General features: G+C 69.7%; 53 protein-coding genes and 2 pseudogenes (2 of these 55 running past the window's edge). 28 read left to right on the top strand and 27 right to left on the bottom strand.

The window, feature by feature from the left end:
• The 5 genes from ACFSL2_RS15780 to acs form a co-directional block, all read right to left on the bottom strand.
• On the bottom strand, positions 1-39 hold the start of the coding sequence (locus ACFSL2_RS15780) for a hypothetical protein (RefSeq protein WP_377200833.1). Its footprint begins 561 nt before the window's first position; only the first 39 of its 600 coding nucleotides appear in the window; it begins with the start codon at positions 37-39; the stop codon falls past the left edge of the window.
• Positions 40-122: 83 nt separating this feature from the next.
• On the bottom strand, positions 123-1076 hold the full coding sequence (locus ACFSL2_RS15775; protein WP_377200832.1) for an NUDIX hydrolase: 954 nt from the start codon (positions 1074-1076) through the stop codon (positions 123-125).
• Positions 1077-1153: 77 nt separating this feature from the next.
• Positions 1154-3634, bottom strand: a complete 2481-nt coding sequence (locus tag ACFSL2_RS15770; protein WP_377198746.1) for an RNA degradosome polyphosphate kinase — start codon at positions 3632-3634, stop codon at positions 1154-1156.
• A 57-nt stretch (positions 3635-3691) separates the two neighbouring features.
• Complete coding sequence (mshD, locus tag ACFSL2_RS15765; RefSeq protein WP_377198745.1) at positions 3692-4654, bottom strand: mycothiol synthase; 963 nt, start codon at positions 4652-4654, stop codon at positions 3692-3694.
• A gap of 91 nt (positions 4655-4745) precedes the next feature.
• Complete coding sequence (gene acs / locus ACFSL2_RS15760) at positions 4746-6776, bottom strand: acetate--CoA ligase (protein ID WP_377198744.1); 2031 nt, start codon at positions 6774-6776, stop codon at positions 4746-4748.
• A gap of 180 nt (positions 6777-6956) precedes the next feature.
• On the opposite strand from acs, the gene ACFSL2_RS15755 reads away from it, so the two are divergent.
• Positions 6957-8048 (top strand): NADH:flavin oxidoreductase/NADH oxidase, encoded by a 1092-nt coding sequence (locus tag ACFSL2_RS15755; protein WP_377198743.1) that lies wholly within the window; start codon positions 6957-6959, stop codon positions 8046-8048.
• Positions 8049-9094: 1046 nt separating this feature from the next.
• Here the strand turns inward: ACFSL2_RS15755 and ACFSL2_RS15750 are convergent.
• A complete protein-coding gene (locus tag ACFSL2_RS15750; RefSeq protein ID WP_377198742.1) occupies positions 9095-9925 on the bottom strand; it encodes an HAD family hydrolase in 831 nt (276 codons plus the stop codon).
• A 292-nt stretch (positions 9926-10217) separates the two neighbouring features.
• On the opposite strand from ACFSL2_RS15750, the gene ssd reads away from it, so the two are divergent.
• The 3 genes from ssd (at position 10218) to ACFSL2_RS15735 (ending at position 13331) form a co-directional block, all read left to right on the top strand.
• A complete protein-coding gene (ssd, locus tag ACFSL2_RS15745; protein WP_377198741.1) occupies positions 10218-11006 on the top strand; it encodes a septum site-determining protein Ssd in 789 nt (262 codons plus the stop codon).
• The gene (locus tag ACFSL2_RS15740) at positions 11003-11614 is read left to right on the top strand and encodes an ATPase, T2SS/T4P/T4SS family (RefSeq protein ID WP_377198740.1); all 612 of its coding nucleotides are present in this window, start codon (positions 11003-11005) and stop codon (positions 11612-11614) included. The genes ssd and ACFSL2_RS15740 overlap by 4 nt, the downstream gene beginning before the upstream one ends.
• A 217-nt stretch (positions 11615-11831) precedes the next feature.
• Complete coding sequence (locus tag ACFSL2_RS15735; RefSeq protein ID WP_253873178.1) at positions 11832-13331, top strand: recombinase family protein; 1500 nt, start codon at positions 11832-11834, stop codon at positions 13329-13331.
• A gap of 486 nt (positions 13332-13817) precedes the next feature.
• Here the strand turns inward: ACFSL2_RS15735 and ACFSL2_RS15730 are convergent, their stop codons facing one another.
• The gene (locus ACFSL2_RS15730) at positions 13818-14210 is read right to left on the bottom strand and encodes a hypothetical protein (protein WP_377198739.1); all 393 of its coding nucleotides are present in this window, start codon (positions 14208-14210) and stop codon (positions 13818-13820) included.
• A gap of 79 nt (positions 14211-14289) precedes the next feature.
• Between ACFSL2_RS15730 and ACFSL2_RS15725 the strand changes: the two genes are divergently transcribed.
• Positions 14290-15551 (top strand): IS3 family transposase gene (locus ACFSL2_RS15725; RefSeq protein ID WP_377183469.1). Its coding sequence is split into 2 segments (ribosomal slippage): positions 14290-14635 and positions 14635-15551, totalling 1263 coding nucleotides; the frame shifts between segments, so codons are not numbered across the junction.
• 228 nt (positions 15552-15779) lie between these two features.
• On the opposite strand, the gene ACFSL2_RS15720 is transcribed toward ACFSL2_RS15725, so the two are convergent.
• The 7 genes and pseudogenes from ACFSL2_RS15720 to ACFSL2_RS15690 all read right to left on the bottom strand — a co-directional run.
• Positions 15780-16451 (bottom strand): hypothetical protein, encoded by a 672-nt coding sequence (locus ACFSL2_RS15720; RefSeq protein WP_377198738.1) that lies wholly within the window; start codon positions 16449-16451, stop codon positions 15780-15782.
• A gap of 154 nt (positions 16452-16605) precedes the next feature.
• Positions 16606-17739: a class I SAM-dependent methyltransferase gene (locus ACFSL2_RS15715; protein ID WP_377198737.1), complete on the bottom strand. Its 1134-nt coding sequence runs from the start codon at positions 17737-17739 to the stop codon at positions 16606-16608.
• On the bottom strand, positions 17736-18566 hold the full coding sequence (locus tag ACFSL2_RS15710) for a hypothetical protein (protein WP_253873188.1): 831 nt from the start codon (positions 18564-18566) through the stop codon (positions 17736-17738). Before ACFSL2_RS15710 ends, ACFSL2_RS15715 begins: the two co-directional genes overlap by 4 nt.
• A 14-nt stretch (positions 18567-18580) precedes the next feature.
• Positions 18581-19051 carry a single-stranded DNA-binding protein gene (locus ACFSL2_RS15705; RefSeq protein ID WP_253873191.1) on the bottom strand — a complete coding sequence of 157 codons (471 nt, stop codon included), beginning with the start codon at positions 19049-19051 and terminating at the stop codon, positions 18581-18583.
• A gap of 190 nt (positions 19052-19241) precedes the next feature.
• Complete coding sequence (locus ACFSL2_RS15700) at positions 19242-20312, bottom strand: hypothetical protein (RefSeq protein ID WP_253873194.1); 1071 nt, start codon at positions 20310-20312, stop codon at positions 19242-19244.
• A complete protein-coding gene (locus ACFSL2_RS15695) occupies positions 20284-20508 on the bottom strand; it encodes a hypothetical protein (protein ID WP_377200902.1) in 225 nt (74 codons plus the stop codon). The genes ACFSL2_RS15700 and ACFSL2_RS15695 overlap by 29 nt, the downstream gene beginning before the upstream one ends.
• Before the next feature lie 56 nt (positions 20509-20564).
• A pseudogene (locus tag ACFSL2_RS15690) lies at positions 20565-20753 on the bottom strand (hypothetical protein); the annotation flags it as partial.
• A gap of 237 nt (positions 20754-20990) precedes the next feature.
• Here ACFSL2_RS15690 and ACFSL2_RS15685 point away from each other — a divergent pair.
• From ACFSL2_RS15685 to ACFSL2_RS15670, 4 genes are all read left to right on the top strand, one after another.
• Positions 20991-23939 carry an FtsK/SpoIIIE domain-containing protein gene (locus tag ACFSL2_RS15685; protein ID WP_253878289.1) on the top strand — a complete coding sequence of 983 codons (2949 nt, stop codon included), beginning with the start codon at positions 20991-20993 and terminating at the stop codon, positions 23937-23939.
• Entirely contained in the window at positions 23936-24751 is an 816-nt protein-coding gene (locus tag ACFSL2_RS15680) for a hypothetical protein (RefSeq protein WP_253878287.1), read from the top strand. The genes ACFSL2_RS15685 and ACFSL2_RS15680 overlap by 4 nt, the downstream gene beginning before the upstream one ends.
• Before the next feature lie 62 nt (positions 24752-24813).
• Positions 24814-25074, top strand: a complete 261-nt coding sequence (locus ACFSL2_RS15675; protein WP_253878285.1) for a hypothetical protein — start codon at positions 24814-24816, stop codon at positions 25072-25074.
• Between the two features lie 52 nt (positions 25075-25126).
• Positions 25127-25471 (top strand): hypothetical protein, encoded by a 345-nt coding sequence (locus ACFSL2_RS15670; protein WP_253878283.1) that lies wholly within the window; start codon positions 25127-25129, stop codon positions 25469-25471.
• Here ACFSL2_RS15670 and ACFSL2_RS15665 read toward each other — a convergent pair.
• Positions 25426-26687 (bottom strand): IS3 family transposase gene (locus ACFSL2_RS15665; RefSeq protein ID WP_377183469.1). Its coding sequence is split into 2 segments (ribosomal slippage): positions 25426-26342 and positions 26342-26687, totalling 1263 coding nucleotides; the frame shifts between segments, so codons are not numbered across the junction. The genes ACFSL2_RS15670 and ACFSL2_RS15665 overlap by 46 nt on opposite strands.
• A 208-nt stretch (positions 26688-26895) precedes the next feature.
• On the opposite strand from ACFSL2_RS15665, the gene ACFSL2_RS15660 reads away from it, so the two are divergent.
• Positions 26896-27975, top strand: a complete 1080-nt coding sequence (locus ACFSL2_RS15660; RefSeq protein ID WP_253878237.1) for an IS110 family RNA-guided transposase — start codon at positions 26896-26898, stop codon at positions 27973-27975.
• A gap of 35 nt (positions 27976-28010) precedes the next feature.
• Here ACFSL2_RS15660 and ACFSL2_RS15655 read toward each other — a convergent pair whose 3' ends face one another.
• From ACFSL2_RS15655 to ACFSL2_RS15645, 3 genes are read right to left on the bottom strand one after another with little or no spacing between them, the layout of a single operon-like run.
• Positions 28011-28334: a P-II family nitrogen regulator gene (locus tag ACFSL2_RS15655; RefSeq protein ID WP_242136442.1), complete on the bottom strand. Its 324-nt coding sequence runs from the start codon at positions 28332-28334 to the stop codon at positions 28011-28013.
• The gene (locus ACFSL2_RS15650) at positions 28331-30901 is read right to left on the bottom strand and encodes a DUF2309 domain-containing protein (protein WP_253878235.1); all 2571 of its coding nucleotides are present in this window, start codon (positions 30899-30901) and stop codon (positions 28331-28333) included. Before ACFSL2_RS15650 ends, ACFSL2_RS15655 begins: the two co-directional genes overlap by 4 nt.
• Positions 30898-32484 (bottom strand): proton-conducting transporter transmembrane domain-containing protein, encoded by a 1587-nt coding sequence (locus tag ACFSL2_RS15645; RefSeq protein WP_253878233.1) that lies wholly within the window; start codon positions 32482-32484, stop codon positions 30898-30900. The genes ACFSL2_RS15650 and ACFSL2_RS15645 overlap by 4 nt, the downstream gene beginning before the upstream one ends.
• 224 nt (positions 32485-32708) lie before the next feature.
• Here ACFSL2_RS15645 and ACFSL2_RS15640 point away from each other — a divergent pair, with 224 nt between their 5' ends.
• From ACFSL2_RS15640 to ACFSL2_RS15625, 4 genes are all read left to right on the top strand, one after another.
• Positions 32709-33617: a MarR family transcriptional regulator gene (locus ACFSL2_RS15640; RefSeq protein ID WP_377198736.1), complete on the top strand. Its 909-nt coding sequence runs from the start codon at positions 32709-32711 to the stop codon at positions 33615-33617.
• On the top strand, positions 33614-34699 hold the full coding sequence (locus ACFSL2_RS15635) for an L-threonylcarbamoyladenylate synthase (RefSeq protein ID WP_242136445.1): 1086 nt from the start codon (positions 33614-33616) through the stop codon (positions 34697-34699). The genes ACFSL2_RS15640 and ACFSL2_RS15635 overlap by 4 nt, the downstream gene beginning before the upstream one ends.
• A gap of 109 nt (positions 34700-34808) precedes the next feature.
• Entirely contained in the window at positions 34809-35111 is a 303-nt protein-coding gene (locus tag ACFSL2_RS15630) for a helix-turn-helix transcriptional regulator (protein WP_242136446.1), read from the top strand.
• Positions 35108-35962: a DUF6671 family protein gene (locus tag ACFSL2_RS15625; RefSeq protein WP_253878229.1), complete on the top strand. Its 855-nt coding sequence runs from the start codon at positions 35108-35110 to the stop codon at positions 35960-35962. The genes ACFSL2_RS15630 and ACFSL2_RS15625 overlap by 4 nt, the downstream gene beginning before the upstream one ends.
• Positions 35963-36621: 659 nt before the next feature.
• Here the strand turns inward: ACFSL2_RS15625 and ACFSL2_RS15620 are convergent.
• A protein-coding gene (locus ACFSL2_RS15620; RefSeq protein WP_377198735.1) for an IS3 family transposase occupies positions 36622-37883 on the bottom strand; the annotation gives its coding sequence in 2 pieces (ribosomal slippage) (positions 36622-37538 and positions 37538-37883; 1263 coding nt in all).
• A gap of 92 nt (positions 37884-37975) precedes the next feature.
• On the opposite strand from ACFSL2_RS15620, the gene ACFSL2_RS15615 reads away from it, so the two are divergent.
• Entirely contained in the window at positions 37976-38398 is a 423-nt protein-coding gene (locus tag ACFSL2_RS15615; RefSeq protein WP_301313107.1) for a hypothetical protein, read from the top strand.
• Here ACFSL2_RS15615 and ACFSL2_RS15610 read toward each other — a convergent pair.
• The 3 genes from ACFSL2_RS15610 to ACFSL2_RS15600 form a co-directional block, all read right to left on the bottom strand.
• The gene (locus ACFSL2_RS15610) at positions 38299-39969 is read right to left on the bottom strand and encodes a gamma-glutamyltransferase (protein ID WP_253877639.1); all 1671 of its coding nucleotides are present in this window, start codon (positions 39967-39969) and stop codon (positions 38299-38301) included. The two genes, ACFSL2_RS15615 and ACFSL2_RS15610, sit on opposite strands and share 100 nt — an antisense overlap.
• Entirely contained in the window at positions 39966-41069 is a 1104-nt protein-coding gene (locus ACFSL2_RS15605) for a DUF418 domain-containing protein (RefSeq protein WP_253877641.1), read from the bottom strand. The genes ACFSL2_RS15610 and ACFSL2_RS15605 overlap by 4 nt, the downstream gene beginning before the upstream one ends.
• Before the next feature lie 124 nt (positions 41070-41193).
• The gene (locus ACFSL2_RS15600; RefSeq protein WP_377191020.1) at positions 41194-41736 is read right to left on the bottom strand and encodes a hypothetical protein; all 543 of its coding nucleotides are present in this window, start codon (positions 41734-41736) and stop codon (positions 41194-41196) included.
• Between the two features lie 225 nt (positions 41737-41961).
• Between ACFSL2_RS15600 and ACFSL2_RS15595 the strand changes: the two genes are divergently transcribed.
• On the top strand, positions 41962-42621 hold the full coding sequence (locus ACFSL2_RS15595) for a copper resistance CopC family protein (protein WP_253877645.1): 660 nt from the start codon (positions 41962-41964) through the stop codon (positions 42619-42621).
• Positions 42622-42640: 19 nt separating this feature from the next.
• On the opposite strand, the gene ACFSL2_RS15590 is transcribed toward ACFSL2_RS15595, so the two are convergent.
• The 3 genes from ACFSL2_RS15590 to ACFSL2_RS15580 form a co-directional block, all read right to left on the bottom strand.
• Positions 42641-42976 carry an ArsR/SmtB family transcription factor gene (locus ACFSL2_RS15590; RefSeq protein WP_253877647.1) on the bottom strand — a complete coding sequence of 112 codons (336 nt, stop codon included), beginning with the start codon at positions 42974-42976 and terminating at the stop codon, positions 42641-42643.
• Between the two features lie 23 nt (positions 42977-42999).
• Positions 43000-44280 carry an MFS transporter gene (locus tag ACFSL2_RS15585; RefSeq protein ID WP_377198734.1) on the bottom strand — a complete coding sequence of 427 codons (1281 nt, stop codon included), beginning with the start codon at positions 44278-44280 and terminating at the stop codon, positions 43000-43002.
• Positions 44281-44378: 98 nt separating this feature from the next.
• Positions 44379-45356, bottom strand: coding sequence for a metal ABC transporter substrate-binding protein (locus tag ACFSL2_RS15580; protein WP_253877658.1), 978 nt, complete (start codon positions 45354-45356; stop codon positions 44379-44381).
• Positions 45357-45446: 90 nt separating this feature from the next.
• Here ACFSL2_RS15580 and ACFSL2_RS15575 point away from each other — a divergent pair, with 90 nt between their 5' ends.
• From ACFSL2_RS15575 to ACFSL2_RS15555, 5 genes and pseudogenes are all read left to right on the top strand, one after another.
• The gene (locus tag ACFSL2_RS15575) at positions 45447-45995 is read left to right on the top strand and encodes a Chromate resistance protein ChrB (protein WP_253877660.1); all 549 of its coding nucleotides are present in this window, start codon (positions 45447-45449) and stop codon (positions 45993-45995) included.
• Entirely contained in the window at positions 45992-46423 is a 432-nt protein-coding gene (locus tag ACFSL2_RS15570) for a chromate resistance protein ChrB domain-containing protein (protein ID WP_253877662.1), read from the top strand. Before ACFSL2_RS15575 ends, ACFSL2_RS15570 begins: the two co-directional genes overlap by 4 nt.
• Positions 46424-46471: 48 nt before the next feature.
• The gene (gene chrA, locus ACFSL2_RS15565) at positions 46472-47863 is read left to right on the top strand and encodes a chromate efflux transporter (protein ID WP_253877664.1); all 1392 of its coding nucleotides are present in this window, start codon (positions 46472-46474) and stop codon (positions 47861-47863) included.
• 171 nt (positions 47864-48034) lie between these two features.
• Positions 48035-49030: pseudogene (locus ACFSL2_RS15560) on the top strand (transposase); the annotation flags it as partial.
• Positions 49031-49143: 113 nt separating this feature from the next.
• Positions 49144-49530 (top strand): transposase, encoded by a 387-nt coding sequence (locus ACFSL2_RS15555; RefSeq protein WP_377198733.1) that lies wholly within the window; start codon positions 49144-49146, stop codon positions 49528-49530.
• Positions 49531-49882: 352 nt separating this feature from the next.
• Here ACFSL2_RS15555 and ACFSL2_RS15550 read toward each other — a convergent pair whose 3' ends face one another.
• Both ACFSL2_RS15550 and ACFSL2_RS15545 read right to left on the bottom strand, forming a co-directional pair.
• Complete coding sequence (locus ACFSL2_RS15550; RefSeq protein WP_253877670.1) at positions 49883-51052, bottom strand: helix-turn-helix domain-containing protein; 1170 nt, start codon at positions 51050-51052, stop codon at positions 49883-49885.
• Positions 51012-51668 (bottom strand): hypothetical protein, encoded by a 657-nt coding sequence (locus ACFSL2_RS15545; protein ID WP_253877672.1) that lies wholly within the window; start codon positions 51666-51668, stop codon positions 51012-51014. The genes ACFSL2_RS15550 and ACFSL2_RS15545 overlap by 41 nt, the downstream gene beginning before the upstream one ends.
• Before the next feature lie 167 nt (positions 51669-51835).
• On the opposite strand from ACFSL2_RS15545, the gene ACFSL2_RS15540 reads away from it, so the two are divergent.
• From ACFSL2_RS15540 to ACFSL2_RS15510, 7 genes are all read left to right on the top strand, one after another.
• Positions 51836-52411, top strand: coding sequence for an ATPase, T2SS/T4P/T4SS family (locus ACFSL2_RS15540; protein WP_377198732.1), 576 nt, complete (start codon positions 51836-51838; stop codon positions 52409-52411).
• Positions 52405-53553 (top strand): type II secretion system F family protein, encoded by a 1149-nt coding sequence (locus ACFSL2_RS15535; protein WP_377198731.1) that lies wholly within the window; start codon positions 52405-52407, stop codon positions 53551-53553. Before ACFSL2_RS15540 ends, ACFSL2_RS15535 begins: the two co-directional genes overlap by 7 nt.
• Positions 53554-53698: 145 nt before the next feature.
• Positions 53699-53917, top strand: coding sequence for a DUF4244 domain-containing protein (locus ACFSL2_RS15530; protein WP_377198730.1), 219 nt, complete (start codon positions 53699-53701; stop codon positions 53915-53917).
• A 3-nt stretch (positions 53918-53920) separates the two neighbouring features.
• The gene (locus ACFSL2_RS15525) at positions 53921-54265 is read left to right on the top strand and encodes a TadE family type IV pilus minor pilin (RefSeq protein ID WP_377198729.1); all 345 of its coding nucleotides are present in this window, start codon (positions 53921-53923) and stop codon (positions 54263-54265) included.
• Positions 54262-54693: an Rv3654c family TadE-like protein gene (locus ACFSL2_RS15520; protein WP_377198728.1), complete on the top strand. Its 432-nt coding sequence runs from the start codon at positions 54262-54264 to the stop codon at positions 54691-54693. Before ACFSL2_RS15525 ends, ACFSL2_RS15520 begins: the two co-directional genes overlap by 4 nt.
• 31 nt (positions 54694-54724) lie before the next feature.
• Entirely contained in the window at positions 54725-55750 is a 1026-nt protein-coding gene (locus ACFSL2_RS15515) for an ABC transporter ATP-binding protein (RefSeq protein WP_377198727.1), read from the top strand.
• Positions 55747-56211, top strand: the 5' portion of a protein-coding gene (locus tag ACFSL2_RS15510) for an ABC transporter permease (RefSeq protein ID WP_377198726.1). The gene runs 402 nt beyond the window's last position; the window shows 465 of its 867 coding nt (coding positions 1-465); it begins with the start codon at positions 55747-55749; its stop codon lies beyond the right edge, outside the window. Before ACFSL2_RS15515 ends, ACFSL2_RS15510 begins: the two co-directional genes overlap by 4 nt.

The raw sequence follows: 56211 nt of genomic DNA, 5'->3' as shown, positions 1-56211 counted from the left end.
CTCGCCGGGAAGTGCCTCGGCGTCCCGGGGGTCCAGCATGGCCGGCCGTCTCGGCGGTCGTTGGTCGCTGCTCATGGTGACCGATAGTGCGCCCGAAGCCGGGCGTGTGTCTACCACCACCGTCACCAGACCGGCGGGTTCACCTTTTCGGTGGCGACGACCCGCGGTCCCGTGGCGGTATCGGCGACGTGCGCCACGAGGACCTCGCCGGGCTCGAGGAACGGATCGGTCGTCGGCAGGCCGTCGGCCACCGTCCGGGACGCATGCTGGCCCAGCACGTCGAGCACCGTGGGCAGGACCGGACGGTGGGTGCAGATCACCGACGACTCGGTGGTCTCCTCCAGCAGGTCGCGCACGGTCGCGGCGACGCGTGACGGCGACCGTTCGTGCTGCGCCTCGGTGAGGTACTCGCTGTAGCTCGGCCGCAGGCCGGCGGCCCGCACGTACGGGTCGATGGTGGTGGCGCACCGCTCCCACCGGGAGCTGATGACGTGCTCGACGCCGTACGCCGCCAGCACCGGGACCAGCGCGGCAGCCTGCCCGTGCCCGAGCGGGGTGAGCGGGCGGTCCCGTTCCGAGCCGTGCCACGCGGTACGCGGCACCGCGCGGCCGTGCCGCGCGATGACCAGCGTGCGGGTGTCGAGCACCCCCTCGGCCTCGGCGGCCACCAGGGCGTTCAGTGGGCCACGGTCGGACGACCGGGTGAGGCGTCGCTCCGCCTCGGCCACGTCGATCCACTCCGTGCGGTCGACCTCCGCACGGTCGACGGGCGCCACCGGCGCACGGGCCGTGAGGGCCGCCGTGTCCCGCCCTTTGCGGGCGCGACGCGCCGCCCAGTAGTGCACGCGCTTCACAGCACCGTCAGGAGTGAGGTACTGCAGGCCGGGCAGCGGGCGGCCCAGCACGATCTCCTTGCCCGTCTCCTCGCCGACCTCGCGGATCGCCGCACCCTGGAAGGACTCGCCGATCTCGAGCTTGCCCTTGGGCCACGACCAGTCGTCGTACCGGGGCCGGTGGACGAGCTGTACCTGCAGCCCGCCACCACGACGGCGCCACACGAGCCCACCCGCCGTCATGACGACCGGGGTGTGCAGTCCCGTGGTGGGCGGGGCCGCCGTCGTCGGACCCGTGCCCACCGCCGACCGCCTGCCGGTCACCGGGCAGGCTCGAGCCGGCGTCGCTGCCGCTGGATCAGGACCGCCTGGAGGTCGCGCAGGCCGTTGCCGGAACCTGAGGTCGGGCGCTCCCACGAGCCGTCCGGGAGGAGGTGCCACGCCGCTGTCGTGTCCGCCATGGACTCGTCCAGGAGGCCGATCAGCTCGCCCACGTGGTTCGGGTCGGAGATCCGGATCAGCGTCTCGACACGGCGGTCGAGGTTGCGGTGCATCAGGTCGGCCGAGCCGATGAACACCTCCGGGCCTGACGCCGGACCCTCGGCGAGGGCGGGCCCCACGGAGTTGGCGAACGCGAAGATGCGGGAGTGCTCCAGGAAGCGGCCCAGGATCGAGCGCACCCGGATGTTCTCGCTCAGGCCCGGCACACCCACCCGGATCGCGCAGATGCCGCGCACCACGAGATCGACCTGCACGCCGGCCTGGGACGCACGGTAGAGGGCGTCGATCACCGTCTCGTCCACCACGGAGTTGATCTTCATCTTGACCCACGCCTCGTGGCCGGCGCGGGCGGCGGTCGCTTCGCGCTCGATGCGTTCCACCAGACCGGAGCGCACGGCGCGCGGCGCGACGAGCAGGCGGTGGAACGTCGACTTCGGGGCGTACCCCGAGAGCTGGTTGAACAGGCGGGTCAGGTCCTGGCCGACGTCCGGGTTGCACGTCAGCAGCCCGTGGTCGGTGTAGAGCCGGGCCGTCTTGGGGTGGTAGTTGCCGGTGCCGACGTGGCAGTAGCGCAAGAGCGAACCGTCGGGCTCCTGGCGTACCACGAGGGAGAGCTTGCAGTGCGTCTTGAGGCCGACGATCCCGTACACCACGTGCACGCCCGCCTCCTCGAGCTTGCGCGCCCAGGAGATGTTGGCCTCCTCGTCGAACCGGGCCTTGATCTCGACCAGCGCGAGCACCTGCTTGCCTGCCTCTGCGGCATCGATCAGCGCGTCCACGATGGGGGAGTCGCCCGACGTCCGGTACAGCGTCTGCTTGATCGCCAGCACGTTCGGGTCGGCGGCGGCCTGCTCCAGGAACGTCTGCACGCTCGTCGAGAAGCTGTCGTACGGGTGGTGCAGCAGGATGTCCCGGCGGCGGATGGCGGCGAACACGTCGGTCGGCTTGGCGCTCTCCACCTCCGCGAGGTGGCGGTGCGTGGACGGTACGAACGGCGGGTAGTGCAGCGGTGTCAGGTCGAGGTCGGCGATGAGGTTGAGGCCCGTGAGGTCCAGCAGCGCGGGCAGCTCGTAGACCTCCTCCTCCTTCACACCCAGCTCGCGGACGATCAGGTCGCGGATGCGCGGGCTGATGTCCTTCGCGATCTCCAGGCGCACCGGCGGGCCGAACCGGCGCCGGAGCAGCTCCTTCTCCATGGCCTGGAGCAGGTTCTCGGCGTCGTCCTCCTCGACGTCCACGTCCTCGTTGCGAGTGACCCGGAACGTGTGGTTCTCCCGCACCTCCATTCCGGGGAACAGGTAGTCGAGATGCTGTGCGATGACCTCCTCGAGCGGCACGAAGGAGAGCGGACCGCGCTGCGGGTCGGCCTTCTTCGTGCCGGGGCGCCGCGGCTTGCCCGACGCGTCCACCGCGATGAAGCGGGGGAGCAGCGGCGGCACCTTGACGCGGGCGAAGTGCTCCTTGCCCGTCGTCGGGTTCGCGACCACCACCGCGAGGTTGAGGGAGAGACCCGAGATGTACGGGAACGGGTGGGCTGGGTCCACCGCGAGCGGCGTGAGCACCGGGAAGATCTGCTTGCGGAAGAACTTGTGCAGGCGTTCCTGCTCCTTGGTGTCCAGCTCGTTCCAGTGCACCAGGGTGATGCCCTCGCCGGCCAGCGCGGGTTGCACGTCGTCCTCGAACACGCGCGCGTGCCGCTCCATGAGCGAGTGCGCCTCCTCCGAGATGCGCGACAGGGCCTGGCGCGGGCTGAGCCCCGAGGCGCTCGTGACCGCGATGCCGGTCGCGATCCGACGCTTCAGTCCGGCCACCCGCACCATGAAGAACTCGTCCAGGTTCGACGCGAAGATGGCCAGAAAGCGCACGCGCTCCAGCAACGGGATGCGCGGGTCCTCCGCGAGCTCCAGCACCCGCCGGTTGAACGCCAGCCAGCTCAGCTCCCGGTCCGCGAACCGGTCGACGGGCAGCGGTTCGCCGAGATGCGGCTCCAGCAGCGTCGTCCCGCCAGGGCTCTCCGCGATGTGCTCGGCGATGTGCGCGGCCAGGCTCTGGTCCAGCGTGTGCGGGTCCAGGATCTCCTCGGCCGAGGCCTCGCCCGGCCGGGGGGCCGGGGCCCGCTGGGCCTTCGCGGAGCTGCCGTTCGCGGTGCCATCTCCGTTGCCGGACCTGGCTGCCTGGTCACGGTGACCGTCGGACCTGCCGTTCATGGTCTCTGCGCTTGCCGTGCGGGGGCTCTGCTTCATGAATCGGCCGTTCTTGTCCCGGGTCCTGGCGGAGGTGTGCCCAGCGCTGTCCTTCATGTGCTTCATGGTGTCACCGTTCGGTACACGATGGGTGACGTTCTCGGAGAGCGTTCGTCACGGGCGGGAATACTGAACATGTACGGCCGCTCGCGTGAAACCGGCCCGCTCGTACGTGGCCAGAGCCGGTGCGTTGTCGCCTTCCACGTACAGCACGGCGCGCGTCGCACCGGTCCGCGCGAGATGCGCCAGCCCGACGTCGGTCATCAGCCGGCCCAGCCCCGTGCCCTGGTGTTCCGGGTGCACGCCGAGCACATAGATCTCGCCGTCCCGCGCCCCGTCGGGCTGGTCCGGCTCCGTCTTGGTCCACAGGAACGCGGCAGGGTCCCCGCCGTCCGTTCCGGCGGCATCCTCGGGCTCGAGGAGGAAGAAGCCCTCCGGGTCGAACCACTGCTCGCTCTGGCGCGCCCGCAGGTCGTCCAGAGTCATCCGGCCCTGCTCCGGATGGGCCGAGAACGCGCGAGCGTTGACGCGGAGCCAGCCATCGTCGTCGGCCCCTGGACGGAACGTGCGCAGGCGGTACCCGGCGGGCGCCGCCGGCGGCTCCGGAGCGTCGGCCGCGGACAGCGGCCGTGCGAGGAAGCACAGCTCGCGCACCGGACGCAGCCCCGCCGTCCGAGCGAACGCACGGGCCGGCTCCAGGTCGCCGTGCGCCCAGACCCGCAGGTGCTTGCCGTGCTGACTCGGCTCACCGGAACGGGACGGGAGGGTCGCGTCGCGCTCCGCCGTCCTGAGCAGCACGCGGCCATGACCCTGCCGGCGGTGCTCCGGGTGGATCACCAGCTCGGCGCTCGCGGTGTCACCGGAGCGGTCGACCTGCACGTAGCCGATGGTGCTGCCCGCCTTGGTGTGTGCGACGACGTGCGTGATCCACTCCGCGTCGGTGCCCAGGTTGAGCAGCGGCTGTTCGGAGAGCGGCGCGACGCCGTCGTGCGACTCGGCGGCCGCGGCCAGGGCTCGCACGGCCTGCTGGGCGTCGGCGTCGAGCGGGCCGATCTGGATGGGTGCAGCGATACGCATGAGCCCATCTTCCAGCAGACTGCGTTGAGTGCTGGCTATTTGCGGCTCGTGGCTGGATCAGGCCGCACATAGCCAGCACTCAACGCGGGGGTCAGTCCTCCGTCGAGGCCGACGGTGTTGCCAGGCCCGCGGTGATCAGGTCCATCACCGAGGAGTCGGCGAGGGTCGTGGCATCGCCGACCGCTCGGTCCTCGGCGACGTCGCGCAGCAGGCGGCGCATGATCTTGCCCGACCGGGTCTTGGGCAGCTCCGGTACCACGAGGATCTTCTTCGGCTTCGCGATGGGGCCGATCTCCTTGCCCACGTGGTCGCGCAGCTCCTTCTGCACGTCGGCGGCCCCCTCCGGCGTCGCCGCCCGGTTCGCGTGGTCGCCCCGCAGGATCACGAACGCGACGACGGCCTGACCGGTCGTGTCGTCCGCCGCGCCCACGACGGCGGCCTCCGCGACGATCTCGTGCGACACGAGGGCCGACTCGATCTCCGTGGTGGACAGGCGGTGCCCGGACACGTTCATGACGTCGTCCACGCGTCCGAGCAGCCAGATGTCGCCGTCCTCGTCCTTCTTGGCGCCGTCGCCCGCGAAGTAGAGGCCCTCGAAGCGCGACCAGTACGTGTCCTTGTACCGCTCCAGGTCGCCCCAGATGCCGCGGAGCATGGACGGCCACGGCTCGGACAGCACGAGGTAGCCGCCGCCACCGTCGGGCACGGGCTGCGCCTCGTCGTCGACGACGGTTGCCGCGATGCCGGGCAGCGGGACCTGTGCCGAGCCGGGCTTGGCAGCGGTGACGCCGGGCAGCGGGCTGATCATGATGGCGCCGGTCTCCGTCTGCCACCACGTGTCGACGATCGGGGTGCGGTCGCCGCCGATCACGCGGCGGTACCACATCCACGCCTCGGGGTTGATGGGCTCGCCCACCGAACCGAGGACGCGCAGGGAGGACAGGTCGAACTCGCCCGGGATGTCGTCGCCCCACTTCATGCAGGTGCGAATCGCCGTCGGCGCGGTGTACAGGATGGACACCTTGTACTTCTGGATGAGCTCCCACCAGCGGCCGCGGTGCGGCGTGTCGGGCGTGCCCTCGTACAGGACCTGCGTGGCGCCGTTCACGAGCGGTCCGTAGACCACGTACGAGTGCCCCGTCACCCAGCCCACGTCGGCCGTGCACCAGTAGACGTCGGTCTCCGGCTTCAGGTCGAACACGTTCTTGTGGGTGTAGGCGCACTGCGTGATGTAGCCACCGGTGGTGTGCAGGATGCCCTTCGGCTTCCCGGTGGTCCCGCTCGTGTACAGGATGAACAGCGGGTGCTCCGCCTCGACGGCCACCGGCTCGTGCACCGGGTCCGCGGCCTGGAGGGCCTCGTGCCACCACACGTCCCGACCCTCTACCCAGTCCACGTCCTGCTCGGTGCGCCGGACGACGAGCACCTTCTGCACCGAGGTCTCCGGTGCGCCCTCCTTGGGCGCGAGGGCCTCGTCGACGGCGGGCTTGAGGGCCGACGGAGCCCCGCGGCGGTAGCCGCCGTCGGCCGTGACGACCAGGGTGGCCTCGGCGTCGGCGATCCGGCTGCGCAGGGCGTCGGCGGAGAAACCACCGAAGACGACGGAGTGCGGGGCGCCGATGCGGGCGCACGCCAGCATGGCCACTACCGACTCCACGAGCATCGGCAGGTAGATGACCACACGGTCGCCCGTCGTGACGCCCAGCGACGTGAGGGCGTTCGCGGCGCGGGACACCTCCTCCTGCAGGTCGGCGTACGTGACCGTGCGGGTGTCGCCCGGCTCCCCCTCGAAGTGGATGGCCACCCGGTCGCCGTGGCCGGCTTCGACGTGCCGGTCCACCGCGTTGTACGCGGCGTTCAGCGTTCCGTCCCCGAACCACCGCGCTACCGGCGCGCCGCTCCAGTCCAGGGTCTCGGTGAACGGGGTCTTCCAGGTCACGAGCTCCCGGGCCTGCTCGGCCCAGAACTCCTCGCTGCCCGCCGACGCTCTCTCGTAGAGGTCGGCCTTCGCGTTCGCCTGCGCCGCGAACTCCTCGCTGGGCGGGAAACTGCGGGTCTCGTGCAGAAGATTCTCGAGGCTGGGGCCGGATGCCGAGTCCGACGTCGGGTTGGTGTCTGTCACGGTGACCTCCGGTGCGCGTCTTCGCGTTCGTTCGGGCAGGCACTTGGCTCTGCCTTGACGTTCTCTCTGCCCGGTGAGTGTAGTCCTGCATGGTGACAGCGCTCACAATCCGGTGTCACTGCTTGAGACACGGGCCTCCGCCTCGGAATGGCGCGGTCACCGGCCACGTTGGTGGGTTGCGTGAGCCTCCTCTTCGAACCGATCACCCTCCGTCAGCTGACCGTCCCGAACCGGGTCTGGCTGGCGCCGATGTGCGAGTACTCCGCGGCGGACGGGGTCCCGAACGACTGGCACCTCGTTCACCTGGGCGCCCGGGCGGTCGGCGGGTTCGGACTGGTCCTGACCGAGGCGACCGCCGTCGTGCCGGAAGGGCGCATCTCGCCCCAGGACACCGGCATCTGGAACGACGAGCAGAGCGTTGCCTGGCGCCGCATCGTCGACTTCGTGCACGAGCGCGGGGCGCGGATCGGCATCCAGCTCGCCCACGCGGGGCGCAAGGCGTCCACCTTCCGGCCGTGGTCCCCGGTGCAGGGCACCGTCCCGGTGTCCGACGGCGGGTGGCCGACCGTCGGTCCGTCACCCGTGCCGTTTCCCGGCTACGCAGCTCCGGCGGAGATGACGGCCGCGCAGGTGGCGGAGGTGCCCGAGCAGTTCGCCGCGGCTGCCCACCGCGCACGGGAAGCCGGCTTCGACACGGTGGAGGTGCACGCGGCGCACGGCTACCTGCTCCACCAGTTCCTCTCGCCCCTCGCGAACTCCCGCACGGACGAGTACGGCGGCTCCGCGGCCGGCCGTGCACGGCTCCTCGAGGAGACGGTCGAGGCGGTGCGGTCCGCCTGGCCGGCGGAGCTGCCGGTGCTGGTGCGGCTGTCCGCGACCGACTGGCGCGACGACGGCCTGGGCGTGGACGACGTCGCGGCGGTCGCCGGCCGCCTGGGGGCGCTCGGTGCCGACCTGATCGACGTGTCGACCGGCGGGGCGGCGCCGGCGCCCATCGCCGTCGGACCGGGCTATCAGGTGCCGCACGCGCGTCGCGTCCGGGAGGCGTCCGGGCTGCCGGTGAGCGCGGTCGGGCTCATCAGCGAGCCGGCACAGGCCGAGCAGATCCTGGTGGAGGGTTCGGCGGACGCCGTCCTGCTCGGCCGGGAGGCGCTGCGCGATCCGTACTGGCCGCTGCGTGCGGCACACACGCTGCGCGAGCAGATCGGAACCTTGCCGGTGGAGTCCGGAGTGGGAATGCAGCCGCAATATTCCCGGGCTCAGTGGCGGTGACCTGCGCTGGGTGGTGGTGATCTGCGCGGGGTGGCGGTGGGCTGCGCCCTTGTGGCGACGACTTGCGGGCGAGTGCCTGGGAGGGTGATTCCTGCGCCTGCGGCGTTTGATGGCAGGGGAGGAATGGGGGAGGAGGCGGTGATTCTTTTCCGGACCGCGTGCATTCCGCGAAACGATTCGCCGTGCGGCCGGGCTCCTTGCCTCTTCCGATCGCGATCCGGAAGTGCAAGGGCCCGGCCACTGCGGTGGCGAGATCTCGGTCCACGAGTACGGCATCCGGGAGCATCCTCAAGCCGGATATCGCTCTCACCAGCTTGGCGGGGTGACCATGCACGTCGCTCGCTGTCGATCAGGCCAAGACCCTTACGACCCCAGGGCACGGTCCCTTCCGCCCTGAATACTTGCTGTGAACACAATCACACTGCCTTCTGGTAACAAAAGCAACTGGAAGGGACTCATCTTCACAATTGCCAATTCCTGTCATGTCAGCAATTGGCTGGGAAAATCTTCGGCCTTGCCTTGGCTTGACCTGATGCGGTGATTCGGTCGACCTTGGCGCGGCTTGTTGTCTGGCAGAGGTTGTGCGTTGGCGGTTGCTTGCTGGTTGGCCGGTTGTTGCGCATTGGCGTTTGAGTTTTGGTCGGCGGACCGCGCGGTGAGGATGGTGTTGGTGTCGAGCCGCAACTTGCTCGTGATGAGTGGTGGGCTCGCGCGCTCGGCGGCATGGCGTGGTGTCGAGCCGCAACTTGCTTATGCGGCGGGTGGCCGAGCCGCAACTTGCTTGTGATCGGGATGGCCGAGCCGCAAGCTGCGCGTGATCGGGATCGTCGAACCGCAACTTGATGCTGATCTGGGTTGCCGAACCGCAACGACACGCCGATAACTTGGTGATGTATCGGCGTGTCGTTGCGGTTCGGCGGAGGGATGGGTCGATAACTTGCGGTTCGGCGTGAGCGGGAGCTGTGCGAGCTCAACCGGCCCGAGCTCAACCGGCCCGAGCCCCAGCCCGTGCGAGCGTCGGCTACCCCGGCGGATATGGCGGGCGTTCAGCCTCGGCGGGCCCGGCGCCGGGCGGCACGCCAGATCAGCCACACCGCGACCCCGATCGCGGCCGCACCGACCACCGCGATGACGGGGACCGGCTCGATGCGCGGGCGCAGCGCGATGGGGCGGGTGAACGCAAGGATGCCCCAGCCGGACTGCACGGCCCGCCGGCGCAGTCCCCGGTCGGGGTTCACCACGTACGAGTGACCGACGGCGGCCAGCATCGGCGCGTCGGTGATGGAGTCGGAGTAGGCGAAGCTCTCCGTGAGGTCGTAGTGCTCGCGTGCGGCGAGCCGATGAATGCCCACGGCTTTGTTGTCGCCGTAGTTGTAGAAGTCGATCGCGCCGGTGAACCGGCCGTCCTCGACGGTCATCTGCGTGGAGAGCACGTGGTCCGCACCGAGCGCCGCGGCGATGGGCTCCACCAGCACGGCGGCCGACGCGGACACGACCACCACGTCCCGGCCCGCCGCGTGGTGCTCGGCGATGAGCTCGACAGCCTCCGCGTAGACGTACGGGTCGATGAGCTCGTGCACCGTCTGGGCGACGATCTGCCGGACCTTCTCCACGTCCCAGCCCGTGACCAGCGACGACAGGTGCGCCCGCATCCGCTCCGTCTGGTCGGCGTCGGCGTTGCCGATCATGAAGACGAAGTGGGCGTACGCGCTGCGCAGCACATCGGCGTGCGAGAGGAGCCCGCCCGCGAGGAAGGGCTTGGAGAACGCCGCCGACGAGCTCGTGGCGATGATCGTCTTGTCCAGATCGAAGAACGCGGCGGCACGCGGGACGTGCGGCAGCGGTCGTGCGGCGATCTGTGGAGCCTGCTCGGTCACGCGACGAGCCTAACGGGGCAAGCCCTCCGAAGGGGGCTTCCCGAGGGGTGTTCCGCCGTCTCGATGAAACTGGTCCGTTCGACACGCAGACCCTGGTCACGGCGGTATGCCGGAGCGAGCCCGACCACAAGCGCGACTTTCCTCCGGCTGTGCACAGCCGCGGCTGCACGGGCATCCCGGAGCGGTGCCGAGCGCCCAGTCTGATTCCGGAGCCCGGGCAGTCCGCCCGGGATGAGGTGCCGGGCCGCGTGCTCGGCGAATGCTCAGCACTGCTGGGCGGAGGAGGCGGGCGATGGTCAGCACAGTGGGCGGATCGGCACCGGAACCGGGGCGGATGATCGGCGTGGTGGGCGCCTGCGGTGGGGCGGGAGCGTCCGTGGTGGCCGCGTGCGTGGCCCACGGTCTGCGCCGCAGCGGTGAACGCGCCACGCTCGTGGACCTCGACACGCACGCGCCGGGCACCGACCTGCTGCTGGGCGCCGACGGCGGGCGGGGCGCCCGGTGGCCGGACCTGGTCGGTGCCCGTGGCGAGGTCGAGGGTGCGGGGGTGGTGGCGGCCCTGCCGCGCTGGGGACTGGTCCCGGTGCTGAGCGGTACCGCAGCCGGCGCCCCGCCGGACGACGATGTCGTGCTCGACGTCTGCCGCGGGCTGGTGCGGGCCGGCGAGACCCTGGTGCTCGACCTCCCGCGCCCGGGCGCCTGGAGCACCGCCACACGACGCGGTGTCGGCGCGGCTGCCGAGGCGCCGGGTACCGACGGCCTGGCCGTGCACACCCTGCTGGCCAGGTGCGAGATGGCGCTGCTCGTGGTGCCGCTGACGCTCCCCGCGACGGTGGGCGCCCAACGGGTGCGGGACGCCCTGCGCGGCGCGGGCGTGCCGGACGTGCGGGTCGTGGTGCGCGGGCCGGCGCCGGGAGCCGTCGACGAGGACGACGTGTCCGCCGCCCTCGGCCTGCCCGTCGTCGCAGTGATGGGCCGGGACGCCGGGCTCGCCCGGGCGATCGAACGCGGTGAGGGTCCCACGGTGTCGCACCGGGCCCCGCTCGGCCGGTTCGCCTCCGACACGGCAGGCGCACTGTGAGCCGGCCGACCCGCGAGGTCACCCTGCTCGACGACGTCCGTGCGCGGCTCGCGACCGGTCGCACCGGCGCTGGTGCCGCCGTACGGGACGCGGTACGGGACTCCGGTCGGGTGCTCGGGTCCGATGCGCTCCGTGACCTGGAACGCACGGCCCGGGCCGAGCTCACGGGCGCCGGACCGCTTCAGGTACTGCTCGACGCACCCGAGGTGACCGACGTGCTGGTGAACGGCCCCGACGACGTGTGGGTCGATCGTGGGGCAGGCCTCGAGCGGGCGGCGGTGGACCTCGGCACGGCCACCGGTGTGCGGGCACTCGCCGTCCGGCTCGCCGCCCTCGGCGGACAGCGGCTCGACGACGCCTGTCCGACCGTGGACGCACGCCTGCCCGACGGCACCCGGCTGCACGCGGTGCTGGAGCCGTTGGCCGAGACAGGTGCGGTGATCTCCCTGCGAGTGCTCCGGAGCCGCGCCTTCACCCTGGACGAGCTCGTCGCCGGAGGCGCCCTGCCCGGCCAGTGGTCCGGCCTCCTGCGCTCGCTCGTGCAGCGCCGCGCGAACGTGCTTGTCAGCGGCGGTACGGGCACAGGCAAGTCCACTTGGTGTTTCTGACACCCCTAATCAGTGGAGGTGGTGACCAGGTGAGCAGAAGGTCCGAACGACTCTCTCCTACCGGATCAGCAGCCGTGCCATGCGCTTGGGTTCGTCCTTGTATTCATGGGAGGAAGCCCAGATCCGAGAGCGCGGTGTCCATCGCAGGACAGCGAGCGACTCGTCGCTCGTGGGTTGGGCAGCACGCTGCCGTAGCGACTGAAGCGGGTGAGTTCAGTTGATCGAGAGTATTGGCCTGCGCTCCAAGCATGGGCTGTCGGTCGAGGTGGCTGAGCAGGTTCTGGTCTATCTGCGGATCAGTGAGGACCGCACGGGTGAGGCTGCTGGCGTCGAGCGTCAGAGAGACGATTGCCTCGATCTGTGCGCACGGCTCGGCTTGGTCGTGTCGGACGACGACGTCTATATGGACAACGACACGTCGGCGTATCTGAACAAGAAGCGAAAGAGCTTCGACAGGATGCTCGCCCGCATCAAGTTGGGGCCTTCGCGTGTTGTCGTCTGGCATGTCGATCGCCTCTATCGCAAGCCTCGTGAACTTGAGGACCTGATCGAGCTCGTCGAGTCCCATCCGATCCGCATTGAGGCTGTGATGGGCGGTGCGTTCGATCTCAACACTCATGAGGGGCGGCTCATGGCGCGCCAGCTCGTCGCGATGGCTGCGTATGAGTCGGGGCACAAGGCTGATCGGATCCGGCGTGCGAACAAGCAGAAGGCGGAGCGCGGTGACTGGCACGGAGCCCCAAAGTTCGGCTATGGCATCGGTGGGGTCCTCATCCCGGAAGAGGCCATTGTCGTTCGCGAGATGGCGGACAGGTTCTTGGCGGGACAGTCCCTCGGGGCGATAACCAAGTGGCTGAACGAAGAGTCTGGCGTGCCGTCGCCGCGTGCGGGAAAGGGCACACTCGGGGTGTGGCACGCGACCACGGTGAAGTCGATCCTTGTCTCTGCACGCATCTCTGGGCAGCGTGCCTACGATCCGTCGCTGGGGACCACAGATGGCCCCAATGGTCGGCAGATCTTGGGGCCGGGCAACTGGGAAGCGATCATCACCCCCGAGGAGACTGTCCGCATCCGAGCGATGCTCGGGAGCATGGACCGCAGGGTCGGCGCGTCGTCGGTCACTTTGCTCTCGACGATTGCCCGGTGCGGCAAGTGCGGTGCGGGTCTCGTGTCCGGGCAGCGTGGTCGCGGCAGCAGGAGAAGGGCGAGGCGGGACTACAGGTGCAAGCCGCACCCGGGCTACCCGGAACGGGGCGGCCTGAATGTCGCGGCACCGGCACTGGAAGAGCTTGTAAGCGAGGCAGTGATCGCACGTCTCGCGGTGACAAAACTGCCCGATACGGCATCTGACTCCTCTGGGATCGTGGCAGATGCTGTGGCGCAGATCGTCGCCGCCAGGGCACGACTTGAAGACATCGCCCGTGACTACGGGGCGGGGCTGGTGAGCCGATCCGAGGTATCTGCCGGTCGGGCTGCGGCGCAGAACGTGATCCACCAAGCCGAACTCATGCTTGGCAAGGTCAACCGCACCAGCGCTCTGAAGGGCCTCCCAATTGGCGACGAAGTGGCCCTGCGACGCGCCTGGGCGGAGGAGTGGTCGATTCCCCAGAAGCGGGCAATCATGTCCGCACTCATCGACACTCTTGTCGTCAACCCCGATCCGAATTGTGGGTCCCGCTTCCGGCCCGCAAGAGTCGAATTGACCTTCAAGGCGTAGGCGCCGCATGAACCGGTGATCTGGACTGTCAGCGACGGGCGGGAGGGTCCTGCCTGACAGCACACTCGCCGTTATGCCGGGTGCTTGGCCAGGTCTCGGAGCTTGAGCAGCGCCAGCGGGTCCTCCACTGCGAATGGCACCCCGGACGCGTCACAAGCTGCTCGTGTCCAGGCCTCGACGTCGAAGCCGTCTGGCAGTGCAGAGGGCCGGCGTGTGGTGTCGGCTGACGCGGGCGTCCTTGTCGGTGCTGCATCGTGCGTTGTCCGCCTCGGGGTCCTCATAACCACTCCTCTCCTCCGCCTGTGTCGGTCGTGACGGACGGGATCGGTGCTGACCGGCGACGCCCTCAACACCTGCACTCTCGATGGACAGGTGAACTGCGGGGTCCGAAGCGGTGTGCGACTCGCGCTGTGAGCTTCACGGTCGAGTCAGTAACCCGGCCGCAAAGGCGTCCATCCGATGTGCTCGGGACCTGATTCTCGGTGGTCAGTGACAAGTTCGCCTGGACCGAACCTTTGATGGCGGAGACAGAGGTACTGCGCCCCCGGTGTTTGCCGTGTGTCGATTGGGCGCGGGTGGCACCGTGTCGTACCAGGCGATGCATCCCGAGTGCTTCGCCGCCAGGTCCAGGCTCGTGTGCGCCTGCCGCAGCAGGTCGGCCACTCGACGCAGGTGGGCCGCTGCGGTCAGTGCCTTGACTTCGCCGACGGCGGTCGAGCCGTTGTAGTCATGTGCCAGGTGCAGCTTCTCGCGGTGCGCGGAGGCGACTTGGATCGCGACCTGCTCCATGCGGCGGGTTGTGGCGGCCAGGTCGGACACCACCCAGTACGTGTCGCATGGGTCGACGAAGCTGCGGGTCGCGAAGACCAGGTTTCGCATGGCCTCGGCGGGGCTTCACCCCGTTTGGTGGACACGCTGATACTGGATCGTGGATCCAGAGGAAGCGAGTTTGATCCGCATGGCTATGAAGAACTATCCGGAGGAGTTCAAGGCCGATGCTGTGGCCTTGTACGAGTCCACACCCGGGGCGACGATCAAGGGGATCGCCCGGGACTTGGGCGTCTCGCGAGAGACGTTGCGGTTATGGGTGCGCCGCGCGGCTGAGCAGCGCGGGCAGGCCGCCGTGACGGCCGGTCCGGCAGCGGGCACGACGCCCGGCGAGCCGGCGGTGCGTTCCGGTGGCCGGGTCGGGCAGCTGGAGGCACGGGTCGCCGAGCTCGAGGCAGCCAACGCTCGCCTGGAGGCTGACAAGCGCAAGCTCGCCACCGAGCGGGAGATCCTGCGCAAGGCCGCGAAGTATTTCGCGGGAGAGACGACCTGGTGAGCCGCTTCCAGTTCGTCGCCGAGCACCATCCCACCTACTCGGTGAAGCGGCTGTGCCAGGTTCTTGAGATCAACCGGTCGAGCTACTACAAGTGGCGCGACGGTGCCGCTGGTCGTGCCGCCCGGGCCAGGGCTGATGCCGGGCTGGCGGCACGGATCCGGGCCCTGCTGAAGGAGGATCCGGCTCTTGGCTCGCCGCGGGTCACGACCGAGCTGCGTAAGACCGACCCGGTCGGGCCGCCGGTGAACCACAAACGGGTCGCTCGTGTGATGCGCGAGCACGGCATCGCGGGGATCCGGCTGCGCCGACGGGTACGGACCACGGTCCCGGACCCGTCCGGGCAGAAGGTGGCCGACCTGATCAAGCGGGACTTCACCGCTCCGGCACCCAACCGCCGGTATGTCGGCGACATCACCTACCTGCCGATCGGTGGCGGGCAGTTCTTGTATCTGGCGACGGTGATCGACCTGTACTCGCGCCGTCTCGTGGGCTGGTCGCTGGCCGATCACATGCGCACCGAGCTGGTCACCGACGCCCTGCAGGCCGCCGTAGCCGAGCGGGGTTCGCTGGCCGGAGCAATCTTTCACAGCGACCACGGAGCCCAGTACGGATCGAAGGACTACGCGCAGCTGTGCGGCCGGCTGCAGGTGACTCAGTCCATGGGCGCGGTCGGCACCAGCGCCGACAACGCCCTGGCCGAGTCGTTCAACGCCACGCTGAAACGCGAGACCCTGGCCGGCGCACCCGCGTTCGACGATGCCCGCGCCTGCCGCCTCGCAGTGTTCCGCTGGATCACGCGCTACAACCTGCGCCGACCGCATTCCCGGCTCGGGAACCAGAGCCCCATCGACTACGAACACGAAACCGACCCGGCTACGCTACGGCTGGCCGCCTGACCACACGAAGACGTGTCCACTTCTCGGGGCGAAGGCCCGGCAGCATCCTCTGCGGCGTGCTGCGGGTTAGTGAGGGTCGGCATGTCCAGCTCCTGGGGATCGGCGAGAACGTGACACTCACAGGTGTCGGACCAGCACCGAGACGAGCCACATTTCGGCATCGCACGCAGCCGGCGGCGCTACGAACCGGGCACGATTGTGCGTGGCGCGCGCGAGGCGTCCGGGGTATCAACGCAGAGCTGGGTCTGCTCCTGACTGCCTTCCCGGCAACAGCAGCACCTCGGTTCGCACCCCGGTGACTCGCTCACGGACGCCGACCCGCCGCGTGATGCTGTGCCGGTCCAAGCCCAGCGTTTCAGCAACGGCGTCGAAGTCCTCGGCGTACAGTCGCGCGAGCGCGGGAACCCGGGTCGTAACTCGCACGGTGACGTGGGGATTGGTTCGGAGGATCGTGGTGATCAGGGTTCGCCGCATTGTCCGGACGGTGTCCGAGGAGGTCCCGGGAAGCTTGGCGTGATTGGACAGCTCGACGACGTCTCGGCCTGTGCCGGTGGCCCGCGCCTCGATGACCGCCGTCCCGTCCTGCAGCACGTAGGTCGCGCGCCGTGTGCGGGGCCGCGGGCACCGCGCCGGGACAGCGGTCTGTACGACGTGTGCGACAACGACAGTGACCAGCACGGCGTAGACGGCCCCGGCGACGATCGCCGCCGGCCAGCCCTGGGAGTACGCGGACGTCGCGACGATCAGCACGAACATCGACAGCACCAGTGGCCCGGTAGCCGAGGATATGGTTCGCAGCACCGGCCGCCGAAGGAGCCGGACGTGAGCTGGCGTGCAATGGTCGGTCAGACCGTCGAACGACGACGGGTCCGGAAGGACGACCCTCTCTGACGCGCTCATGGGGACAAGTCTCCAAGGCTCGGCGGCGAGCCTCCACCGCTGAGCTCTGCCGCCCCGACGCCTTGTTGCTGCTAGCCGGGGGCGCGGCAGAGCTGCGACAGGTGGAGCGCAGCGACCGGTTTGGGCCTGAGCTGCGTGTTCGCCCGTTCAGCGGTCACATGCCCGGACTGGGCTTCGTCCCGCCCGGCCGTGAGGGACCGTTCTCGGAGTCCGGGGCTTGCTGGGCTGAGCGGAGCTGGTTGATCCTGTCCCGGGCCACATCCAGGTCGACCCTGTGGGTATCTCCGGGCAGGTCCAGAGAGACGTACCTCTTCGGGGCGTCCAGGTTGGTCTCGTATGCCTCCAGTGGTGACGCGAGCGTGTCGGCGGTGAGCCCGGCCTGGCGTGCGTAGGTGACGATGGCGGACATGCCCACTGCGAGGTCGTGCTCGAGTCCTACGCTGTAGGGCCGGACGGTGAGTTCGGCGGGTGACCAAATGGTCTGCTGGATCGTTGGGTCGCCGAGGATTTGCTCGGGGTGTTTGAGGTAGTACTCGTTGAGATGAGCCTGGAGCCCGTTGCGTTCGTAGGCCAGGGATCGCAAGAAGGTGTGCGGGTTGCGGGGTGCTCCGAAGTGGCGGCGCAGGACGAGAATGTCGACGCAGCTGTCGTTGCCCGGATCGGTGCGCAGAGCGCCGGCAGGGAGACGCACCGCGCCGGCGAGCTCGCCCAGGTGGGCGATGTACTGGCGAAACTGCGGGTCGGGGTCGTCGAGCAGTTCCTGGGAAACCAACGCGACGGTGAACCCGCCCGGTTCCGTGGTTTCCAGCATCGTGAGCACTCCGATGGTCTGGGTGAGCTGGCGCTGGTCGGCGATGCCGGGGCGGCGCAGGGCGACATCGACGTACGGGGCGACGCCGATCACGGCGTCGTGCTCGTCGTGGAAGGTATCCCCGTCCATCACCCGCAGGATCGTTCCGTGATGGGGCCAGGACGTCGCCGGGTCGTGCCCGGCGGGGATCTGCCCCGTGAAGCCGTTCGCCTGTCCCGGCTCGAGGCGGCGTTCGGAGGGCGGCAGTCCTGCCAGCACCTCCGGGTCCGGGCCGTGGGCCAGGAATCTGCCTTCGTAGATGCCCAGTTCACGCAGCGTCTTCCACACGTGGCGGGCGATCAGGTCGTGGGCAGCTGTGGCGTCCGCGGCGTCGTGATCGTGCATCGCGGCGATGTCCGCGCGTGCGGCGGCCTTGGCGTGCTCGTCATCGTCGTAAGCGTCGTCGAGGAAGCGCTCGACTTCGTCGTTGAACATCATGACCTTCCCGAACCGGCCCGCTGCTGCGGCATGACGCTGGGCGCTCGGCGTCGCGTCTCGGACCGGACCCGGCCTTCGACCGCGCGTCGGGCGGCGATGTCCTGGGCGACCCAAGCCTCGAAGTCCGCAGCCCTGTCAGTGAACGGGCGGGGTCGGACAGCGTCGGAGTCCCAGGTCTCCTGGGAACCGAACCCGGTCTCGCCGGGCCACAGGGTGACCGGGGTCGGGCGGTCCTCGGTCAGCCCGGTGCCACTGTGAGAGACCCACTCGGCCAGTCGGACCTGTGCCTCGACCAGCTCGCGATGCCACGTGATGGGGGCGGAGGCCGATGTCTTGGGGTCGTACGCGGCCAGCCATGCGGTGTGCAGGGCTGACAGCTCCCACCGCAGCTCGGCGTGCCGGTGCCACAGCGGCGGGATCACCGTGATTCCGAGCCCGTAGTCGCGGCGCAGCCATGTCACCCACGCGTCCAGGTCCCGCCAGTACAGGCTGGCCTCCAGCGAGGACAGGAGGTTCAGGTTCATCGGCCGCAGCGGCAAGCTCGGTACAGCCGGCCGTCCCGGGCGATATGCGGACGCACCGCCAAAGCCTGTTGGTAGTGCGAAGGGGTCCTCATCGTCGGTGGGGTCGTCGTCCCCGTTGTGGTCGGTGCTCTCGTCGGGGCTGTCGAAGTCCTCATCCAGGGCCTCGACGTCGCTGGGCAGCATGAACGCGTTGTTCACGAAGTCGTCGAGCATCGTCTCGTCCGCCACGGAGCGCTCGGCCGAGTCGTGCGTGGGCCGATCGTTCTGGGCGTCGTCCGGAGTTGTGGTGTGGTTCTCATCCATGGCTGCGGGCTCCTTCACGCGGTCCAGGAATCGGGCAGGATTCGGCCGGCGACGATCAGCTGGTCCAGATCGGCAGGCTGCCCCGGGCGGTGGTTGTCACTGGCCTTGAGCGCGTTCGTCCCTCTGCGAGCGATGCGACGAGCCCGGGTGACGCGGTAGGTGGTGCGGGCGGCGTCGTGCCCGATCCGGCGGGCCACGAACCAGGCCTCGCCGTCGCTGGTGGTCTTCACCCGCCCGGAGGCGACGAACCGGTCGCCGAACCGGAACCGACTGGTCATCCGGTCGGCGGCCTTGCCGAACACGACCAGATCGCACGGCACCGCTGGGAAGTCCGCGAACTGACCGTCCCCCAGCGAAACCGGGACGGCCTCGGCCTCAACCCGCACCCGGACGAACGACCGACCGGCCCTGGTGTGCTGGAGCACGGGGTCTGCAGCCAGCCGACCCTCCAGGCTGACGGACGTGGGAATCGTCGAAGAAGACATCGCAAGCTCCCTGTCGTTCAACCCCCACCGGCGTAGCGGGGTGCTGAGTGACAGGTGCGTTCCCGGACCCGCCGAAGCCGTCCTCACGCCCCCCGTATGCACTTCCCGCCGGTCAATGGGGAGCGATTCGGGCGTGCGCCGACCAGCTGGTGCCGAACCTGTGCACCTGCACACCGCACCAGGAAGGGCTTCAGCAGCCAGGGCCGGGCGAGTCGTGCGAGAGCCGCTGCGGCGCGATGCGGAACCGATCGCGGTGGGGGAATGGTGCGGATGTGATGCGGCGATGGTTCTGCTCGTCGACGATGTCCCGGATGTGCTCCGTGGTGGTGATCAGGTTCACGACGACGCCACGTGACGCGGGCGTGCGTCCGGCGTGCCACTGATAGCGGTCTAGGTCGACGGCGAGCTCGTTGAGCTCGTCCTGCAGGTGCTGATGGCCGTCGGGGACGTTCTGGTCGGGGCGGTCGGCCACCAGGCGCAGCATCGCGCCGATCATGCTCCGCTCGATACTCACGCCTTGCGTCATGTCGCTACCGGAGGGCAAGTTGCGGGCGCAGTCCGCGAGATCACGAGCGATCAGGTACTGATCCAAGGCGCTCACAGGGAGCGAGCTGTCCAGGAACTCGTTGGGCAGCTCGGCGAGCAGGACGTCGGCCTCGACGGCCCACTCGGTGCGCAGCACGGGCACGTTGTCCGGGTCGGACCCGCTGTCGAAGTTCCACTGGTCGTACGCCTCACGGTCCTCAGACCATGCCGCGTCCATGCGCTCGATGAGCTCGTCGGCCATCGCGTGGAAGCGTTCGATTCGCTGGGCTGGCGTCATCGCGGTGACTTCGGCGGGGTGGGCTGCCAGCGTGGCTTGAAAGGCGAGCCAGGCGTACATGCCGCGTCGCCCGCCGACCACGGACGACGCGTCCAGCACAGGCCGGTAACTGGCCAGATGATCGCGCACCTTGTCCCATTGCTGGATGATCGGCGTGCGCAGCTCGGCAACGGTATGCAGACGGCTATCAGCGAGCGCGAGATGGGCGACGACGTCGCCCCATCGGGGCGCACCAGTCGCCTCCCAGTCCTCCACCAGGCGCAGATCGCGGACCGCATTCTCGGAGGCTTCGACGTAGTCGCGGTAGTCCGTGTCGGCCCAGTCCCTCAGATGCTGGTACGCGTCCAGGGACTCGGCGAGACTCCTGCTCGCCTGCACGGCCTGAGCGAAGGCGTTCTCCACCAGGGCCTCAGGCGGCAGCATCGTCTGCTCGCTCATCGACGTGGTCGCCTACTTCGTCAGGAACGGCGTCCCCGCTCGCGGCGGCCGTGCTGGCGCCGCTGCGGACGGTGGCTTCGAATGCCTCACGCCCGGCCGCCAGCTGCGCGGCGTCGGCGCGCTTGGTCCAAGGGCGCAGGGTGGCGATGATCGGCGGGGCCGAGCGCAGCAGGACCAGGTCGGTACCGAACGGCACCACAGTGTGCCGTCGTTGGCGAGCACCCGGTGGGCCTGGCGGAACACCTGGGCAAGAGCATCGACGTAGTCATTGGGCAAGGGCTCAGCGCCGAGCTGCCCATCTACGCCGTAGTCCCGCAGGCCGAAGTAGGGCGGCGAACTGACAATGCAGTTGACCGACCCTGGTTCGAATTGCGCCAGGGTTGCCGCCGCGTCCCCGTGGTACAGCGTGACAGCGTCGTCGGTGTAATAAGGCGTCACCATGCTCTGGCCACCGGGCAAATGGGCGCCGGACCGGACAAGGGCGACGGCGTCCGGTCGGCGTGAGCCGTGCGAAGGTTGCCGATGTTCGTCATGCTCGCGAGGTGCCGCGCCGTCCCCGCGACACCTTTACCCAGAGCTCCCGGTGGCTGCCGTGGTCTGGGCTTCCATCGACGGTGTCGGTGGCGTGTGGGAGCCTTGGCCCGGTCGTGTTGGTGTTTTTCTCGGGCGGGGGCCGGTGTGAGTGACCAGGTAGGGGCCGCTTCGGGCGAGGTTGTGGAGTCGCCAGGGACGGTCGAGGAGCGCATGCGGGCGCTGGCCGGTGCCGCACGCCGGCTCGTGGTTGATGCGCGGTCTGTTGCCATGCAGGAGGAATCCGCCGCGGTGGCGAGGTTGTCTGCCGCGAAACGCGCTCAGGCCTCCGTCGCTGTCCTGCCCGTCCAGCAGCAAGCGAACACGCTCGACGCCCAGGACAGGCGCCAATTGGCCGAACAAGCCGCCGTGCTCGCGCCGGGTGCTGCAGGTTGGGAACCCGGCGACGGTCGCTGGCGGCGAGGAAATCTGGCCGCTGGTGCGCGGTGGGCGGGGTTCGTCCGGGTCGGTACTGCCGCGGGTACCGGCGTCCCTGTGGTGTTGCCGCTGCTGGGCACCACCGGGTGGTGTGTCCTGCCGTCGTCAGCGGTCACGGAGGACGACTTCGCCGAGGTCTCCACCGACCAGGTCCTCCCGGATGGGAGGGCCGTCCGCGAGGGCGTAGCGGCACGCGCGACGGACGCTCCTGACGACCTGGCCGGGCGGCTGGGACAGGACCGGTCGGCGTGCCTGACGGTGGTGCAGCAGGCGGTGCTGCGTGTGGTTGCGGCTTCGGAGCCGTTCGGGGTGCAGGTCGAGACGTTCGATCCCCAGGTCACCGGTGTGATGGGAGTCTTAGGTGCGGTCACGTCTCGTTTCGGGCAGGTCGTGTCTAGGCCGGTGCACGACGCCGCGGGCTTGCGTTCGGTGCTGGCGGGGCTGGGTGAGGTGTCATCGATGCGCGCGCATCGCATGGCCCAGGCCGGGCTGAGCAAGTTCGAGCAGCTCCAGGCCAGGTCCCGGTCCTCGGACGCGCACCGGGTGCTGGTGGTGCTGGACTACCCCCGCGGCGTCGACCAGACCGCACAGGCCGACCTGGTCCGCCTGGCGCAGTCTGGGCAGGCACGTGGGATCAGCCTGCTGGTGACGTTCGACCCGACCGCACAGCCTGCCCCGGGCGTGAATCCCGATGACCTGCTTGGTCCGCTGTCCACGGTTGTCGCCGGCGGTGACGAGCTGTGGGCCGAGGCCCTGCCCGGTGTCTCTGTCGTGCCCGACGGTCCGGTCGTGGACACCGAGGCCGTGTGCCGGGACGTGGTGGAGCGGACGAGCAAGGCCGCACTGCCCACGATCGGGTTCACCGAAACTTTGCCCCCGCGCGAGACGTGGTGGGTACCGATCGAGCAGGGTGAGGGTCTGGAAGCGGCGATTGGGTTCACCGACGCCGATCCGGCTGTCGTTCGTCTGCGGTCGGGGAACCCTCCACTGCCACACGTGCTGGTGGCTGGCGCGATCGGGCAGGGCAAGTCCAACCTCCTGCTGGCCCTGATCCACAACCTGGCCGTGCGGTACTCCCCGGACGACCTGGAGATGTACCTGATCGATATGAAGCACGGCGTGGAGTTCGCCCGGCTCGGTCCAGGACCGGGTCGGAAGGCGTTCCTTCCGCACGCGAAGGTGCTGGGGATCCACGCCGACCGCACCTTCGGCGTCGCGGTCCTGCGCCACCTGAACCAGGAGTTGGTCGCGCGCTCGCAGGTCTTCAAGCAGATGGATGTCACTGACATCGCGCAGATCCCGCCCGGCGGCCTTGCGGGCCTGCCCCGTCCGGCGCGGATGCTGGTGGTGCTGGACGAGTTCCAGGTCCTGCTGGACGGCGACGACGACCTGGCGACCGAAGCGGTTGGACTGCTGGAGCGCATCGCCCGGATCGCGCGCAGCTACGGCGTGCACATGGTGTTGTCGACGCAGACGCTGGACGGCACGCCGAAGCTGACGGCCAAGCGGGACTCGATCTTCGGGCAGGTCCCGGTGCGTATCGCGTTGAAGACCACCAGCAACGACTCCCAGGTCGTCCTCGGCGCGGGCAACAGCGCCGCAGCAGGTCTGCAGTTCCGCGGGCAAGCGATCCTGAACGACAACTACGGCGCTACCGGTGACAACCGGCAGATCCAGGTCGCCCACGCCGACCCGGACGTCCTGGCGGACCTGCGGCGCGAGCTGTGGGAACGCGCGGGTGGGGAGCGGGTGTCCGTCCCACGGGTGTTCCACCTGGCCGAACCCGCGAACCTACGGACGACGGTGGGCTCCATCGAGCCCGGGCGTGATGTCACGGGCGCCCCGAACGCGTGGGCGGGTTTGCCGGTTGCTGTGACCGAGCAGCCGGCGACAATCCCGGTCCGGCATGAGCCGGGCGCCGGGGTGTTCATTGTGGGCGACGGGCCAGCTGACGCTCTCGGGGTGATCACCGGTCTCACCCTCTCGACCGTCCTCGCCGCAAGGGGTGCCGCGGCGGAGATTCCGAAGGTGGTGCTCCTGGACGCAACGGCCGCCGACCCGGCCACCACCGTGGGTAAGCGAGCACTGACGGACGTGTTGTTCGCTGCGGGGTGCTCGGTGGAGCACGTGACGTCGCACGAGTCGATCACCGCCCGGATCTTCACTCTGCGTGACCAGATCCGTGACCGGCAGGTCCCCGGTCCGTTGCTGGTGCTCGGGCACGGGCTGCACGCGGTGGCCGGGATGACGCAGAACCCCGAGGGGTTGATGGAGAGCCCGGCCAGTGCCCTGGACGACGTCCTCAAGCACGGCCCGGGTGCTGGGGTGGTGACGTTCGCTTGGTGGAACAGGCTGCACGTGGTCACCGAGCAGCTCGGGTTCAAACGCTCCAGCGTCAGCGCTTACATCTTCCTCAAGCACCCGCAGGACGGCGTCCGGTCTGCGCTGGGGCAGCCGCTGCTGCGCTGGGCCTCCGACCCCGCGCGATGCCTGGTCTGGGACGGCATCGGCGTTGACCCCGTCCTCGCCGTGCCGTTCGCACCGCTGACTGCGTCGGAGGGCGAACAGCTCGCTCTTCAAGTACGCCCCACGACCGGCCGGACGGAGGCGACCCGATGACCACCAATCTCAACCCGTGGGCAACGCCGGACAAGGGCCCTGATGACCGGGCCGGGCGCGAGAACGTGAGCACTCCGCCCGCACACGTGCCTGCCCCCGATCACGGAGCGGTGTGGGAGGACTACCGGCAGTCGGTCACCCAGCTGGCACACGCCCAGGCCACTGCCCTCCAGGAGACCGACACCGCGACGCAGGAGGCGGAGGTCGCTGTTGCGCGGGCGCAGGCCGACGTCGACCAGGCCCGAGTACACCGTGCACGGGTCGAAGAGCGGGTAGGGCCGTTCGAGGCAGAGATCGCGCAGATCCTGGCCGATGCGGGGGTCTCACCCGACGGCGCCGGCTCCGGCAGCGCCGAGCTGCCTGTGGAGACCACCCAGCAGGCGCTCACCGCGATGGACGGCCTGACCGAACAGCTCCACCAAGCACACCGCGAGCTCGCCCAGGCCCGGCGACGCCGGGCTGCCAGCACAGCCCGATGGATCTCCATCGGTGTGGTGCTCGCCGCCGTCGCGATCACCGCGGGCGTACTCGGGCTGCTCGGCGCTGCCGGGTACGTGCAAGCAGCGGGTGCGGTGATTGCGTTCTGCGTGGCGTGGCCGGCACGGACACGTGGCTGGACAGCTGCCGCGATCAGCGGCGGCATCGCGGCCGGTGTCCTGGTCGCGGTCGTTGCCCTGACCGGGCCGGTGATCTCGGCGATCCTCCTGCTTCTGGGAGCCGTAGTCGCGGTGATCCTGGCGGCCAGGGCGGGCATGATCCGCGCCGCCCGCGTGAAGCCGCCCACTGGTCCGTCCGGGTTAGGTCCCGCGTGACCAGGCTCGATGCAGTGAGTTCCAGTCTGGCCCGTACCGGGCCGCAACAAGGGGGTATGTGAATGTCCAAGGTCGAGGACCTGAAGACCGCTGTATCGGTGGTAGCGAGCAATGCGCAGAACACGGCCAACAGTCTGAGCGGTTACAAGGCGAAGCTTTCCGACCAGATAGGGGAGATCCAGGAGCTCATCGGCGGCACCGCCACGCAGACCGACCGCGAAGTCATCGCGTCGCTGTCCGCCGCGGTGCGGTCTGCCGAAGAGACCGTCAACTCTCTCCTGGACGCAGCTCGCAAGGCCAGCGCGTACACCAACCAGATCTGACCGTCCACCGCCGTCGTGCCGCGCGGGAACAAGGGGGTGAGCACCTGTGGCGATGTCCAGGCTGCAACGCATCGCCGCGGACCTGCTCGAGTTCTACGAGCAGACCGACAAGGACCTGCAGCTGATCGCCGAGCTGGCGCAGGCCACGCAGGGCGACGCGAACCTGCTCGGGTCCGTCTCGGCCTACGAGGCCGCGGTCAAGGCGGAGCTGCTCGAAGAACGCGGGCAGGTGATCGAGTCCTCCGTCGAGCATCTGACTGCGCTCCTGCAAGGCGCTGTCACCAGCCTGACCACCACCTACGACCACGTCAGGGGGCCTTCGCCCCGAGAAGTGGACACGTCTTCGTGTGGTCAGGCGGCCAGCCGTAGCGTAGCCGGGTCGGTTTCGTGTTCGTAGTCGATGGGGCTCTGGTTCCCGAGCCGGGAATGCGGTCGGCGCAGGTTGTAGCGCGTGATCCAGCGGAACACTGCGAGGCGGCAGGCGCGGGCATCGTCGAACGCGGGTGCGCCGGCCAGGGTCTCGCGTTTCAGCGTGGCGTTGAACGACTCGGCCAGGGCGTTGTCGGCGCTGGTGCCGACCGCGCCCATGGACTGAGTCACCTGCAGCCGGCCGCACAGCTGCGCGTAGTCCTTCGATCCGTACTGGGCTCCGTGGTCGCTGTGAAAGATTGCTCCGGCCAGCGAACCCCGCTCGGCTACGGCGGCCTGCAGGGCGTCGGTGACCAGCTCGGTGCGCATGTGATCGGCCAGCGACCAGCCCACGAGACGGCGCGAGTACAGGTCGATCACCGTCGCCAGATACAAGAACTGCCCGCCACCGATCGGCAGGTAGGTGATGTCGCCGACATACCGGCGGTTGGGTGCCGGAGCGGTGAAGTCCCGCTTGATCAGGTCGGCCACCTTCTGCCCGGACGGGTCCGGGACCGTGGTCCGTACCCGTCGGCGCAGCCGGATCCCCGCGATGCCGTGCTCGCGCATCACACGAGCGACCCGTTTGTGGTTCACCGGCGGCCCGACCGGGTCGGTCTTACGCAGCTCGGTCGTGACCCGCGGCGAGCCAAGAGCCGGATCCTCCTTCAGCAGGGCCCGGATCCGTGCCGCCAGCCCGGCATCAGCCCTGGCCCGGGCGGCACGACCAGCGGCACCGTCGCGCCACTTGTAGTAGCTCGACCGGTTGATCTCAAGAACCTGGCACAGCCGCTTCACCGAGTAGGTGGGATGGTGCTCGGCGACGAACTGGAAGCGGCTCACCAGGTCGTCTCTCCCGCGAAATACTTCGCGGCCTTGCGCAGGATCTCCCGCTCGGTGGCGAGCTTGCGCTTGTCAGCCTCCAGGCGAGCGTTGGCTGCCTCGAGCTCGGCGACCCGTGCCTCCAGCTGCCCGACCCGGCCACCGGAACGCACCGCCGGCTCGCCGGGCGTCGTGCCCGCTGCCGGACCGGCCGTCACGGCGGCCTGCCCGCGCTGCTCAGCCGCGCGGCGCACCCATAACCGCAACGTCTCTCGCGAGACGCCCAAGTCCCGGGCGATCCCCTTGATCGTCGCCCCGGGTGTGGACTCGTACAAGGCCACAGCATCGGCCTTGAACTCCTCCGGATAGTTCTTCATAGCCATGCGGATCAAACTCGCTTCCTCTGGATCCACGATCCAGTATCAGCGTGTCCACCAAACGGGGTGAAGCCCCCTTGATGGCTTGATCAGAAGCATGCCCGACCTGTGTCCTGCACGGGTTGTGGCCCATGACAGTTACGCCTCCAGGTGACTCCTACCCAGGCCGACGCCGGTCACGACGTCCACGCTCGGGAGGAACATCGCAGTGTCCATGCTCGCAGAAGCAGTACCCGTCGCGCAGGTCTACCTGTTCGTCGTCGGGATCGATACCCATGCCCGTAACCACGTCTACGCGATCATCGAGACCCTCACGGGCGCGGTGGTCGACACCCAGGAGTTCCCGACCACCGCGGCCGGCCTGGCCCGCGCGTCGGCTTGGGTCGCCCGCCGCACGATCGACACACCGCAGGCTGTGCTGATCAGCATGGAAGGTACCGGCTCCTACGGGCGCCTGGCCGCCGGGCACCTCGCGGGCCTGGGCTACCGCGTGGTCGAGGCGCCCACCCCGGTCCGCGGCAAGGGGAAGGCCAAGACGGACATCCTGGACGCCCAGGCCGCGGCGCGTTCCGTCCTCGGCCAACCCGCTGACCTGCTGCGCGACTACCGGGCCGGGGAAGTCGCCGGCGCGATGCAGGTCCTGACCACCGCCCGCGAACGGCTCGCCAAGGACAAGACCGCGCACCTGAACGCGCTCACCGCGCTGCTGCGCACCCATGACCTGGGCATCGACGCCCGCAAGCCGCTCACGATGGCCCAGATCCGCGCCGTCAAAGCCTGGCGCAGGCGCACCACCGACCCCCTCGACCAGCAGTACGCCCGGACCGAAGCAGCCCGTCTCGCCGCGCGCGCCCTGGAACTGCACGACGAGCTCAAGGACAACGAGAAGACCCTGCGCGACCTCGTGGCCGCACACGCCCCCGACCTGCTCGACGAGCCCGGCATCGGCCCCTACTGCGCCGCCGTCATCCTCGCCGCCTGGGCCTACCCCGGCCGCGTCCGCTCCGAAGCCGCGTTCGCCCGCATCGCCGGCACCGCGCCGATCCCCGCCGCCTCCGGCAACCACAGCGACTACCAGCGCCTCGACCGCGGCGGCGACCGACGGCTCAACCACGCCCTGCACGTCGTGGTCATGACACGACTACGCATGCACGACACGACCCAGGACTACGCCGCACGCCGAACCGCCGAAGGCAAGACAATCCGGTCAATCCGCCGCCAGCTCAAGCGCTACCTCACCCGCAACCTGCACAGGCTCCTGACCAGGACAAACGCACTCGCCGCTACGGCTTGACGAACATAGAAGCGTCTTTGCAACGACCCTGGATTTCATGTGAAGTAGTCGGGTCGGCTGACATAAGTGTCGGTGACGAACATGACTCCGGAGGAGTTCTCGAGCAGAGGGCGTAGGCCGGCGATGAGGGCGTCGGCGCGGTGGTCGGGGATGACGGTGATGAGCAGGGCGAGGGTGTCCTGTTCGTTGAACAGCAGCCGTCCTTCGTGGTATCCGCTGTGGCCCAGACCGGAGACGCCGGAGATAGTGGTGTATCCGGTGGCGCCGGAGTGCTCGATGATGCGGCGAACGTCGGGGGCGTCGGTTCCCGAGACGATGACCTCGATTCTGGTCATTTTCGCGAGGTTGGTGCGGGTCATGGCTGCACTCCGTTCGAGGTGGGGTAGGGAATCCATCCCCCGCGGGCGCGGTGTTGCCAGGGGGAGCTCTGGTCGGTGCGGGCGAGGAGAGTGATCCAGTGGTTGTCGACGAGATCGCGCACCTTGGGGTTGCGGGCCACGATGGTGTCGATTCGCTCGTGCGGGGCGTGGACGAGGACGAGCAGGCGCATCGGTTCGTGCACGAGGCGGTTCCCGACTGCCACCGATTGCCAGGGCAGGCCCGTTCGCAGGTCTCCGGACGGGCCGGTGAGAACGCCGATTCCGCCGACGACGTTGTGGGTTGTTTTGGTGCCGGCGCCGAAGATGTCGGGGGCGACGGTGGAGAAATAGTATTGACAGTTGATCCATTGCGCGACGATCATCGCTGCGGTGAAGATCGTTTCCAGCGCGGTCGCGGTCGGGTCGTCGTCGGGGTTGTAGGAGTGCAGGAAGCAGCGGCTGCGCAGATCGACGCCTGCGGACAAGGTGCGTGGTCCGATGATGAATGCCGCGTTGCCGGCCAGGCCCCATTCGGGATACACCTGTGCCCAGTCCGCGCTACGGGTCCCGGCGTGGCGTGCCGCCGTGTGCGGACTCGGTCGGTCGGGCGCGCCGGGAAGCAGGGTGGTTCGTTCGGCAGCGAGGCGACGTCCGGCTTCGGCCAGGTCGGCGGTGAGCCGATCGAGGTCGTGCCGATGTGTGTCGGGCACCCGGTAGCGATCGAGGATGGTGACGCGGTCGCTGGTGGTGTCATGCTCGGCGGCGACGAACCAGCTGTCGTCGGGAATGTCGATGCCGCGGCTGGCGAGCCTGTCGCGCACTTCGGTGTCATTGAGGATGTCCACGGCGGCGCGAGCGTTCGGCCCGCCAGGGTTGCCACCGCAGGCGCCGCAGGCCAGGGCCGAATGGAAGGGGTTGTTCTCGGTACTGGCGCTGTGTCCGCAGAACACCACCAGCCGAGCGAAACCCTTGGTGAGTCCCATGACCGTGAGGGCGGTTTCGGCGATCTGCACACGCTGGTCGAGACCGAGCCCGCCGGCGGTGTCGATCACGGTGCGGGCAGGGGGCGCGATCCGGGTCCGGGTGCGGGTGCGCCATCGCCGGTAGCGGCGAGGTGCCAGGGTTTTCGCGGCGGCCACGGGCCCGCTCGCCCAGCCGAGGATCTCGGCGAGAGCGAACGGTGCCGCCAGGTCGGCTTTGGCGGTGTGGACCGCGTCCGCGGTGGCTGCGAGGGTGTGCAGTCCGGCGATGTGGCGCTGCGCCGCGACGAGCGCTGCCGGGTCGGGTTGTTCATATAGGTCGATGTGAGGTGTCACCAGAGCCGGCGCCGCGATCGCGGGATCGCCGTTGGCGAGGGCGTGGATGCGGCTGGCCACAGCGAAGAACCCCGCGAATCCGAACGTGTCGTAGCTGCCCAGCGCCTCGAGGTGCCGGCGCAGTCCTTCCGAGCGGGGATCGATACACAGCACCAACTGCGCGTCGGCGCGGGTGAAGTTCGGGGTGGGGACGGGTTTGTCCAGTTCCTCCAGCAGACCGCGGCGATAGTGCGTCTCGTAGGCGTCCAGCCACACCAGTGGCCGCGAATCGACGGGCATATGGTCGAGAATCCGGAGGATCGACGCCTCGCCGGCGGCATCGAGACCGGTCGTGCCCAATGCCTGTGCCGCGCGATGGGCACGGTCTGTGGCCGTGCCCGATGGGTGAGCGGGACCAGGAGCCGTCCTCGCGGGTAGTTCGGTGGTGTCGAGCAGGTGCGCCTCGTAGCTGAGCCGGACGGCGAGATAGTCGACCAGGTCGATTGTGGAGCCGGGTGTGTTGCTGTGCCACAGGATGTGGCTGGCCCAGCCCGGCAGCCGCGTCAGGTGGGCGCGCAGGTAGGCGATGCGTTCACCACCGTGTCCTACACCGAGTCGTGCCAGTGCGTGCGAGATGGCATCAGCGGGATCGGAGGGGAGGTCGCGCAGCGCGCGGCGAGCGGCTGCGGGGAGCCGCGGATCGCGTGGCGCCAGATCGGCCCAGGCCGGGTAGAAGCCCCGGTCGCGGCCGGGCATTGTCCAGCTGGCCTGGCCGGGATCCAGATACGCCGAGCACCATTTGACGGTTTGAGCGTCGATCGCTGCCGCGGTGCGCGCGCACACGCGTTCGCTCAGAGTGAGCAGCCGGCGGGTGGGGGGTGGCGGGGTCGATCCGTGGACAAGGTCGGCCAGAAGGATCTCGGCGGCGGTGTAGACGCGTCCGTCGACCTCGACAGGTGCCGCGGTGACGGCGTCTGGGAGTCGGCGCTCGAGAGCCTCGCTCAGATCGGCCTTCGTGATTCGGCCGGTGGTGTGGGCGGCGCGGAACTCGGCCTCGTCGAGGGTGCCTCGGAGGCCGTAGAGGTCACCGGCGATGGCGAGAGCGTCGTCGAAGGGCCGATGTTCCAGCCCGCCGAGTGGGTTGACCGCGATAAAACTGCTCAACGGCCATACGGGGGTGAGGACGCGGGCGGCCACACTGATCTCGGCTCGCAGCTGTGCGCGCTCGATCGCGCGCTGATCGACGGGGACCGAATCGACGGTGACTGTCATGATTCTCCTACCACAACGGGAACGAACGATCTGGTAGGCGCGGCACTGCGCGCGCCCCTGGTGAACGCGGTCCTGCGAGCGCGCGGACCGAGATCACCGAGACTCAGACACACCACATACAGGGTCTTGTGCAGCGAGGTCAGAGCGGGGACGGTGGTGACCCGTACGGTGGTGAGCGCCGCGACCACCACGAAGACCGGGATCAGCGTCCACGCGCTCATTACCGCGGGGCCCGCGGCCCGCAGAGTGGGTTCGGTGAAGGCGCTGAAGACCGACAGCGCACCGAGGTAGGCAACCATCACGGCGATGAGCACTGCGATGAACGCGCTGGCGGGCCCCGGTTTCGTCACGCGTCGGGCCCAGCCCCACATCAGGCGGGTGCCCGTCACCCACGCGAACGCCAGCAGCAACACCGTCCCGGAATGGGCGAGCCCGAACACCGATTCCCACAGCCACACCGCACCGGCGAGCGCCACCGTGGGCACCAGGAGGGCGAGCGCTCCGAAGGCGCGCCGCGCACCCGGACTGCCCAATGGTCGCGGTGGTGCGGTGCGTTCTTTGACGTGATCGCCGACCGCGGACCCCGACCCCAGGAAGAGCGTGGCCTTGTACATGCCATGTGCGATCAGGTGGAACAGCGCGGCGGAGTAGGCGCCGAGAGCGCACGTCATCACCATGAATCCCATCTGGCCGACGGTGGAGTAGGCCAGTGCGGACTTCACGTCGGGCCGGGTCAGCATGAGCGCGGTGCCGTAGACTGCGGTGAGCGCGCCGGCGAGGAAGGCCAGACCCGTCGCCGTGGCGTAGGAGTCGATCATCGGGTGCAACCGCAGCAGCAGCACGCCGCCCCCGTTGACGATGCCGGCGTGCAGCAGAGCTGACAGCGGTGTCGGCGCGGCGACGGTGGCCGGAAGCCATCCCGCTATCGGGACCAGCGCGGAGCGAGCCACCGCCGCGATCACGAGCGCTCCCGCGATGATCGAACCCGCCGCCGATGTGGTCGTCGGCAGCTCGAGAGCGCGCAGGTCCACGTTCCCCCACTGCACGGTGGCCACGATCACCGCCGTCCACAGCGCGATGTCGCCGACGAGCACCATGCGTGCGGTCCGCGCGACCGCCACCGGCACCCACGCATCGGCGCGGTACACCCGCAACAGCCACCACAACCCGAGGCCGATCGCCGACCAGGCCACAGCCAGCCCGATCAGCGTGGCGGCGGTGACCATCGCCGCGGTGGCCGTGGTGAGCAACCCGGTCAGCGCGGCGAAGCGGGCCGCCCGAGCGTCTCCGCGCAGGTACCGCGTGGCGAAACCCTGCACCACGGCACTGACGCCCAGCACCAGCAACAGCAACAGCACCGACACTCGATCGGCATAGAACCCGGCCACCGCCGACCCGTCCGGGCCGGTGGTCATGACCGCGGCGACCGGGCCGCGCACCGCCACCTCTATGGCGACCACGACAGCCGACACGGCAGCGAACGTCGTCACCGCGACACCGCAGCGACCGGTGCGCCATCCCGCGAGCAACAGCGGACCGGTCATCGCCGGCAGCAGTACCGATACCAGCAGCAGCACACTCACTGGCCTCTCCCTCCCAGCGGACGACCCGCTGATCACTCACCGACGCGATCACCTGTTGTCGGCGACCACCCGAACACCGCCCGGTTGCCACCGGATTGCCGGGAGCGGTCGGGGAACGCGATCGGACGCCGTCGATCACGACATAACGCGACTCACAATACACGAAATATAAAACACGTTCTCGGATGTGTTAAATCACTGTCGCATGTTGTAGCGTGTGATGCGTGACGGACTGGACGTTTCTCACCAACCACGCGCGGGTGCTGCTGTGCATCGCCCGCGACGATCAGATGCGCCTGCCCCAGATCGCCGACGAGGCCGGCATCACCGAGCGGGCGACCCAGCGCATAATCACCGAACTCGAACGCGCGGGGTACCTTGAGCGCAACCGCGACGGTCTGACCGGTCGCTACCGCCTCAACGGCGAGCTACCTTTCCGGCCACGGACGGACCGGGACGTCGCCGTGGGCGAGGTCCTCGACCTGCTCGAACACCCCACCCGAGACGACGGGTCCGTGGCCTCGGTAGCCCGACTGGAGCCGCGGCTGGTCGGCACGACGTCGGCGTGGATGGTGCTGCTGGTGCGCAGCGTCGACGATCTGGACGCGGCCGTGCCCGCGGTGAACGACTACCTGAACCACCTGCGTGAGGGCCTCTCGCCTGCCAGTCGGCACGACAGCACGCTGCTGGGCATCTGGGTCCGCGGCGACCTCGAAGAGGGACTGCCCGAATGGCTGCACTACGAGTCGGCCACCCCTGCGGCGGTCCAGGACGAGACCTCGCAGGCGGCCGTGGCTGAGGCCATGGTCGGGGTCCGCAGGTCGGTGTCACTGTCGGGACTCTGGACGCTGTGCTGGATCGACGGTCCCCTGCTGCGTGCGACCGACACCACCGATCAGGCCCGTCGGCACGTTCTCGACACGTTCGTCGCGGCTACCTCCGAGCCGCGAGGGTCGCGCTTGGGCGGCATCTTCTACGCCAGCTTCGCCGCGAGCCGCCCCTCGAAGTTCATGGCCGCCGAGGTCGCGGATCTGCGTGCCCGCCATCCGCGTCTGGTGGCCGATCGGTGGTTCGTCGTCGACGACGATCAGGGCATCCAGAGGCTGATCACCTACTCCGGAGTCGACCGATGACGCACACAGCCCGACCGACGACGTTCACCGGCCCTGGGACGATCTCCCCCGCAGCCGCCGCCCGGCCCGCTCCGGCCCAGGTGCAGGGGGTCGTCCGCGGCGCTGCGGAAATCCTGCGCCGAGGCGGTCTAGTCGCCTTCCCGACCGAGACCGTGTACGGGCTCGGTGCCGATGCCGAGAACGCCGAGGCGGTCCGCCGAGTCTTCGAGGTCAAGCGGCGGCCCGTGACGCACCCGCTGATCGTCCATCTCGCCGACTCCGGCCAGCTCGGCGACTGGGTCACGGGAACACCGGGTTACGCTCGGGTGCTCGCCGAGTGGTTCTGGCCGGGGCCGCTCACCCTGGTCCTGCCGCGTAGTCCCCGCATTCCGTCCGTTGTCACCGGTGGATGCGACACCGTCGCGGTGCGGGTCCCGCATCATCCCGTCGCCCAGCGCCTGCTCACTGCATTCGGCGGGGCGATCGCGGCGCCGTCGGCCAACCGTTTCGGTGCCGTCAGCTGCACCAGCGCCGAACACGTCGCCGACGAACTCGGCCCCGCCGTGGACCTCATCCTCGACAGCGGCCCCTGCCCGGTCGGGATCGAATCGACGATCATCGACGTCACCGGCGACGAGCCGATCCTTCTCCGCCCGGGCGCGGTCGGGGTGGATGATCTCGCCCGGGCACTGGGCCGGCCGATCCGAACAACCACACCATTGCCCGGGCACCGCGCGCCCGGGCAGCATCCTTCGCATTACGCCCCCCGCGCGCGCGTGGTCCTGGTCGAGGAGAGCGAGATCGTCGCCGAGGCCGATCGACAGCAGTCACACGGCCTGCGAGTCGGAGTCTTGCGACCACCCGCGAGCACGGCATCGATCACCATCGACAGCGCGCTGGTGATCGACGTGCCGACGGCAATCGGCGACTACGCCCGCGATCTGTATCGACTCCTGCGCGAATTCGATCGTCACGACTGCGAGGTCGTCATCGCCTCACTCCCTACCCCCGCGGGTGTCGGTCTGGCCATCGCGGACCGCCTCACCCGCGCATCCGCCCCTCGCCCCGCAGGAACCGCGTCGACCAGCACATGCGCCGAGTAGGAGAGGATCTGTGTCAACGACGCGAGTCGAGCGCGACCAACTACATGTGCAAATGAACTCACGTAAGACAAAATGGCAAACAGGGATCGTAGATTGTAGGGTGATCACGGTGGCGGACTGGACGTTTCTCACCAACCATGCGCATGTCTTGTTGTGCATCGCACAAGACCCCGGGATGCGGCTACGCGACGTCGCCGACGCGGTCGGCATCACCGAACGCGCGGCTCAGCGGATCGTGGCCGAACTGGAACAGGCAGGCTACCTCGAACGCGTCCGCGACGGGCGCCGCAACCGCTACCGATTGAACCAGGAACTGCCACTGCGGCACCCCCTCGACCGCGACCACGCGGTCGGGGAAATCCTCACCGTCCTGACAGCCGAGCCGAAGACCGCCCCCGGCCGTAGCGCATGAGCGCACCACACCCCTACCGCGACCGCGAAGTCGCCCTAGCGACCAAACATGGCAAGGAGCGGGTGCTGGCCACCGCCCTGGCCGAGCGGCCCGGCCTGATGGTCCAGGTCGCTACCGAGGTCGATACCGACCAACTGGGCACTTTCACCGGCGAGATCGAACGCCCGGCACCACCACGCGAGACAGCGCTGAGGAAAGCCCGCCTCGCCATGCAGGCCCTGAGACTGCCCCGTGGCCTGGCCTCCGAGGGCGCCTTCGGCCCCCACCCCATCGCCGGATTCATCCCCGCAGGACTGGAATTCCTCGCCTTCGTCGACGAGGACCTCGGCCTCGAACTCGTCGTGCACCATCTCGAGTGTGACACCAACTTCGGCCACACCGTCACCGACCAACTCGACGAACGAACCTCACAGTTCCTGCAATCCGCCCAGTTCGGCAGCCACGCGGTGACCGTGCGGCCGAACACCGCCACAACCGACGAGGCACTCTACAAAGGCATCCGCACCAGCTCCGCCCTCGCCGCAGCCCTCGCATGCTGCGCGGCGGCGTCCTCGGACGGGCACGCGCGCATCGAAACCGACATGCGCGCCCACCTCAACCCCACCCGCATGCGCAGCATCGCACGACTGGCCACCGAACTGGCCGAACGCCTCGACCGGCTCTGCCAGAGCTGCGGCGCCCCGGGGTTCGGTCGCGTCGCCACCGAACCCGGCCTCCCCTGCAGGCTCTGCCTCACCGCCACCCCGCAGCCAGCCGCAGACATCCACGGCTGCGCCCGCTGCGAACACCGCACCAGAATCAAGCGTCACGAACTCGCCGACCCGGCGGGCTGCCCCTTCTGCAACCCCTGACACCCACGAGACAGCCACCACCACCCACCATGCAAATCGCGAAACTCGATTCGCATATCAACTGACATGTGTTCGGGCATGTGGCAGCCTCGCGACCGAGGCTCAACCTGGCCCCATGCACGAGCGTCGGTCGGCAGCAGGCACCCCTACTCCCCCAGGGTCATTTCAAAGTTTATCTGGGTAGTGAGTAGCCGGGAGGAGCTTCACCTCCCGGCTACTCACGAGGAGACTGCTGAAGAACCGGTGTTTCTGTCCGCAGGGGATGTGGGCGGCGGGCTGATCGCCACGATACGGCAGTCTGTGCGGCATCAAGGTCAGCACCCCGAGGGTGCGACTGCGTGGGTCGGTCCGCCCGCCTGAACCCATCGTGAGCCCGTGACGGGACGGTTGTCCACAGGTTGCGGGCGGCGGGCCGGCTGTCAGGCCAGCGCCCAGGTCCCGGATCGGTGTTCGAGGCCGAGGGCGAGCAGACGGTGCAGGTTTCAGACCGGCGGTCCGGGTCAGCAGCCCCCTTGCTACGCATTTTCGGCAGGGACCGTCTCGTCTATGGCAGCGTGCGCTTGTCGATGGGCGGGGTTTTGGTCGCGCAACGGCTGGTGCCTGCCTGCGGGTGCTGCCCTTGGGCCTTCGCCCCGAGAAGTGGACACGTCTTCGTGTGGTCAGGCGGCCAGCCGTAGCGTAGCCGGGTCGGTTTCGTGTTCGTAGTCGATGGGGCTCTGGTTCCCGAGCCGGGAATGCGGTCGGCGCAGGTTGTAGCGCGTGATCCAGCGGAACACTGCGAGGCGGCAGGCGCGGGCATCGTCGAACGCGGGTGCGCCGGCCAGGGTCTCGCGTTTCAGCGTGGCGTTGAACGACTCGGCCAGGGCGTTGTCGGCGCTGGTGCCGACCGCGCCCATGGACTGAGTCACCTGCAGCCGGCCGCACAGCTGCGCGTAGTCCTTCGATCCGTACTGGGCTCCGTGGTCGCTGTGAAAGATTGCTCCGGCCAGCGAACCCCGCTCGGCTACGGCGGCCTGCAGGGCGTCGGTGACCAGCTCGGCGCGCATGTGATCGGCCAGCGACCAGCCCACGAGACGGCGCGAGTACAGGTCGATCACCGTCGCCAGATACAAGAACTGCCCGCCACCGATCGGCAGGTAGGTGATGTCGCCGACATACCGGCGGTTGGGTGCCGGAGCGGTGAAGTCCCGCTTGATCAGGTCGGCCACCTTCTGCCCGGACGGGTCCGGGACCGTGGTCCGTACCCGTCGGCGCAGCCGGATCCCCGCGATGCCGTGCTCGCGCATCACACGAGCGACCCGTTTGTGGTTCACCGGCGGCCCGACCGGGTCGGTCTTACGCAGCTCGGTCGTGACCCGCGGCGAGCCAAGAGCCGGATCCTCCTTCAGCAGGGCCCGGATCCGTGCCGCCAGCCCGGCATCAGCCCTGGCCCGGGCGGCACGACCAGCGGCACCGTCGCGCCACTTGTAGTAGCTCGACCGGTTGATCTCAAGAACCTGGCACAGCCGCTTCACCGAGTAGGTGGGATGGTGCTCGGCGACGAACTGGAAGCGGCTCACCAGGTCGTCTCTCCCGCGAAATACTTCGCGGCCTTGCGCAGGATCTCCCGCTCGGTGGCGAGCTTGCGCTTGTCAGCCTCCAGGCGAGCGTTGGCTGCCTCGAGCTCGGCGACCCGTGCCTCCAGCTGCCCGACCCGGCCACCGGAACGCACCGCCGGCTCGCCGGGCGTCGTGCCCGCTGCCGGACCGGCCGTCACGGCGGCCTGCCCGCGCTGCTCAGCCGCGCGGCGCACCCATAACCGCAACGTCTCTCGCGAGACGCCCAAGTCCCGGGCGATCCCCTTGATCGTCGCCCCGGGTGTGGACTCGTACAAGGCCACAGCATCGGCCTTGAACTCCTCCGGATAGTTCTTCATAGCCATGCGGATCAAACTCGCTTCCTCTGGATCCACGATCCAGTATCAGCGTGTCCACCAAACGGGGTGAAGCCCCGTTCTAGAAGTCGTTCGGGCTGATGAACGTCGAGATGTTCGACCTTGGTGACGGATCCGACCTCGCGCTGGAGACCGCGGACGTGATCGTTGTACGTGACGAGCTGTCCACGATCTCGCACCTCGCGCACATCTCCCGGCGCGCCCGGCGCTACGTGATCGCCAACCTCGCCATCGCTGCGACCTTCATCGCCGTCCTGGTCACGCGGGACCTCGTCGCGACGCTGCCTCTCCCGCTGGCCGTCGCCGGCCAGGAGGGGCTCAGCGGTCATCGTCGCGCTCAACCGTCTGCGCCTCCTGCGCTGCCAGGCCTGAACCGGCTAGCGGTAGCCCGGCGGCGCCTCGCTCAGCGGCCGACCACGAACCCGGCCGAGCGTCGTTCGTCGGCGAAGCTGGTGACCTTGCCCTCGTCCCAGTCGACGGCCAGCGCCTGGACGGAGCCGTAGTTGGCCAGCTCGGCCTGGTCGCTGACGACCACGTCGTACCCGAGGGCGGCCATAGGGTCGGCGAGCCCGCGGGTCTCCAGGCGGAGCTGCCCGTCGGTCAGGATGAACCGGCCGGCGCGCACGGCGTCTTCCAGGCTCTGCCGGTGCAGGGCCCAGCGGACGACGACGTTCGCGGTGGTGCTGGGGATCTGCCGGCCGCCCGGGGTGCCGATCACCAGTACGGGGCGGCCCTGGTCGTCGAGCAGCATGGACGGTGAGCTCCAGGTCACCGAACGGCGTCCGGGCTCGGGCAGGTTCGCGCTCATGGCGCCGATGTCGCTGAACCGTTCGAGCTGGTCGTTGAGGAAGAACCCGGCGACGTACTGGCCACTGCCCCAATAGTTGGTGATGGTGTTGGTCATCGAGACCGCTGTCCCGTCGGCGTCGATCACCGAGATGTGCGTGGTGTTTGGTGCGCTCTCGTAGCCGCCCTGCGCGGCCGATCTCTTGCTCGCCTGGGCGGCGTCCACGAGGGTGGCGGCGATCTGTGCGTTCTGGCCGGGGTCGGTGAGCCGGTCCACCGGGACGTTCACGTATCGGGGGTCACCGAAGTGCTGCTGCACCGAGGTGTCGGCGACCTGCCAGGCCCGTGAGAGCAGGTCCACGAACTCGGGCGAGTCGGGGTCGACGTCGGCGATCCCGGCGGCCTCTGCGATCTGCACCATCTGGATGATGGCCGCGCCCGGCAGCGCGGGTGCGCCCGAGAGCATCGTGTACCGGCCGACCGGACCGGACGCGGGTTCGAAGGTGTCGACCTGGTAGGCGGCCAGGGACTCGTGGTCGATGCCGGGGGTCTGGGCCAGCGTCTGGGCGAGGGTGCCGGTGTAGAACGAGCCGGCGCCTTCCTCGGCCAGGTTGCGCATGGTCTCGGCCAGGTCCGCCTGGACCAGCGTGTCGCCCTCCTGCAGCGGGGTGCCGTCCGCCCGCCGGAACTGCGGCAGGGCGCCGGTGATGTCCTGGCCGTAGGGGCTGTTGATCGAGGAGGCGAGGTAGCGCGAGACCGGCCCGCCCTCGTCGGCGATCTTGATGGCGGGAGCGAGCAGGTCGGCCCACGGCAGGTTCCCGTGGTCACGGTGGAGGCGCTCCATCCCGGCGACGAACCCGGGGATCCCAGCCCCGCCGTCGGGGATCTGGCCGGCCTGGTTGACCACCTCGCGGTACTCGTAGTTGGTCGCCTCCCCGTCGCCCACGACGATCGAGACACCGCCGCCACCGATGCCGGAGCTGGCCGGCTGCATCACGGCGTCGGCGAACGCGGCGGCGATCGCCGCGTCCACAGCGCTCCCGCCGCGCTCGAGCATCAGGTCGCCAGCCTCTGCGGCCAGCGGGTGGCCGGCGCTGACGCCGTAGCCGCCAAGTGCGGGTCCGGGTGGCGCCGCGGAGGCCGCCCCGGGCTGCGTCGGTGAGTCGTCCGGGGTGGGGGCAGGCTCCGCCGTCGTGCAGGCACCGAGGATCAGGGCGGCCGCTGCGGCCGTGAGGGAGGCCCGGACCGTGGCCGAGGGCCGCAGCCTCCTGCTCGGGGTGTCGGTCATCGTTCGGCCCTTTCTGCTGCGGGGGTGGTCTGTGTCTGTGGGCGAGGTGCGGTGGGGCGCAGCCAGGTCTGGCGCAGGAGCCGTTCGAGCGGTCCCGGCCACCCGGTCCTGCGCCAGAGGACGGCGGCGGTGAGCACGACGGCGATGAGGTTGGCGCTGATCAGGACGCCCTGCTCCACGTCGAAGCCCTCGGGCGGCTTGATCGCGGCGATCACCACGAAGTGCAGGACGTACAGGGTCAGGGCGAGCCGGCCGGACGCGACCAGCCAGCCCAGGACGGCGGAATCGGGGTAACGTCGCCCGGCCAGCGAGCACAGCGCCACCGTGGCGACGGCGCCGCCGATGCTGCTGGCCAGCCACAGCGGCATCTGTCCGTGCGCGGCGCCGGTCAGCAGGCGCCACGGCCCACGGTCGGCGTCCGGCCCGATGAGGGCGTAGGTGACCTGCGAGACGACCGCCGCGCCGACGGCAACCGCCGCGCCGTTGATCGCCAGGCGCCGCAGGAGCCGGGTGTCCGACAGGTCGAGCCGGGCCAGGCACAGACCGGCCACGAACGGCACGGTCCAGCTGGCGAGCGGATACGGGCCGGTCAGCACGAGCGAGTGCGCCGCTTCCCATGGTTGGGTGCCGAAGCTGACCGGGTCGAGCCAGTGGGTGGCCGGTTCGATCGCGTCGTGGGTCACGATCATGACCGGCCCGACCAGCAGGAGACTGGCACCGGCGCCCAGCAGCAGGACCCGGCTGGGCAGCCGCCACAGGAGCGGTGCCAGTAGGAACAGGATGGCGTAGGTGGGCAGGATGACGTTGACCTGCTCGGTCAGCCCCTGCAGAGCGACGCCTCCCGCGAACAGGAGCGCTGCCCGCCAGGTGACGGTCGCCCACCGGTCCCGTTCGGTTCGGCGGGCCAGAAGGTAGCCCATGCCGATGCCAGCGACGACGACGAAGAGCACGGACGCTCGCCCGAAGGGCAGCATGTAGAGGCGGTGGAGCAGGGACTGGGAGTCGGCGGGGCCGACGTTGACGATGATCATGCCGATGAGGGCGAGTCCGCGGGCGGCGTCCAGGCCGCTGTTCCGGGCTCGCGGTGGTTCTTGGTTCACGTGTGTTCACTTCCTCGGACCGGCACGCCGCAGGAGGGCTCCAGGCTCGGCGGTGCCCGTCCGTGCACGACTGGCGCGCCCGCTCCGGTGCTACCGGGCAGGCACGCGAGGGCTGGGGGTCAGGTCAGGCGAAGGAAGGAACGCGCGGTGGCGCACGGGAGCCGGCGACGGTGCCGGTCCAGAGGGTGGCCAGGTGTGCGGGCCGCGGGTCGGCGACCCGGCGGGTCTGCTCGCCCGGGAGGGCGCAGGCCGGGGCCGGGGCGCGGCGCAGCACCGCACCGATGTGCTGGCAGGCCAGATAGGCGACGGCGGCGCCGCACGCCTGCACCATGGCCGCGCCGGTGAGCACCAGTACGAGCGGTGCGGCGTGCGCGGCGACGCCGTCCGCAATGTAGAGCGAGTCCAGCACGAACGCGGTGACCAGGGCGAGCGCGGCGACGTCCCGGGCCGACCGTGTCTCGTCGAACGAGCCCTGGTGTCCGGGCCTGGAACCGTCGCCCGCGAACCGCCGGCTCGCGGGCGCCACGAGAAGGACGAGGACACCAAGGACTATCGGGCCCAGCATCGTCAGCGTGCCCGACGTCGCCGAGGACACCAGCCCGGCATGCTCCAGCATGCCTCCGAGCAGCCAGTGCATCGCCAGGAGCGTCGCCGCGGCGAACATCATCCCACCCGTGCTCGCAGGGGCCCCGGTCGGCGCGGCAGGAGGCGTTACGTGATTCCGCAACGCTCCCACCCCCGAATCTCACCGCTGGTGCGGCACCGCTGTCGAATGCGCGTGTCGCCTGCTTCTGGGAGCATGCTCGCACATGATCTACTAGTTGCGCATATACGAATGTATTCCTGCGGCGATCACTCACACCGTCGTCGCACACTCTCCCGAAGGACACACATGACAGTCCCCGCTCAGCCTGCTGCCCGGCCCGCCCGCTGGACCCGCCACGCCTTGGCCTGTGGCGTCGCCGGCCTGGTCGCCGCTGCCGTGGTGATCGTGACGATGCTGGGGGCTGCCGCTCCTGCGTCCGCGCACGACGCGTTGGCCAAGACCAGCCCCGAGGCCGACACCACCGTGACTGAGGCACTCGAGGACGTGCAGCTCACGTTCGTGGCCGAACCCCTGGAAACCGGGACGGAGGTCCTGGTCATGGACCAGGACGGCACCGACTGGAGCAGTGGTGAGGCGACCCATGACGGCGCCACGATCACCCAGCCGCTGACCTCCGAGCTGCCCAGTGGCACCTACGAGGTGCAGTGGCGAGTCGTGTCGGGTGACGGGCACCCGATCTCCGGTTCCTACGCCTTCGACGTCGAAGTCGCTCCGGTGGCCGACGAGGAGAGCCCGTCGCCCAGCGCGTCCCCGTCCGGGACCACATCCGAGGTGAGCGCACCGACCGACGCGTCCGGCAGCGCGTCCGCCACCCCGGCAGCAGACCGCAGCTCCGACACCTCCGGCGACTCCTCGCTCTTCGCCGTGGCCATCGGGGCGATCGTGCTGGTCGTCGTGGTCGTGGTGGTCGTCGCGTTTGTTCGCCGGCGCTACTCCGCCGAGTGACCGCAGCAGACGAGAGCGCTCAGCGGTGGTGGGGCGGGACGTCGTAGAGCATGTGCTCGGTGTGCTGCAGGACGTTGGCGACCAGGGCCGCGACGTGTTCGTCGGGCTGCCCGTAGTAGATGGTGGTTCCCTCCCGGCGGGAGGTGACCAGGTGCCCGGCGCGCAGCTTGGCCAGGTGCTGGGACACGCCCGCACCGGGCCGCCCCAGAGCCTCGGCAATGGCCGTCACCGACATCTCGGTACCGTTGAGCATCGCCAGGATCGCCAGCCGTGTGCGGTCGGCGAGAAGCCGCAGGACGTCGACAGCGTGGTCGAGGTCTGCCTCCGGGGGCGTGGTGCGCTGGGTGGTGGCCACGAACGACATCATCGCATCCGCGGTCAGCCTGCGGCAGTGTCCCGCGACGTGGTGTCCTGCTGCGTGGTGTCGTCAGCGGTGTCGCGGGCGGGCTCGGTGGTGGGCCACAGGCGGGCGGCTGCCAGTGTGGCGGCGCCCGCGACGCCCGTCAGGACCAGGGCGGTGGCGGACAGGCCGGTGGTGCCGAGCCAGCCGGCCAGCGGGTAGGTGATGAGCCAGCAGGCGTGGGACAGGGAGAACTGGGCGGCGAAGGCGTCGGGCAGGTCGGCAGCGGGCACGTTGCGGCGGATGATCCGCCCGACCGGCGTCTCGACCGTGGACCAGCCCAGGCCGACCAGGAACCAGAGCAGCCCCACAGCGACCAGCCCCCACGCAGGCTGGGCGATGCCGAGCGCGAGCGGCGCGAGCCCGACCGCGACGGTCAGCGCGACACCGCCGGTGAGCATCACCCGCCGCTCCGGCAGGCGGCGCAGGACGCGCGGGAGCGCGATCGCGGCGGCGATCGACCCGAGGCCGTTCGCGGCCAGGAGCAGCGGGACGACGTTCTCGTCCTGTCCGAAGGTCGTGCGCACGATGACGACGGTCTGCACCAGGACGAAGGCCCCGGCCGCCGCGACGGCGAGGTTCAGCAGCAGGATCGGGCGCAGCTCGGCGGTGCGGACAAAGAGCTCGGCCCCGCGCCTGGCACGGTTCCCGAACGGCAGCTGGGGCCGCTCACCGGCATCCTCGCCACCCCGTCGCGGGATGATGGCGGCGGCGACCAGCAGCGCCGAGCCTGCGAACCCGACCGCCGTGCCGAAGAACAGCGCTGAGGAGGGCACCAGCAGCAGGAGCGCGGCAGCGAAGACCGGGGACAGGATCGACTCGAGGTCATAGGCCAGCCGCGACAGGGAAAGGGCGACGGTGTAGTCGTCCTCGTCTTTCAGGACGTCGGGGATGACCGACTGGAACGTCGGGGTGAAAGTGGCAGACGCGGCCTGCATGACGAAGATCAGCACGTAGACCTGCCAGACCTCGCCGACGAACGGTAGCGAGGCCGCGACCACCAGGCGCAGCGCGTCGGAACCGATCAGCACCCACTTGCGCGGCAGCCGCGCCACGGCTGCGGCGGCCAGAGGCGCCACGACCACGTAGGCGACCATCTTGATCGCCAGCACCGTGCCCAGCACCCCGCCGGCGTCGGCCGGGTTCAGGTCGTAGGCCACCAGGCCCAGGGCCACCGTGGCCAGACCGGTACCGACCAGCGCCACGACCTGGGCGGTGAAGAGACGGCGATATGTGGGGTACTTCAGGACGCGCAGCATCCGGCCATCATCTGCTTATCTGCGCGTATACGCAAGTGTGTGTAGGCGAGGTCCCGCACAGCCGGAGGGCAGTGCGGGACCTCGGTGTGGCGGGTCGGTCAGGAGCAGGTGAGGCCGCCGGCGAGGGCGTCGAGGTTCGCTTCCATGACGTCGAGATAGTCGGCGTCAGCGTCGGCCTGGCTCTCCAGCGGGTCCAGGGTCGCGGTGCCGACCCCGAGGTCCGAGGCCAGTGTCTCGATCGTCTGGGGGGCGGCGACCGTCTCGAGGTACAGGGTCGAGACGTCGTTGGTCTGCACGATCTCGCGGATCTCGCGCAGGCGGGCCGGCGCGACCTCGGACTCGGGGTCGATGCCGGCGATGCCCACCAGGTTCAGGTCGTACCGCCCGGCGAGGTAGCCGAAGGCCTCGTGGGAGGTGACCAGGGTTGCGTCGGCGCACGGTGCGAGCTGGTCCGTGTACTGCTCGTCGAGCGCGGTGAGGTCCGCCTCCAGTGCCGAGGCGCCTGCCGCGTAGGAGTCGGCGTTGTCCGGGTCGACGGCGGCCAGCTCGTCCGCCACCTGCTGTGCGACGGCGGTCAGCCGGACCGGGTCGAGCCAGAAGTGTGGGTCGGTCGCCGCGCCGTGCCCGTGCTCGTCCTCCTCCGCGGGCGCCTCTTCCGCGGCCTCTTCGTCCGCGTGCTCCTCGGCGGTCTCGCCCTCGTGCCCGCCCGCCGGGTCCTCCTCAAGATCGGCAGCATCGGCGGCGTCCACAACGTGCTGGGGAGCGCGCTGCTCGATGCCCTCGTCCACGGCCGGCTGGAAGCCGGACAGGTAGACCACCAGGCCGGCATCTCCGATCGCGCGGGCCTGAGCCGGGGAGAGCTCCAGATCGTGCGGCTCCGCGGACGGCGGGGTGAGGTTGTTGACGTCCACGTGCTCGCCGCCGACTCGCTCGACGACGTACTGCAGCGGGTAGAAGGACGCGAGCACCTGGACGGTTCCGTCGTCGGCGCCGCCCTCGGCGGTCGGGGCGCACGCGGTCGCCGTGAGGGCGAGCGCGGCGATGGAGCCGATGGAGAGCAACCGTGATATCTGCATGCCCGCATAGTTGTGCAATTGATAATGGATGTCAACATCATGACCGTCGAGGCGGACGGGTCTTGCACGAGCCGATGTAACCGTGGTTACATGTCCGCCGTGACAGAGGAATGGGTGCTGCTGAGCTACCGCCTGCCGAGGGAGCCGTCCTCGCCGCGCGTGGCTCTGTGGCGACGACTCAAGCGGCTGGGCGTCGCCCAGATCTCGGACGGGTTGGTCGCGCTGCCCGCCGACGCCCGCACCCGCGAGCAGCTGGACTGGGCAGCCGGCGAGGTGGTCGAGCACGGCGGCACGTCCAGCGTCTGGCTGGCGCGACCCATGTCGGTGGCGCAGGAACGCGAGCTGGCGACCGCGATGGCGGCGGACCGCGCCGCCGAGTACGTCGATCTGGAGACGTCCGCGCGTCAGGCCATGACCGAGCAACCGGTCGAGCAGCGCAAGGTCCTCGTCAAGCTGCGCCGCACTCTCCGGGAGATATCCCGGAGAGACTTCTTCCCGCCCGACGAACGGGACCGCGCACAGGCCGCGCTGCGTCTGCTCGAAGAGCGATCAGCCGATGGCGCCGTTCCCGAACCGGCAGCGCAGCCAAACACACGGGGCAAGCAGGCCTCGAGCCGGCGCGCAGCGGGTGCGCGATGAGGTGGGCGACCCGTGCCGGGGTGCACATCGACCGAGCCGCGTGCGCGTGGTTGATCCGTCGGTTCGTCGACCCCGACGCCGAGTTCGTGTTCGTCGCCGACCCTGCCGAGGTCCCTGACGACGCGACACCGTTCGACATGCGCGGCGTCGACCTAGGCCATCACGGCAGCGACTGCAGCTTCGAGACGATCCTCGTCCGGTACGAGCTGACCGACCCCGTACTGGTCCGGATCGGCCAGATCGTGCACGAGGCGGATCTCGACGACGGCAGGTACGACGCGCCGGAGGCGCCGGGCCTGGACGTCGTGCTGCGTGGGCTGTCCATGACCGGTGACGACGAACGCACGCTGGCCCTTACCGGGCCGCTGTTCGACGGGCTCTACGAGTTCTTCCGGCGCTCCTACCTGCTGGGCCGCGAACCCGCCTGACCTGCAGACCCCACACGACCACACTCGAAAGCCGACCATAGGAGAGACATGAGCACCGAGCACGACGGCGCTACGCCGCCAGTTGCCGTCCAGGGAGACCTGATCCCGTTCCGAACCGCGGTGCGCGCCTGGTTCGCGATCTCGTGGCAGACGTTCGGCGGCCCCGCTGGGCAGATCGCCGTCATGCAGCGCACCCTCGTGGACGAGAAGCGGTGGATCGGGCAGGGCCGGTTCCTGCACGCGCTCAACTACTGCATGCTCCTACCCGGACCCGAGGCGCAGCAGCTCGCCGTCTACACCGGCTGGCTGCTCAACGGCTGGCGCGGGGGCCTGGTCGCGGGCGGCCTGTTCGTGCTGCCGGGGATGCTCGCCCTGCTGGTGCTGTCCGCGATCTACGTCGCCTTCGGCGAGACCACCGTCGTCTCGGCGGTGTTCGCCGGCCTTGCGCCGGCCGTCCTGGCGATCGTGGTCCAGGCGGTGCTCCGGGTGGGCAAGCGGGCCCTGACCAGCCCAGCGCTGGTGGTCCTCGCGGTGGTCGCCTTCGTGGCACTGACATTCTTCGCGGTGCCGTTCCCCCTCGTCGTGCTCGGCGCCGGTGTGATCGGGTGGCTCGTACACCGGTACGCGCCGAGCTGGATCGCGACTTCCGCCGGGCACGGAAAGGAGAGCGACGGCCCTGCCCCGCTCATCCCGGACGACGCCTTGCACGCCGAGAAGCCGTCCGGGCGCCGGGCTCTGCGGGTACTCGTGTTGGGTCTGCTTGCATGGGGCATCCCGCTCGGCGCGGTCGCGCTGCTGACCGGTGTGGACAGTGTGTTCACGCAGCAGGGTTTGTTCTTCTCGGGCAGTGCCCTGGTGACGTTCGGCGGTGCCTACGCGGTGCTGGCCTACGTCGCGCAGCAGGCGGTGCAGACCTACGCGTGGGTCACGCCGGGCGAGATGACGCGCGGTCTGGCGCTGGCCGAGACCACGCCCGGGCCGCTGATCATGGTCGTGCAGTTCGTCGCGTTCCTCGGCGCCTACCGCAACCCGGGCGACCTCGACCCGTGGGCCGCTGCCGTGCTGGGCGCGCTGCTGACCACCTGGGTCACCTTCGTGCCGTCGTTCCTCTTCATCTTCCTCGGCGCGCCCTACGTCGAGCGGCTCCGGGGCAACCGGACGCTGAGCGCGGCCCTCACGGCCATCACCGCGGCGGTCGTGGGTGTCATCGCCAACCTCGCGCTCTACTTCACCACGCACACGCTCTTCGCCACCTCGAACCCCTGGACCGCTGGTCCGCTGTCGTTCGATGTTCCCGACCTCGCCACGATCCAGCCTGCCGCGGTCGGGATCGCGGTGTTGGCGGCGGTGTTGCTGTTCGTGGTGCGCTGGTCGGTGCTGCGCACGCTGGGCGTGTGCGCGGTGGTCGGGCTCGGCCTGGGGCTGGCCGGCTTGCTCTGACGTCAACGCGGGGCGGCAAGTCGTCGCGACTCGTAGCGCACGGCGGTAGCGGCGGCCCTAGCCTCGATCCTTCGTGGGTGAGGTGAGTCAAGGCATAGGAAAGGTGCTCTGAACTGGCACGATACGTCTTGTCGAGGGACGTGTCGGGCTGAGGATCGGAGCACCTTTCTGGTGGGCGAGACTACCGCGTGGGATGCGCGTTTGGAACTGACCGCTGACGGTAAAGGGCTGGTCGCGAACGTGGGTGTGGTGCTGCTGCGTAAGACCGCCGACGCTGTCGGCCTGACCGCTCGGATCTCGGAGGTGTTCGGGCCGGGCAGGGTCGAGCGGATCTGCCGCGGGGCGGTGCTGGTGGGTGCGGCGTCGGCGATCGCTGCGGGGGCCAGAAACTTGTCGCAGGTCGAGCGGATGCTCGCCGGCCATGCCGACACGTTCGGGTCGTGCGGTTCGGACTCGACGCTGTGGCGGACTCTGGACTCCATCGACGAGCGGGTCTTGAGGCGTTTGTCGCGCGCTCGTGCCAGAAGTCGCAGGACGTTGTGGCGGATGCTGGCCGCGCGGCCGGGCGGCTTCCCGTGGCTGCGGGTCGGCGGCAAACGGTTGGAGGGGTGGGTCGTGGTGGACCTGGACGCCACGATCGTGGGCTGCCACTCCCGTAAGCAGAACGCGACGGGGACCTACAAGGGCGGGTTCGGGCACCACCACCTCGGCGGGTGGATCGCGAACACCGGCGAGTCCCTGTCGATCCTGCCCCGACCGGGGAACGCGGGCAGCAATACCGCGACCGACCACGTCACCGTGCTGGACGAGGTCCTCGCGCAGATCCCTGACGAGGGCCGGCACTCCAAGCTGCTGGTCCGGATCGACGGCGCCGGCGCGTCCCACGACACGGTCAGCCACCTGGAACAGCTCAGCACCACCCGGCGCCGGGTGGCCTGGACGATCGGCTGGACCATCACCACGCTCGAGGAGGCCGCGATCAAGGCCCTGCCCGAGCGGGTATGGGTGCCCTACCTCGACCAGGACGGCACGATCGCCCCGCCCGTCTACTACGACGACGCGACCAGCGACGAGACCCACGGCTGCGGCGGGCCCGGGTCTGAGTACGGGCATGTCGCCGAGCTGACCGGGCTGGCGAAGCGGCCCGGCTGGCCCGCGACCATGCGCCTGATCGTGCGCCGGGTCCCGATCGCGCCACGCGACCAGGCTGCGGGAAGGTCACCGCCCTGGAGAAGGCCACCGGGTGGAAATACGCGATCACCGCGACGAACATCGGCCGGATGCGCGGCATCCCCGGGACGAACCAGCCGCAGTGGCTCGATGTCCTGCACCGTCACCACGCCGTCGTCGAGGACCACGTCCGGGCCGCGAAGACCACGGGCCTTGGCCTGCTGCCTTCGGCGTCCTGGCGGATCAACACCGCCTGGGTCCTGCTGACCGGCATCGCCCGTGACCTCGACGTCTGGACCCGGCTGCTCGCCTTCCACGACCACGAGCTCCTGGCGAAGGCCGAGCCAGCCACGATGCGCGAGCTCGTCTACTGGCTGCCCGCCCGCCTGGCCCACCACGCCCGCAAAAGGTGGCTGCGCTTCGACCGCGACCACCCGCACACCGACGCGATCACCACCGCCTGGCACCGCCTCGCGGCTCTACCCGCCGTGACCTGACCAGCCCGACGACTGTTCCCACGAACCGGAACGGAGCGACCGCACAACCCCCGGCCGGAACCGGCGCACGCAGCGACACGCGCACGGCAACCATGCCCAAGACGCGCCAACCACCAAATCGGACGAACCGCTCAGGCCGGGCTACCCACCAAGTGAATGATCGAGGCTAGAGACACGCTCGCAGCTCGTATCCGGCATCAGCGGCGGCTTCCTCGATCTGGCTTCGGTCAACGGGCGCGATGTCTTGGAACGTTACTCGTCCACTTGGCGCGTCGAGCCGCACTCGCCACACACCGGGAACGGCGGACAAATCCATAGAGCGCGCGCGTTGGTAGTTCTCGCAGGGGCACTCCTATCGCCGTCGTGAGTTCCTACGGGCGCTCGCGAGGTCGAGGACCTCTGCGGTCTTGTGTTCTCCTGCCTTCACGTTGGCTGTACGTGCCCAGGTGTTGATCCACTCTGGTTTTGTACCGACGTCGTAGGACGCCTTGGCGGCCGCTTGCTTGCCGAACGCCCGATCAAGAGCTTGTCCGAGAAGTAGCGGTGTTTCGTCGGCTACCGGAATCGGTTCGCTTGTTCGCCAGCCTTGCGACGAGATTTGAATCTGAAGACTTCGCGCACGCTGTTCGCTGATCACGCCCAGGTCTCGGGCGCGCATGACGGCCGCCCCGACGGTGATCCCGTACTCGGCCTTGATCGCGAGATAGCCGTGAAGGGTCAGGCCTTCTGAGATCCGCGAACGAACCACTTCGGGCGGCAGCAGGCACGCGCCGGCGAACTTGTAGGCCCTGCGCTCCTCGGGGCTACGGGTGCTCTTTATCGGGTTCATGAGCCCCCGATCGAAGATCAGATGGCCGACCTCGTGCAGCAGGGTGAGCCGCTTGACTCCACCCGGGACGGCGGCGGCGAGTGCGACTAGTGGGCGATCGTTCAAGGGTGACGGTCGAGAGCACGCCGTGTGCCCACGGACCTCGTCGGAGAGATGGTCGAGGTTGTCGACAACACCGACTCCCAGCCGCTCCAGTGCACGCGTCGCGTTCAGGAGCGGCGCGACGTCGTCCAGGCCAACTGCCTGTCGAAAGGCACGCGCTACCCGCTCGGTGTCGTGGTCGTAGTCCTCGGGATCGGGGAGGCGCGCCGTGTGATAGCCCGAGGCGATCGAGGCGTGACGAAACAGTCGTGACGCCTCGTTATAGAACTCGACCACGCGGTTCTCGTCGCGCGCCGTGGCCCTCGAGTTCTTCCGGAACGTGACGGTTCCGGTCCTGCTCTCGTCAGGTTCCACGCTGAAGAACGACAGCGGCAGGTTGAACATCGCACTCGCGTCGACGACGAGAGTTTCGGGTGCGGGGCGCGCGCCACTCTCGACCTGTGAGAGGAACGACTGCGTGACTCCGAGTTGTCCGGCGAGGTCAGTCTGAGTCAGGTCATGAAGGTGGCGCAGGGCGGTCAGCCGAGGTCCGTGGGCATGGAGCAGCAGATCAGCCGTCAAGCCGGTTGCTCTGCTCGTCGATGTCGACATGGAAGAGATCCTCGTCCTGGGGGTCGCCGGTGAACTTCAGGTGTGTAGTGAAGCCCCCACCGGGAAGCACTTCGAAGACCAGGTCGACCGGTACCGCGAGCCCGTAGTCGCCGGGGGCAAGCGTGTGCACGACCCGGAGGGTGAACTCGTCACGAACTGCGGCGTTCGTGTAGTCCCAGAGGAGAAGGAGCTGGACCTCCTGGCTTCCGGCCGGCGCGGGGCCCTTGGTCGGCAGGTCGAACAGCGGTTCGCTCTGCCAGTAGTCACGGCGTGCACGGGTGCTCCCGGCTACAGGCACGCCACCCGGATAGTTCCGCCGGCGTTCCTTGAGGAAACGCATCCGGATGCCTGAGCTCTCGTGCACGAGTCCCGTCTGGCCCATCGCCCGCGGATTGCCCGTGACAAGCCAGCCGTTCGGCAACTGCGATGCGTCCAGCTGCTCCCGGAACTCCGCACGCGCATGGATGGGCCGCAAATGCGGAAACTTCGAGTGGTCGAGATGGCCGAGCACCTTCTCGGCCTGCTCAAGCGCTGTGCTCATACCTGTGTGGAGCAGGCCTCCAAGGGCCTGGATCTCGGGCTCGACCAACTCGCGAACAGTGTCCTGCGACGCCACGACCAGCTCCTTTGGTATGAGTGCTCATATTATAAGCATCAATGTAAGGGATGGTCGATCGCTGGGCGTGTCGTCCACGGGTCTGATCGGAGCGGCACCCATCCACGGTGCGTCTGACCTGCGGGCTGCACGGTGGGTGAGCCGGGTAGTGCTGTCAGATCCGACAGGTGGTAAAGACGACGCTGCTCGCGGCACTGCTCTCACTGGTGCCCGCCAACGAGCGCGTGGTGACCGTCGAAGAGGCGCGCGAGCTCCGGCCCGCGCACCCGCACGCGGTGCACCTCGCCGCTCGGCGCGCCAACGTCGAGGGCGCCGGCGCGGTCGACCTCGCGGACCTCGTGCGGAACGCGTTACGCATGCGGCCCGACCGGATCGTGCTCGGCGAGTGCCGGGGCGCCGAGGTGCGGGAGGTCCTCATGGCGATGAACACCGGGCACGACGGCGGGTTCGCGACACTGCACGCCAATGCCGTCGCCGTGGTGCCGGCTCGGCTGGAGGCGCTCGCGGGCCTGGCCGGTATGACGCGCGAGGCGGTGGCGGCCCAGGCCGCCGGTGCCCTCGACGTGGTGCTGCACCTCCGGCGCTCGCACGGTGCCCGGTACCTGGCGGAGATCGGTCTGGTGGGGCGGGCGCCGGGCGGGGAGCTCCAGGTGCGGACCGTCGCGCGGTGGGACGGCCGAGGCGGCTGCGAGATCGAGCCGAACGGCTGGGACGAGCTGGTGGGCAGGTACGGGCCGTGGTGAGGGCCGCGGAGTCGCTCGGTGTGGGCCTGCTCGTCGCGATCTGTGCCTGGCTGGTTCTGGCCCGCGGTGGGCGTCGCGTGCGTGAGGTGCTCGACGTCTCGAACCAGAGGACCGGCACGGCACCCCCGGTTCACGCCGGTGCCGAACCGGCGCCCGACGGCGCTTCCGACGGCGCGTCCGTGGTGCGGCAGCGTCACCGGCTCCGTGCCGAGCGGGCCCCCGGCGGTGACGTCCGGGTGGTCGTGCTGCAGGTCGTCGCCCTGCTCAAGGCAGGGTCGCCGCCCGGACCGGCCTGGTCTCGTGCGGCGGGCGTCGGTGCCGATCTCACCGGTGTGCCGGACGTCGACGGGCTCGCCAGGGTGCTCGGGGCCCGGCACGCGGAGGCAGTGGTCGCGGCGACCCGGCTCGCGCTCGACGTCGGCGCACCGCTCGGGCGGGTCCTGGAGCAGGTCGCCGGCACCCTCGTCGCGGAGGCCGAGTCACGGGCGGAGCGGGACGCGGCACTCGCCGGCCCGCGGACGACCGGACGGCTGCTCATGTGGCTGCCGATCGCCGGCGGATTCCTCGGGTGGGGGCTCGGCGCCGACCCGGTGGCCACGGCGACGGACGGCGGTATCGGCACTGTGGCGGTGAGCCTCGGCCTGGTGCTGCTCGTGGCCGGCCGGATCTGGTCGGACCGGCTGGTGGCCGCTGCCCGCGGTGATGACACGCCCGGCGTGGACATCCAGGTCGTGCTGGAGCTCGTGGCGGCGGCCGTTCGATCCGGGTCTGGCGTGCCGCGAGCGCTCGAGGCCACCGGTGTGGCGGTTGGCGGTCCCGATGGCGGGGTACTGACCCGGGCTGCCCATGCGCTCGTGCTCGGGGCTACCTGGGAACGGGCGTGGGCCGACGCCCCGGTGGCGCTGCACCCGCTCGTCCGGGCGCTGCGTGGTGCCTGGCTGGACGGTGCCCCACCGGGCGAGGCGCTGCGGGCCGCCGGTGACGAGGTGCGGCACGAGCGCAGGGGTGCGGCCAGGACCGCGGCCGCTCGGCTCGGGGTACGGCTCGTGCTTCCGCTCGGTGCCTGCTACCTGCCCGCGTTCGTGCTCGTCGGTCTGGTTCCCGTGCTGCTGGCGCTCGGGATCGACCTGCTCGCCGGCTGAGCCGGCGGGGGGCAGAACGGAGAACTTCGGCGCTGATCTGCGCCGACGCCGTCCGCCATCCGGCGGACGGGGCCCGCTGCGGCGGGCCGTACCAGGGCCCGGTCGCGGGCCGTGACGCCCGGCGACGGGCGAAGAAGGAGGAGACATGACGATGACGACGGCACTGGCTTGCCCCGAACCGGAGGACCCCTCGCAGGCAGAGGTCGACGAGCGCGAGTCGGAGAGAGGGCTGGCGACCGCCGAGTACGCGATCGCGACGCTCGCTGCCGCGGGGTTCGCCGGCGCACTCCTGGCCATCCTGAAGGGCGGCGACGTGAAGGCGATGCTCACGTCGCTGGTTCAGTCGGCGCTCTCGATCGGCTGACCCATGACGGAGCGTGAGTCGGAGCGGGGCACGGTCACGGCGGAGCTGGCCATCGGGCTGCCGGTCGTGGTCCTCGTGCTCGTTGCCGTGCTCACCCTCGCGGCCGCGTCCACGGCGCAGATGCGCGCCATGGACGCGGCCCGCGCGGGGGCACGGGCGGTCGCGATCGGAGAGCAGGAAGGCGGGGTGAACGCGGCCGTGGCGCGCGTCGGTGGACCGGAGGCGGAACTGCAGCTCGTGCACGAGGGCCGCTGGGTGCGGGTGACCGTCACCCGACCCGTTGCGGGCGGTTGGTTGTCGGGGCCGCTGCGGGCCACGGGCACGGCAGCGGCCTGGGTCGAGCCGTGAGCACCGAACCGCGGGATGCCGAGCGTGGAGCGGGCACGGTTCTGATCCTCGGGGTCGTGGCCGCCGTCCTGCTGCTCGCCGTCGGGATCGCGGCACTCGGCGCTGCCCAGAACGCCCGCGGGGCGGCCCAGGCCGCGGCGGATCTCGGGGCGCTCGCCGGTGCCACCGCGCTGCGGGACGGGTTCGATCCGTGCCGGACGGCGGGTGCGGCCGTAGTGCGCAACGGGGCTGTCACTGCCTCGTGCGAGGTGCTCGCCGGTGGTGTGGTCCGGGTCGTGGCGACGCGTGACGCGAGTGGCCCCGCGGGTGTGCTCGGAACGGCGCGGGCGTCCGCGCGTGCGGGGCCTCGTGCGGGCGGAGGGCTCGCCGGGCGCGTCGGCTGCATCGCGGCGAGAAATCAGGTGACATGCCCTTCGTACGACTCGTAGTATTCCTGCTATGAAAAGTACGGAGGATGCGATGAGCGCGCAGAAGGCGCCTCCGCCGACGAGCAACGTGGCGCTCGATGTGCGAGACCTGCGGATGCGGTACGGGACGAAGGACGTACTCACCGGGGTGTCGTTCACGGCGGACCGGGGCGAGGTCCTTGCCCTGCTCGGCCCGAACGGTGCGGGCAAGACGACCACCATCGAGATCCTCGAAGGCTTTCGCATGCGGTCGGCGGGCGAGGTCGCGGTGCTCGGCCAGGACCCGGCGCACGGGGACGAGGCGTGGCGAGCACGGCTGGGCGTCGTGCTCCAGTCGTGGCGCGACCATGGCCGGTGGCGGGTGCGGGACCTGCTCGGATATCTCGCGCGGTTCTACGGCCCCTACTCGACGGCCGAGGTCACCCGGCCGTGGGACGTGGACGAGCTGATCAAGGTGGTGGGCCTCGCGGAGCACGCGCGCGCGAAGGTCCAGACCCTGTCCGGCGGCCAGCGCCGGCGCCTCGACGTGGCGATCGGGATCGTCGGGCGTCCGGAGCTCGTCTTCCTCGACGAGCCGACGGCGGGGTTCGACCCGCATGCCCGCCGGGAGTTCCACGACCTGGTGCATCGTCTGGCCGACTTCGAGAACACGACGATCCTGCTCACCACGCACGACCTCGACGAGGCGGAGAAGCTCGCCGACCGGATCCTCGTGCTCGACAAGGGTGCGATCGTGGCCAACGGGTCCGCGGAGCGGCTCGCCCGTGAGCTGACCACCCAGGCCGAGGTCCGCTGGACGGTCGACGGGCATCGGCACGTCCACGCCGTGACCGAGGGCGACCCCACCGGCTTCGTCCGTGAGCTGCTGGCCCACGACACCGAGGTCACCGACCTCGAGGTGAAGCGGGCCAGCCTCGAGGACACGTACATGTCACTCGTCCACAGGGCTGAGACGAGCCAGGCCGAGACGAGCCAGGCCGAGACGAGCCAGGCCGAGACGAACCCGTCCGAGACGAGGCCGGCCGAGAGTCAGGCGGCGACCAACGGGTCCGGACGGACCGGGGAGGTGCAGTCATGACCACGAACACGCGGTCCGAAGCGCGCTGGGTGGCCGCACGGGCCGGTCTGTCGCGCGGCTGGCTCGAGACCAAGTACTCGCTGACCGAGCCCGGCGACCTCGTCTGGAACCTGGCGTTCCCCGTCATCTACCTGGTGGTCCTGCTGTTCATGCGGGGCAGCACCGTTCCGGGCACGGACATCGCGCTGGGCGCCATGGTGCTCCCGAGCCTCGTCGGCATGTCCATCGGCTTCGGCGGGATGACGGGCCCGGCCGGCACCATCGCGGTCGACCGGGAGGACGGCACCCTGCTGCGGGCGAAGGCGACCCCCAACGGGATGATCGGCTACCTCGTCGGCAAGATCCTGATGTTCGGGCTCACCACGGCGGTCAGCCTGGTCGCGCTCGTCATCCCGGCCTTCGCGGTGGCGGGAGACCTGCGCCTGGACGCCCGCACGTTCTTCCTGCTCATCCTGATCTTC

This window comes from Promicromonospora aerolata (assembly GCF_042682255.1).
Taxonomy (GTDB): Bacteria; Actinomycetota; Actinomycetes; order Actinomycetales; family Cellulomonadaceae; genus Promicromonospora; species Promicromonospora aerolata.
Note: the sequence above shows the minus strand (reverse complement) of the source record. Positions and strands in the feature narration are given on the sequence as shown.

Bases quoted from the DNA above. Each gene is read 5' to 3' on its own strand.
- ACFSL2_RS15775 (WP_377200832.1), bottom strand. From the start codon at position 1,076: ATGACGGCGGGTGGGCTCGTGTGGCGCCGTCGTGGTGGCGGGCTGCAG.
- ACFSL2_RS15770 (WP_377198746.1), bottom strand. From the start codon at position 3,634: ATGAAGGACAGCGCTGGGCACACCTCCGCCAGGACCCGGGACAAGAAC.
- mshD (WP_377198745.1), bottom strand. From the start codon at position 4,654: ATGCGTATCGCTGCACCCATCCAGATCGGCCCGCTCGACGCCGACGCC.
- ssd (WP_377198741.1), top strand. From the start codon at position 10,218: ATGGTCAGCACAGTGGGCGGATCGGCACCGGAACCGGGGCGGATGATC.
- ACFSL2_RS15730 (WP_377198739.1), bottom strand. From the start codon at position 14,210: ATGCGAAACCTGGTCTTCGCGACCCGCAGCTTCGTCGACCCATGCGAC.
- ACFSL2_RS15720 (WP_377198738.1), bottom strand. From the start codon at position 16,451: ATGAGCGCGTCAGAGAGGGTCGTCCTTCCGGACCCGTCGTCGTTCGAC.
- ACFSL2_RS15715 (WP_377198737.1), bottom strand. From the start codon at position 17,739: ATGATGTTCAACGACGAAGTCGAGCGCTTCCTCGACGACGCTTACGAC.
- ACFSL2_RS15710 (WP_253873188.1), bottom strand. From the start codon at position 18,566: ATGGATGAGAACCACACCACAACTCCGGACGACGCCCAGAACGATCGG.
- ACFSL2_RS15705 (WP_253873191.1), bottom strand. From the start codon at position 19,051: ATGTCTTCTTCGACGATTCCCACGTCCGTCAGCCTGGAGGGTCGGCTG.
- ACFSL2_RS15700 (WP_253873194.1), bottom strand. From the start codon at position 20,312: ATGAGCGAGCAGACGATGCTGCCGCCTGAGGCCCTGGTGGAGAACGCC.
- ACFSL2_RS15680 (WP_253878287.1), top strand. From the start codon at position 23,936: ATGACCACCAATCTCAACCCGTGGGCAACGCCGGACAAGGGCCCTGAT.
- ACFSL2_RS15675 (WP_253878285.1), top strand. From the start codon at position 24,814: ATGTCCAAGGTCGAGGACCTGAAGACCGCTGTATCGGTGGTAGCGAGC.
- ACFSL2_RS15670 (WP_253878283.1), top strand. From the start codon at position 25,127: ATGTCCAGGCTGCAACGCATCGCCGCGGACCTGCTCGAGTTCTACGAG.
- ACFSL2_RS15660 (WP_253878237.1), top strand. From the start codon at position 26,896: ATGCTCGCAGAAGCAGTACCCGTCGCGCAGGTCTACCTGTTCGTCGTC.
- ACFSL2_RS15655 (WP_242136442.1), bottom strand. From the start codon at position 28,334: ATGACCCGCACCAACCTCGCGAAAATGACCAGAATCGAGGTCATCGTC.
- ACFSL2_RS15650 (WP_253878235.1), bottom strand. From the start codon at position 30,901: ATGACAGTCACCGTCGATTCGGTCCCCGTCGATCAGCGCGCGATCGAG.
- ACFSL2_RS15635 (WP_242136445.1), top strand. From the start codon at position 33,614: ATGACGCACACAGCCCGACCGACGACGTTCACCGGCCCTGGGACGATC.
- ACFSL2_RS15625 (WP_253878229.1), top strand. From the start codon at position 35,108: ATGAGCGCACCACACCCCTACCGCGACCGCGAAGTCGCCCTAGCGACC.
- ACFSL2_RS15615 (WP_301313107.1), top strand. From the start codon at position 37,976: ATGAACGTCGAGATGTTCGACCTTGGTGACGGATCCGACCTCGCGCTG.
- ACFSL2_RS15610 (WP_253877639.1), bottom strand. From the start codon at position 39,969: ATGACCGACACCCCGAGCAGGAGGCTGCGGCCCTCGGCCACGGTCCGG.
- ACFSL2_RS15600 (WP_377191020.1), bottom strand. From the start codon at position 41,736: ATGATGTTCGCCGCGGCGACGCTCCTGGCGATGCACTGGCTGCTCGGA.
- ACFSL2_RS15595 (WP_253877645.1), top strand. From the start codon at position 41,962: ATGACAGTCCCCGCTCAGCCTGCTGCCCGGCCCGCCCGCTGGACCCGC.
- ACFSL2_RS15585 (WP_377198734.1), bottom strand. From the start codon at position 44,280: ATGCTGCGCGTCCTGAAGTACCCCACATATCGCCGTCTCTTCACCGCC.
- ACFSL2_RS15580 (WP_253877658.1), bottom strand. From the start codon at position 45,356: ATGCAGATATCACGGTTGCTCTCCATCGGCTCCATCGCCGCGCTCGCC.
- ACFSL2_RS15575 (WP_253877660.1), top strand. From the start codon at position 45,447: ATGTCCGCCGTGACAGAGGAATGGGTGCTGCTGAGCTACCGCCTGCCG.
- ACFSL2_RS15570 (WP_253877662.1), top strand. From the start codon at position 45,992: ATGAGGTGGGCGACCCGTGCCGGGGTGCACATCGACCGAGCCGCGTGC.
- chrA (WP_253877664.1), top strand. From the start codon at position 46,472: ATGAGCACCGAGCACGACGGCGCTACGCCGCCAGTTGCCGTCCAGGGA.
- ACFSL2_RS15555 (WP_377198733.1), top strand. From the start codon at position 49,144: ATGCGCGGCATCCCCGGGACGAACCAGCCGCAGTGGCTCGATGTCCTG.
- ACFSL2_RS15550 (WP_253877670.1), bottom strand. From the start codon at position 51,052: ATGTCGACATCGACGAGCAGAGCAACCGGCTTGACGGCTGATCTGCTG.
- ACFSL2_RS15530 (WP_377198730.1), top strand. From the start codon at position 53,699: ATGACGATGACGACGGCACTGGCTTGCCCCGAACCGGAGGACCCCTCG.
- ACFSL2_RS15525 (WP_377198729.1), top strand. From the start codon at position 53,921: ATGACGGAGCGTGAGTCGGAGCGGGGCACGGTCACGGCGGAGCTGGCC.
- ACFSL2_RS15515 (WP_377198727.1), top strand. From the start codon at position 54,725: ATGAGCGCGCAGAAGGCGCCTCCGCCGACGAGCAACGTGGCGCTCGAT.